Origin of the sequence: Pseudomonas sp. SAS7 (assembly GCF_052112345.1) — a bacterium.
GTDB classification, from domain to species: domain Bacteria; phylum Pseudomonadota; class Gammaproteobacteria; order Pseudomonadales; family Pseudomonadaceae; genus Aquipseudomonas; species Aquipseudomonas putida_Q.
On record NZ_JBEGGO010000001.1, the window covers coordinates 692,060 to 749,730 of the forward strand.

Here is a 57,671-nt window from a genome sequence, read left to right on the forward strand (position 1 = left end):
GTGCAGCTCGTTCACGGAGTTCCGGTTCTTGAGGCTTGCGGCAGTACGCCCCGCATCAGTCCCCTTCGTGGGCAGCATATCGTCCATGACCCGGACGGCCTCCTCTTCGGAGTAACCGCCATTGAGCATCAGCGAGTGCTTCAAGGCTTCCCGGTCGGTGCCCATCATCATGGAACCCATCGCGTCCTGCGTGCGGTTCGCATGGGCCTCTTCGACAGTCCGAACGTACCACTTCGCCCAGCGATTGGCGGCCTCATCCGAGATGCCCTCACGGGCTCCCTGATACGCCCTAGCCCACCAGCCAGTGACAGCTTCGTGGCCCCAGGTGTTGACCATGGAGTTCCACTTGTTCACGTCATGCTTTCGCGGGAGGTAGTTCGGGTTCTTTTCCAGGGTGCCGACCACGGAGGTAGCGCCCGTGTCGGAGTCACGGATTTCCGTTTCAGTCAGGCCCAGCTTGATCCGCCCTTCATCCTTGAGCGGGTTGTTGATGTAGTCCGCCACATGGTCCAGGGTCTTTCGGATGGTCTCACCAGCACGCACTACCTCATCAGGGAAGTCAGCATCCCGGCCCCGGATGAAGTCCGACACCAGGCTACCGAAGTGGTCAAATGCCTCAGCCTTCTGGTGCCACTTGAAGCCGTTGGCCTGGAACCACTTCTGGAACTGCGGGAGCGAGGCTTTCTTCATCTGCGTGGCCCAGCCTTCTGCCCACTTCGTGGTGTCGTCCCAGGCATTGGGCCCGACCACGGAATGGTCCTTGTAGCCAATGGACGTGCCGAAGAGCTTGGCGGCCAGCGCACGGACTGCAGTTGGAGAGTCAGCTTTGCCAAGCTTGTTTTCCAGGCCGAGGCCCCAGCCGAACACTTCGGGGATGTGCGCAGCCTTCGCGGCCTGAGCATCCACGCTGCCTTCCAATGCGGGACTGCGCACCGTCCTGGACACGCCTCCTGGGCGGGTAAGTGGGTTCGCCAGCTCCACCAGGCGGGACAGGGCGTTGTGTTCGTTTTTGCCGATTCCTAGCAACTTTCGAAGGCCACCGACAAAGCGGTCCCACAAGGAAGCATCGGGCTTGCCTGGAAGGGCCTTCTCCTTGAGCCACTGCTGGAACCGGGCATTAGTCAGTCCGTAGGCGATCATTTCCTTGGGGTTGTCCAGGTTAATCCCCAGGCGACCCTCCAGAGCGCTCTTCCAGTGTTCCCCGAACTCACTCTGCGCAGCCTTGAGCATCGAGCCGTGCAGCGTGCTGAGGTCCGTAGTGGCCTTGCTGATCTGCGGGTCCGTGGACATCAGGCGGTCGCTGGTGGCGTGCATCTTGTACACGGTGGCTGCGTGGACCAGCTCATGCACGAAGGTTTCTTCATTCAGGCCGGACAGGTCCGACAGACGCCCGGTGGGGCTCATGTAGGAATGGCCCCGGAGGAACATTTGAATGCCATCCCCGGTGGACTGGTGCGGGGTGAGAACCGCGCCCTTAGCAGTTTTAATTACCGCGTCCATCGCCGCATTGCCAAACTTCTGGCCCTTTTCGATGACCTTGAAGTTCATCTTGCGGAGGTCCACAGCCTTGAGAACACGGTTCAGCACTTTGACCGTCTCGGGGTTCTTTGAGTACGCCCGGACGTAATCGGCCAACTGGCTCACGCGGTTGACGCCACTGGGGAGGATCAGGTTGTCATCCCGGCCGCCACTGGCTTCGTAGCGGGGGGTGTCCCACTCTTCGCTCCAAGGCTGCTTGCGCCCAGGTGTACCCACTGATGGTTCCTGCGGCTCATCACGTGGCTCACCCGCTGCCGGTGGTTCCTCTGGTGCCCGTGGCTCCTCGGGCGGCAAGTCCACGGTCTTGGGTTCCTCCCCCGGCGAGTGGATGCGGGCGGAGCCTCCGTCCTCAGTCCGCCAGATAATGGCGTTGCCAGGGGTATTCTTCGTGTCCACGTCGTGGCCGAACCTGCGGAGAAACTCAGGCTGGCTCAGCGCGCCTTCACCGGGGCGCATGAGGCCCGAATCGGTAAGCTCCTTGATTTGCGCCTTGCCGGACTCCTGGCGGCCCCACTGGGCCAGGCGGGCGTTTTCCTCAGCCAGCGGCCCCTCTACGTGAGCGAGGCTACCGCCAATGGCCCCGAGGCCAAGGCCCATCGCAGCGGAGATGTACAAGTCGTCATCCGTGCGGAGCGGGTTGTATCGGTTCATCAGCACGTCATAGCCCACGTTGGTCCCAGCCCCGACCACGCCCATGCGGACTGCGTTGGCAATCCGTGAGCCAGCCGTGAGTAAGCCTTCGCCGCCCATACCGGGGACAAATCCGATGAGCGTGGGCAAATCCACCAGACCGCCGACTAAACGGCTCCCGAAGCCTGCGACTCCCATTTCAGACAGCTTCTGCTCATCCTGCATGGACTGCTGCATACGGGAGCGCCGGAAGTCGGCATCGGAGTCACTTGTGGCCTGGAGGATGTAGTCCCAGTTCTTCTCGGGAATGCCCTCCAGGTACTTGCCAGCCTTGTCGTTGTCCCAGGAGAAATTCCAGTCCGTCGATTGGGTGCCCCTGTCCCGCCACCAGTTCACCACGGAGTTGTCCGAGGCGAAGCCCAGGGCCAGAGCTTGGGGGATATTCTCTACGTTGTTGATGAGCCCCCCGTTCTCTGCCCGCTGCTGGGCCTGCATCTGCACCAGGTCCGAGGCGGAAGCGCTCTGATCCGGGTTGACCGAATCGCCGGAGGTGAAAGCGGAGGACAGGGGGTCAGGCTTTCCCGAGGGGGTCTGCCCTGCTGCGGGGGCGGTGCCGTTGAACTTGCTCAGGTAGTCCCGTGTTTCCGGCCAGGGACTCCCTGCGGCCAGCGCTTTGGCAGCCCGAGGGCCGCCGTTGTAGTCGGCCAGGGCCATATTCATGTTGCCGTTGTACTTAGCCAGGCTGTCCCGCATGTAGCGCCCAGCGGCATCAGCGGCCTGGGTGTAGTCGTGGGGGTCAGTGACGCCGTATGCCTTTTGAGTGGCGGGCATCAGTTGGAACGGACCTTCGGCGCCCTTGCCGCTTTCGGCATCGAGGTTGAACGATGATTCCTCACCGCTCATTTTGAACAGCGTCCCTTGAGGGAGGCCATATTGTTGCTCGGTCGAATCAGTGATTTTCCGGGCATCTTCCAGAGAAATTTGAGTCATTACTTACCTTTGTTATTGGAGGTACTGCGGGTCAATAGGATTCAGCGCACGCTGCACTTCGGCGGCATGTTCTGCATTAGCTGCGGCTGTCTTGGCCTTGAGGTCTGCGGCGTAGGTGTTGCCGATCCACTTCTCCACCTGTTGGCGGGAGTAGTTGAGGACTTGGTGATTCACGTCTGTGAGGGGCACTCCCCCGGTCCACATGGTGTAACCGCCTCGGTCATTGGGCTCCATGCGGATGTTCCCCTTGCCGATGTCTTGGTCATACGCGACCTTCCCTGGCACCTCGTCAATGAAGCGCTCTACCCACTTCCCCCGGTCTTCTCCCTTGGGGACTTGAGGTAGGTCTTTATTCAGGTACAGGGTGTTGTTGATGTTCGTGGAGACATTCGGGTCTTGCAGATACTGCACGGTGGCCTTCACTGCGCTGGCCGCATCGGGCACCTGGCCGGACTTGAGGAGGAGTTCCGACCTTCGCCGGATGTCCGCCTGGACTGCCGTGAGGTTCGTCTGGTCATTGCCCCAAAGCCCCTCAGCCCAGTGGACGGAGCGAGATAGGAAGCCGGGGTTCACCACGTCATTCACAGCGCTCGCTACGTTGGCCTTCATGGCCCCCATATCGGCCTCGGTGACACCGGAGTTGCCGCCCTGATAGACCAGGGATGCCGCTGAGTTGGCATCGGGGAATCCGCCCTTCTCCATCAGGAACTGGATGTCGGAGAGCTTCTGGTATGCCCCACCGGCAAGCTGCTGGGCGTAAGCGGGGTTCACCGCGTTGATGTGGTTGAAGGTGTCGATTGCGCCCTGGCCCTGCTGGTTTAGCTGGCCCTGCTGCTTCCCGTCCGGGGTCCAGCCGAGGGACGCCAGGTTGGTGAGACCCGACTGGAGAATGCTCTTCCACTGCGGGTTATCCACCTTGTTCGTGGAGTAGAACTGCACCTGCTTGTCGAACGGCATCTGCTCCTGCTGGACACGGTTTGCCATGTACTGCTGGGCGTACTGCTCGGTCTCGAAAGCCTTCATCTTGCCTTCGGGGCTCATCACCTGCTGGGGCTGGAGGTACGCCAGGTTGCCTTGGTCGATGGCTACCCGCGTGGATTGCTGGGCGTTCGCCATGGACTGCTGGGCGGTGGACAGGAGCTGGAAGCGGTTGATGTTGTTCTGCCGCTGATTCAACTGAGACTGGCTATGGTTGATGACAGCGTTCCAGGTGCTGGCTGTGACCCATCGTTCGTTCTTCTGCGCCCAGTCATTGAAGCCCTTCTGGTCCAGTTCACCGGCATCCGCTTGGGTCAGGAACGGGCGAATCTCATCATCCACACGCTTGCGCTGGTTCTGGTCATCCATGCTCTGCGCGTGGAGGCTCACTTCGGCAGCGGTGGTGCCGCCCAGCGTGGACGCCACAGTGGCACCGGATGACAACTTCTGAGCCAGGAGCGCATCCACCAGGGACTTGTTCCCGGTCTGCGCGATCTGGACCAGCGTGTTGTTCAAGGTGGTCTTGCGGGCATCGTCCCGGAGTAGCGAGGTGGACGACAGAAGGTTGAATCGACTGGCGATGGCCTGGGCGGCTTGGTCAGTGGTGCCGTTGAACTGGCTCCCAGTGACATCCCCGACCACGTTCATGAGGTTGTCGCTGGACTGCTGGATGCCCTCGGTGATGGCCTTGGCGTTCATCGTCCGTGCGTTCGTGTCGAACACGTTCATGCGGAAGGCGTTATAGCCCTTGTCGAAGCCCGCCACGGCAAACTGGTTCTGCCCCTCAAGTGCCTCATTGCGGCTCTTCGTGAGGTACTCGTCCACCTGCTGCGGGTCGGTGAACTGGAGTTCGCCAGTCTGAATTTTCGACATGGTGTCCCGCTCCATGCCTTGCATCAGGTTCTCACCGTAGATGTGCTGGAGCGTGCCCTGGAAGGCTGGGGACTGGGAGGCCAGGATAGAGCCGTCTTTGATCTTCTGGCCCAGCTCGCCCACGGTCATGGAGTCGGCTGTGTCCTGGGCCTTCTGCCGCTCCTGCTGGTCCTCAGCGGAGCCAAACTGCTGGAGCGCCTGGGGGATCGCTGAGGAGCCCAGTGCCTGGGCCAACTGGTTCGCCTTCAATCCAGCCGTGTCATCCAGGTGTGCCCGGACTGGCTGGAAGGCGATTGGGTTTACTTGTTCCATGCCCTGGACGCCAGGGTCATAGTTCACTTGTCCGCGCATGGGGCCTCCTTATGAGCCATTAGGGGTGACGGTGGTTGAGCCGGAGTTGGCCCGGAGTTGGGTGCTGTAGGCCCCGAGAGCGCTGGAGCCGAGGCGGCTGGCCGCTTCCAGGTAGTTCGGGGAGTCCACAGAGCGGAGGGAGTTGAGCGCGCTTTGGGTGTCGTAGTAGTTGTTCTGTAGCTGGGTGTTGTTGTTCGCTACGGTCGTGCTGTAGTTCTGCTCTACGGATTGGTTGTAGTTGTCGCGCTGAGCCGAGAGGTCGGCCAGGAGCGCATCCACAGAGTTGCCCTCTACGCCCGCTTCACTCGCCTGGGCGCGCGCGGTGGACATAGCCGCTCGGGCCTTGAGGTTGTTCTGGTATTCCTGCTGAGATGCAGACTGGCGGGCTTGCTCGTTCGCATACCCGGTCTGCGCTTGGTTGTCCTGATACGCCTTCAAGTCGTTCTCAGACTGCTGCTCTTCATAGGCTGCGGTCGATTTCGCTTGCTGGTTCTGCTGGACCACGGACGCGGTGGTGCCAGCCGCTGCGATGGCCGTTGCGGCCCACGCTGCTGCTACGATGGTACACATGGGAATTGGACCTTCTGGAATTCCTGGAAGGCTTCGCCATCGGGGCCAAAGGGTTCCGGGTCGCAGAACTCAAAGCCCAGCCAGCGGAGCCACAGGAGATGAACAGGGTTGCCCGTCCACGCCCGGTTCATGAGGACCGGACGGAGTTCGTGCATTTGGTTGATGTAGTCCCGGCAGTGAGCCAGGAATGTCTTGCGGGCTTGCGGAAGCTCAGGGGAAGCGAGCATCCAGGGAGCGCCGACCATATCTGTCAGCGGAGCCACACCGAAGATGGCGACCACACGTCCATGAACCAGGAAGGTCCAAGTGCGCAGGGAATCCATCTGCCCAAGGAGCAATGCTTCCAGGGGTTGCAGGCGGGAGGACTTCCAGATTTCGTCCCGGTCCTCCTCCCGCATGTTGGCGGCCAGCTCATGGCAGTGTGTCGGTGTCGTCTCAAGTACCCACGCGACCTCAGACAGCCTGGCTGCGTTTGACAAAGAAGCCCTCCCAGTCCGCGCTCAGGAAGGCCGAAGGCATCGGGGAGTCGTTCTGAATAACGATGGTGGCGTCCGTGTTCTGCGTCATGATGGGGAACGTGAACTTGCCGGTGCTTAGCTCTGCCTGTCCTAATGTGGCGCTTGGGGTGCCCAGTACTTTGCCCGAGTAGGTATAGGTGTAAGTGTCCCGGTAACGTGGCGTCACCTTCACCTGGAAGTACCCGGTGCTGGCAAAGTTCACGGACGCCTTGCGAAGCTGAAGGCGGCCTTCGGTGTCGCTCTTGGTGCCCCCGCCTGCGCTTTGGGTCTTCACGGTGATGGTGCTTAGCTGGAAGCTGAACACGTACCGCCGACCGACGATAAGGTCCGAGGAGGTGTAATTCCCCTTCACCTTCGCTGTTGTCCCATCCCACACAATTTCAGCGACCACGCCAGGCTTGAGGGTCTGCCCGGTGGCGGTCACGGCCATGTACGTGCCGTCATCCATAGCCCACGAATGCGGGATGGTGGTGTAGCCATCCGCGTAACGCAGGGTGTCTTTCGTGACGTACTGCTTTCGGTCCAGGTGAACCAGATACGGCTCATTGGTGCCCAGGCTGTCCGTGGCTACAGTGAGCTTTTCGAAGTACAAGCCATCGGCGCGGTTGATCGCCAGGAACACTTCGGAGTCCAGGAACTCCGCGCTCAGGATGGTATCGGTGTCCGGGAAGGTCCACTTGCTCCAGGAGCTTTGCACCTTCGTGTCACCGTCCCAATAGAACTTGTACACGTAGATCGAATGGCGGTCCCCGGTGGTGAGGACGCACAACATATCCTCAGAACTGGATGAGGCGATCTTGAACACGCCCGAAGGGATGTACTGGGGAACATGCGAAGCCACGTCCGTGGAGTCGTTGGAGACATCGTTGGTGTCCGTGAAGTATTCCCGGATGGCCGTCCAGTTCTCCCGGTCAGAGGCGAAGTACACGTTCTTGCCCACGGATTGGGGAGTGGTCAAGGCGTTGCACACAAACTCCGTGGACGGCTTGATGGAGATGGTTTTGGGCGTGAGGGTGTCCCCGTTGTCGATCAGGAATTGGACCTCATCGGAGAACAGCAGGAGTTGCTTGTTGAACGACACCGCGTGCTTGAGGATCGCGACTTTGGTGTACGTGCTGGACACGTCGATAGGATCGCTGTCCAGAAGCTCCGTCACAGTGGTGCGGTAGAAGTTCCAGTATTTCCCCGACTCCGAGAAAATCACGGCCTCATCGGCAAGGAATCCCAGGCGGTTCCGGTAGAAGACAACATCGTTGATTGTCCGGCCCACAAAGGACGGGTCTTCGTTGGTGTCCGCATCGCCTGCCACTCTGTCCGTCCAGGTGGCTGCCTGGAAGGTGAAGGTGCCGTCCGCGTTACGGACCAGCGTGTGCGGCATGGTTGAGCCGTCCAGGCCCAGTGCCACACCAGGGCCTACACACTCACGCCATACGCCAGTGCTGTCAGTACCGACATCGTAGTAGACGTAGTAGTCGTCCGAAGAATCGCCAGGGTCGCCGGTAATTTCGAACAGGCAGCCACCGGCCTGGGTGCAGTTGGAAGGCAGCGTGGAGAACGACTGGACTACCTTCTTGTACGCCTTCATGGCGTTGTTGTTGAAACCATCGTAACAGTCGATGGTGAAGTCCGCGGTGCTGGTGATGTACAGACAGGAGCCCGCCCGCACGCATGTGAAGCCCGCGCTTTGGATGCCCGCCACCAGCTCCGTGGCGATGTAGTCCGTGGAGGCCAGGGAGGTTTTCGTGGCATCGGACCCATCTGGAGTCGCGTATGTAGCCACGGTCACGCCGTTGAGGATGACCCCGTAGGTGCGCCCGTAGTTACCCTGGATGACACTGATGAGTGCCTCGGGCCCACGGGTGGCACTCACGGCTGTACGGTTCGCCACGGTGATGGCCTTGTTCACGATGAACGTGTAGTCCGCCACGGTGATCGCGGTGAAGTCGCTTGCCGGGTCACTTGCGGCCAGGTAGCCGGTTCCATCCGGGAAAGACACCGTGCGCTCAGTGCCGTCTATGGCAAATACACGGAGTCCGCCGTTGGTGATCGCCACTTGATAGCGCTCGCTGGCATCGCGGTTGATGGTGTGGACGAATGCCGACTCCAATGGGGAGGCTGTCACTCGGGCCAGGTGGGTGGTTGGAGGGCGCTTCATCAGCCCCTCAGAGACGGTCGAGATGCCGTTCTCCTGGGCATCCAGTTGGGAGGCCAGGCGGAGGGTGAATGGTTGCTGTGAGACGCCGTTAACGAAGTTCGGGATGGAGGATGAGATTAAGGACATAGGCTATCGGTCAAGTACCCGCATGACGGAGTAGTTGCCAGTCAGCACGTTGTAGCCTCCGGTCTCCGAGTCGTACTTGCGAATGGCGATCAGGGCCCGCGTTTCGTCCTTCTCGGTGAAGCCGTTGAGGACATCGGAGCCCACATTCCGCTGCTGGAACACTCGGGCGGCCCGGACGGTGATGTAGTGCCGCACCGATTGTGGAAGCTCTGAGAAGTCCAGGAGAACGACCATATCCACGGTGATCGAGGAGCCGAACTCATACCTGTGGTTCTGGCGGTCGTAAATGCGCGTGCCCCGGAGGGTGATATCCAGGGTGGCGCTCTTGCCGCTAGGCGTGACCTCCAGGCAGTTGCCGGGGACGGTGATGTACTTCGTGAGGAGAGCCGGAGTCAGCTTGTAGTTGCGCTCAGTGTTGAACTGCCATCCAGGCGATTGCACGTCGATGGTGACTTCGCGGAGGACTGAGCGGGCGATGGCGGCATCCGCTACGGGAAGGCCATCATCCAGGGAGTTGACTGGCGACTCGCCAATGGTATTGAGCATGATGTTTACGGCATCTAGCTCGGTCGTTTGGGCGAGTGTCTTCATTTTCTAGGCACGAAAAAAAAGCCCCACACAAGGAAGTCCTTGAGTGAGGCTAGGTTGGTGGTTAGGCGGTTTTCAGCTCTACAGCGGCTGCTGGGCGGAGGATGCCGTGGCCCATGGCGTACTTGGCGACCATGAGCGTGCCTTGACGGCGGATGTCGTAGTCCGACTCCATCGCCAGGTCCATCAGCTTGACGGTGCCCACAGCGGCCTTGTGCATGACCAGGGCTGCGGTGCTGGTGGCATCTACAGCGTACTTGTCGCTGGTGCCTGCGGTCAGCGCGGTGCCGCCATTCGCAACGGTGGCGATGTTGGAACCGAACGGAGCGTGGACAGCTTTCACCAGGTTGATGCCCGCCACTTGTGGCAGTTCGCCCTTGGCATAGCTGCCTTGGCCGCCCCACAGGGAGTTCATCAGTTTGGTGTTCTGAGCCAGCATGTAGTACGCCGCTGGGGTCAGGTAGGCGTAACGCTCATCAGCCGGGATGAATTTCTCATCCAGCTTCTGCGCGGCTGCAAACAGTGCAGCTACCAGGGCTTCGCCAGTGGTATCGGTCAGCAGCGCGGAGTCAGTTACCGAACCGCCACCAGCTTCGGTCGAGACCGGGGCCGATGCGCGGGCAGCCAGGACGCCCAGTTGCAGGATGTGCTTGTCGTAGGTGTACGACAGAGCGCGGCCCATCTCAGTCGAGTACGGACCACGGACATCGTAGTGGTTCATGGCTTCGTCGATGGAAGCGATGAAGGCGTGCGAGATGAGCAAATCATCGATGGTAATAACTTGCTCGTTCGCAGGAACGCTCAGGCCAGCAATCTCAGCGCCCGGAGTGTGGTACTGGGCCGAGATTTTGCCCAGGATTGGGAACTGGGCAGACTTGCCGCTGGTAATGGTGCGGACCAGGTGCTTGTCAGCGGTGACGCACGACTCCTGGAAGGCAGTCAGGACTTCGCCCGAGAACACTTTCAAGAAGAGCGCTTTGGCATCGCCGCTCAGGTTTGCTTGGCCCAGGCGGGAAACATTTGCATCAGACATTGCGGGGGTGAATCCTTGAGAAAAAGTCGATGGAGCGAGCCGGGAGGAATCCCGAGGCCCGCGTTGCCACCGCGCAGGGGCGCAGTGCGGCTGGACTTTTCTGTTGCTTCTCAAGGTGCTGAGGCGGCCCGTATTAACGGCTACGGGCCAGGCCGGGTGGATCAGTTGTCAGCGACAACGGCACCGGATGCAGCGGAGGCGCTGGTGGCGCTCGCCAGGGTCGAAACAGCGGCAGATGCCACCGCCTGGATTGCATCAGCCTTGGTCACAGTGCCGTCAGCGGCGACTTCGGAGACCAGGTTTGCCAGGACTTTTGCCAGGAACGACTCAGCGTCTACGGCTACGGTTTTCAGAAAGCTCATGGGGTGTTTCCTTTTATTGGGGTGGGTTGGGTAGGTGGACCAGGCCGGACGGCTGGGTCACGTTTGCGGCCAATGCGTAAGCACGCACGGCCCCATAAATTACGGAGCGTTTCCACAGGGGAACTCCAAGGTCGGTCATGGCCTGGAGCAAGATCCGGTCGCATTCTTTTCGGGTGATGCGAATAGGCACGCCATCCAGTTGGACGGTGAGGGTCTCGCACAGGTAGTCATGGACGATTGCCGCCTGGCCGTATGTGCCCCATGGGGGAATCAGTGACCAGAACGGACGGGGTACAGAAGCTCCATCAGTGATGAAGCCAGCGGGGACATCCACGTACCGGCCAGTCCCTTCGGGACCGGCCCAGTAGCGGAAAGGCGAAGATGCCCAGTAGTCCACGCCATCCACTTCCTCCATCCACTTGATGGAGAAGTGTTCGTCGGTGAAGCCGCTCATTGTTGTTTTTCTTATTGCGGCCAGGCGTCAGAAGACGTTGGAACGGAGGAGCTTGGCCTGGACTCGGGCACGGTATGCCGGGTCACTGCGGTAGCGCTTATCGCTCATCGCCTCAGTCACCTGGGAGGTGGATTCGAAGACATCGGCTGCGGCTGCTTTGCCACCGCCAATGAGGTTTGGCTCGCTGCCAATGGCAGAGCGGTACTGCGCGTTGAGGCCGTTCACGGCCAGCTTCGCTTGCTCCAGGCTGCCATTTACTGCGGTGTTGAAGGCTTCGATTTGAGCCGGTGCCAGATTGGCCTTGGCCCATGTGACCAAGCTTGCGTACTCATCGGCACCGCCAGCTTCGCCCTTGATTGCGGAGATGTGCTGGTCTGCCAGAGCCTGCTGGCCCGCCACATATTGGTCGACCACGCCACGCGGATAGCCCGCTTTTGCCAGGCGGTCGTAGCTTTCGGGACTCAATGCGCCCGTGCGGTCGAACTCCTGGGAGAACTCATCCAGGTCCAAGCCTTTCGACTCCAGGGCCTTGCTCGCCTCATCCGGGGTGGCCGTAGAGGGTTCGGGCTCTGCGGTCGCTGCTGGAGTCTCGGGGGCAGGTGCCTTGAGGTCGGCGTAGGCTTTCGCCAGTTGGTCCCAGGAATCGAAGCCTTCGGGCAAGCCCTCGGGGCGCTCTACGGTTTCAGCAGGGGTCGTGATGTTGTCGCCTACCGGGCCAGCATTGGCCTTGTCGATGGCGGCAATCATTGCCTCATCATGCCCTTCGGGGGCAGACGGGTTCGGGGATACGATTTCGATGCTTTCCATTAAAGGTCTTCGAGAACGCGGCCATTAGCGAACACGCGGTATCGCTTGGCCTGGGGGTTGATGTTGAATTGAACTTGCTCTGCGCCCTCACCGAAGTATTCGACAAGGGGCTCTGTTACTGCGCCCTCTTCGGGCTCTTTAGTTTTGCGCTTGGCTGCCATCGGGTTGGCCTTTCTCCATCATGCGACCAGCGGCCTGCATTGCCGGGGCTACGCCCGACTGCATTGCCTGCTGCATCTGTTGCTGTTGTTGTTCCTGCTGGACTTCTTGATCGGTCTTCACCAGGCCGTCTGTGTCGATCCCGAGGGCGGTGGCCCTGCGGGTCATGTAGTTGCCCCAGTTGATCCGGGAGGCGGCATCAGGAATCTGCATGATGGTGGAGATGAACTGGTCCAGTTTGGTCAGGTCATTGCCACGTCCAAGGGCCTCCATACCCGTCACAATGGTGGGGCTAACGGTGCCCTTGGGCAGTTCGGGGAGCTTCTTGCGGCGCTGCATCGAGAACATGATGCGGTTGACTAGCGGAAGCTGGAATTCTTGGCTGAGGATGGAATAGACACCGCCCAAGGCGGCTTCCAATTCCCCGGCCATGTACCGGATTTCTTCGGCTGTCACGCGCTCACCATTCCGCTGAATCGCGGAGTTCAGCATGAAGGCGAACTCAAGGCGCTCAGTGATGGTGTTGATGGTCTCCAGTGCCACACGGAAGTCACCGGACTTTTGAAGCTGGAGGGCCTGGACATCAGATGCCACGCCATCCACAAATTCGCCGTTCGGCGCTTCGGCCAGCTCGCTGGAGCTAGTGACCCCGTTGGGGTTCACCAGGAACAGGACTTTCGCGGAGGCTGCGGAGCCTTCCACGATGGCCTGGGAGAGACCTTCCAGGGACTTGATGTCGCCCAGGTACTCTTCCACGTAGGAGCGGCCATAGTTCTCACCGTCGATCTTGACGAATCGAATCGGGAGCCAGGCGCACTTGTCTTTCGGGTACGTGCCTCGGGAGCCGGGAACAATCTGGCCCTTGACCTCCTGATACACGTTCCAGGTCTCACCCTTGAGGGTGATGTGGGTGTAGATCGAGACGTTCTTGTTATGGTCTCGGGGGGTGTCGCCGGAGTCATCGCCAGGCTCGACTAATGACCGGGCCTCTTCTGGCAGTACCGCCAGGGAGACCTCCTCCTTGACCACGATGTCCAGGACGTTGCCCATTGGGTCACGCCGGACCACGTAGCGGTCAAGGGGGTAGAACTTCATGCCGCCCTGCTGGGGCAGGTACACAAGGCCGTTGCCGCCAACAATCAAATGCTTGAGCAACTCAAAACCAGTCACACGGATGGCGGTGGTTTCAATCTCGGTTTGCACCGCGCGCTCAATCTTCGCTAGACCCGCTTGAACATCAGCGTGCATCTGCGGATTGCTGGTCAGCTTCTCTTCGGTGAACTCGTCGATTTCCAGGCGGAAGAAGGGGGAGTTCGGCGGGAGCAAGGCCATGAGCAATTTTGCTCCGAGGTTGTTAACGCCTCGGGCGGCCACCGCTTGCCATGGGGTGTAGAACTTCGTGCCACTTGCGTGACCGGCAGGCGGGATCAGGGTGGGGATGCTGTATTTGGAACAGTCCCGCGCCCTCTGTAGGAAGGTCTCGCGGTCTGGTTCGAGCTTGGCATAAAGACTTGCGGCAAGGCCCCGTTCGGGTTCTTGCTCGGTCTTCGCCATGGGGTCTCGTTATAGAGGGATGTTCAGCCCCGAAGAGCTACTCCCGGTGGATGCTTGGGTCAGGTCGATGCGGAGGGACTTGCGCCCATTCGCTGCGGACTGAGCCTGTTGGGTGTCGGTGCTTTCTGCGGTGTTGCTTGTCGCAGGCGCGGACTGCACCGTGGGTGCGGCTGGGGCAGGCGTTGGGGCCGCTACAGTCGTCTTAGGTGTGCTTGAGTGCGAACACATTAATGTGATTCCAGAACAGTAGTGTTTTGGATGTCGAAGCGGCTTCGCAGGAGTCGGATGACTTCTTGCTGTCCTTGACGGATGTTCACTTCGGTGATGGTGATGTGAGGGTCTACAGGCAGGACGTTGGGGAATCTTTTCTCCAGCTCCACCAGCAGCTCACGGGGAACGTTGGGGAATCTTTCCGTTTTCACGGCTCAGTAATCCTACTGTGGGCCCACGAATGGGCCCGCGTTTTTCGAAGCTAATCAGTCTTAACTCTCAGCTCAAACATGAGCGCTTCGCCTTTCGGAGTCAGGCGCCATACTGATGAATGGTTCGGATTATCGGGGACCTGGACCGAAACAAGCCCCAAGGCCCGCATCTGGATCGCGACAGTTTGAAAGTCTTGATCGTTTAGCGTGTTGCGTAACTTATTAATCCCTCTGCTTTCAATCACCCCCAAGTGAAGGTGAGTACGGATGGTGTCTTCATTCGTAGGCTTCATCAAATAGGGCGAGATCAAGAAGAAAACCTCACGCCACGTCAGATTAGCCGACCATTTCTGCCTAGCATTGTTTGACCAGTATGTGCCGCGAATCGTCTGAACTGCATCGAGATCGGCTGGTGAAATTTTAGTCAAATCAATTTGTGCAGATGAAGGAACTGCCTTCTTTAATGCATCGTTCTCCTTACGGAGATCGTTAATTTCGCGCAAAAGATCTTCACTAGCGGCATTGGATCCTCGAATCCATCCTACTCGCGGGAATCGGGACATTGTCATCGCCATGCTGACAGCAACCTGCCCGGCCAGCTCGCTGCCAGTGTTCCAAAACTTCACTAGCCGCCCCGTTGAGGCACGGGCTCTAAACGCCTCTAGGCGCTCACGCATTTCAGGATCAAGTTCAGACTTAGACACTGGCAATGAACTTGCGCTTCCATGGAGCAAGGCAATGACAGGAATCCCTTGACTTATAGCGTAATCAAATTCTTTTTCTGTATAGCTGACGCCCTCTTCGGTAACAGAACCGTAGCGACCACCAATAATCAGAAGGTAGTAATCGCTGTCATCTATTACTTTTTTTATGAACTCAAATTGTTCTTCATCCGTAGCGGGAAACAACTCCATCCCAGCAGGGATGCAATCCATCTGCATCAAGACCTGACTAACCTGTCCACGCTCTTCCTTCAAGTCGGTATAGGTTGAGCTAATAAAAACTTGATAACGCTTCTGCATGCCATCTCCCTTGAGGCAAGGTAAGGTGGCAATACGATAGCGCCCTGCTGCCTGCAAGTCGAGAAGGGTTAGCTCAGGCCTTAGAAAGCGCCTAAGGCATTGAGCGCATCGTAGTTTTCGATGCAGTGATCTAGGTAGTGTCGCGCCTTCAACAAATCTTCCTTTTCGTTTTTCGCAGTACACCGGAGAACATACTTGACAACGTTTCCTCGAAAAAACCCTAAATCCCACGCTTTGACGATGTCAAACGGCTGGATTTCGCGAAGGTAGTGCGTGCCCCCCACCTGAGTGAGCTGGGTGGAGGATTCTTTTTGGCTTGGGGACATGAATAGCGGTTTCCATAGGTTGTAAAAAGGGCCACAGCCCTTGCACACATTGGGTTCAGTCGAAGCAAGGTTTGCACAGGACGCGCAGTTCATCACGGGGTCCACAGCTTCACCTTCCGGTTCTTGAAGTCGTAATCCGAGGCACGAAGGATGCGGGCCACACGGGCCTGAATCAGTGCTTCCTCTTCGCAGAGACCGGCCTTGTCGAAGGCAGCCACTACAGTGTCCCAGGTGGGTGACTTGTCCAGGAGCCGCTTGGCAGCCACGGGCCCAATACCTGGGCAGCCGGAGTAGCCGTCCGTGGTGTCGCCCATGAGGGTCTGGTAGAGGTGCCAGTAGTCGGCCTCTTCCTCGGTCACTTCGAAGAACGTATCTGTGTTGAAGTTGTAGTGGTGGCCGGGGACCGTCTTAAAGTCCTTGTCGATGGACGCGACCACGATTTCCTCACCGAACTTTCGGGCTCGGGTCAGGAGAATGCCGCACACGTCATCGCCTTCCAGGGTGGGCTTGGAGATGGACGGGAAGGTTTCTTGAGCCCAGGCCGTGAGGTGGGAGCGGAGCAACGGCTGGACGGTCTTGCTACGGTTGTGCTTGTAGGTCGGGAGAACGGTCTTGCGCCAGTTCACCTTGTCCGAGAAAACAAGAAGGGCCTCATCGGCCCCTGTCTTGTCTATCAAGTTTTGCACCATCCCGGTGAAGGTGGCTTCGCCATCCTCTTCAAATGCGTGGAGGGTCCAGAGGGCTCGTTCACCCTCCTCATCGCCTCCCCAGCGGATGGCTTTCTGGTTTACTACTGCTGCTTGGACGGATAGGACATCGGCGTCGATGATAACTCTGCGCACTCGCGAATCTCTGTCAGGTCTTCTTGGAAGATGAAGCCGTATTGGCCGAAGAGCTTCACTAAGTCAGCGCCCAGTTCCGCATCAAGCGGACGTGCCGGATACTCCAATGCGTGCTTGGTGCCGTTCACGTCGATGGTGATGGTCCAGGGTTTCAACATGGGAGTGCCTCTCTGACTTAGTGAAGTGATGGGGTCACAGGTAATCGTTTTCCCGTAGCAGGTCAAGGCCGGTGCCGGTGACACGCCACTTGCGACCATACTGGCCGTGACCTTCCAGGGTGCTGAGCAAGCCCAGCGATGCCAGCGATGCTACTGCCTGGGCTTCGAAGCGAGCGAAGTCCGATTGGATTTTGAAAGGGCTCTTGAAGGCTTCGTACAGGACTTCCAGGAGAACAGGGTCTTTAGTCATTGCGTTTACTCGTTAGTGGGTTTCGGCCCAGTTCAGGCCCATTTTTGATTCACCGGCCAGGGGGCACCGGAAGTTGAAGGCTTCACCTGCTTTCGCCACGCACGCCTCAGCCGCTTCCCGAACGATGGCCGCGATGGCTTCGTTACGGCAGGCGATCTGCACTTCGTCGTGGACCCAGGCGCAGAAGGCGTAGTCGCCATCCCAGCCGTGTTTCAGCCCGCGTGCCTGGAGTTCGTCGTCCAGAAACACAAGCCACTGCTTACAGGCCAGCGCACCGGCCCCTTGCAGGAGGTAGTTGAGTGCCGCGTGGGCGGATTTGACGTGAACGTGGCGACCATCCAGGCCGACCAGGTGGCCGCGCTTGGCGGCTTCTTTCACAGCCTTGACCAGCTTTTTCAGGGCCGGGGTTTTGCGGAGGAAGGTTGCTTTCAGTTTCTTGCCAGCGGCCTTGAGCGCCTCTTCGTCCGGGTTGTCTTGCCCGTTGAAGAACACGTCCAGGAGGTGCTGGTAGTCGAGACCCAGCGCCTTGGCCTTGGCAACCATGCCGAACACAATGGTCCCGACCTTTTCATCACCGGCCCCATAGAGGAAGGCGTAGATAAAGGTCTTCGCACCATCGCGGTACAGCTTGTGCAGCGTGTTGTGGTCGTCACGCTTCTCACTGGTGATGCCCATGGCCTGGACGTTGGCCCAGTGGATGTCCCCGTTGAGGAGGATGTCCACGTACTTGCCGCCATCGTAGCGAGCCATGAAGTGAGCCAGGCAGCGCAGCTCCAGGCCCGAGGCATCGGCACCGACCAGAAGCCAGCCGAGGGGCACCGTGAAGAGTTCGCGGCAGTCTTTACCGTAGGGGGAGCCAGATGCCGGCACCTGAGCCACGTTCGGGTAAGCGTGAGTAGCTCGCCCGGTGGCGGCACCGTTAGGGTTCACGGAGCCGTGGATGCGGCCCTGCTTCTCCACCAGCATCCACGCCTGCTTCCCTTCGGCGAGTTGCGAGATGCGCTTGGCAACCAGGAGGTATTCCGTCAGGAGCTTGCACGGTGGGTAGCTCAGCTTGGACATTACTTCGTCGTCCACCTGGGGCTTGCCGCCCTTGGTGAACTTCTCGGGAACCCAGCCGTACAGGGCCGTCAGCCGGTCAGCGATGTGGTCCCGTGAGGACGGGTTGAACTCCACAATCTTGACTTTGGTGTACCGGACGCCCTCGGTGTACTTCTCAAACCAGCCCACTTGGTTGAACGCGGGCTGGCCCTTCAGCTTCACACGGCGCTCAGTGTTGCCCCGTGGGTCTTCGATAAAGACTCGCCGGGTTTTCTTGGTGAGCACTTCGCCTGCCGGTGCGTGCCAGAACTTGAAGAACTCTTTCAGCTCGCGCTCCAGGTCGCCCCTGCGCTGCGCCAATTTGGCGTACAGGAGCGCTGCCTTCTCGCGGTTGAAGTGGAATCCGTTGCGCTCCTGGGCGGCCATGAGCCAGGCCACCCGATGTTCCAGAGCCAGGGCCCGTGCCGAGTAGTTCTTGCCGAGGATTCGCTTCCACAGTGCGGAAGTGACCACAACGTCCTGGACGCAGTAGTCGAGCATCTCTTGCGAGAACTCCAGCCACTCCATGCCGTCCACGTAGGCATCGCCCATGCGCGCCTTGAACTCGGTTGCGTACTCGCCTTTCATCAGGCGCAGGCGGTAGCCCCAGGCTTCCAAGGAGTGGGAGCCGAAGAGCTTGCCGGGGAGGACTGCTTTCTTGAGGAGGCCGGTGTCGGTGTCCTTGATGTTCGACCAGATGAGTCGGGTGCAAACAAGGGTGTCGATGACCAGCGCGGGGTTCACGATGAAGCCGGGGTACAGCTTCTGGATGACGGGAATGTCGTACTTGATGACGTTGTGGCCGCCGATGAAGCGGCCTTGAGAATGTTGCTCCTGGAGCCATTTGACTCCCATGGCGATGAGGCCAGGCGGGAATTTCTTAACGTCCCCAGTTGCCGTGTCTTCGATGACAAGGCAATGGATGACGGAGACTGCCTCCAGGAACCCATTCGTTTCGAGGTCGAACAGAAGGGGTTCTTGCATTGGTCCCCCAATCAGCAGGGGGTCGGCGTATGCCACAGCTCTCGGAAGAGCGTGCCGGTATCGGCCAGGGCATCACAAAAGCCGAGGTACAGGCCCTTGAGGGCTTCGACCAGGATCATGATTGGAACCAGGGGCAGCGCGATCATGACTCGGGTGAGCGGGTAGCGGTTGAGCCAGAACGGGCGCAGGTCGGATTCAGTGGACACGGATTTGCTCCAGGGTGGTTTCGTCGTGGATGTACTCGGGGTACTTCTCTTGCAGGCGAGATACGCGCTTGAATGAGCGTCGTTCTTCCAGGTCGCTTTCGCAGCGGAGAATTCGGAATGCCTTGTCCCGCACGCCCTCTTCGAAGGCCGCGGAAACGTGCAGGGAGTAGCCGTCATACGTGGCGCGGGACAGGTTCAGGTCGAACGAATCGGCCAGCTCTTGCGGGGTCATGAAGTCGGCCAGGATCAACTGGACGGGCAAGCCCTGTACGTCCTGGAGCAAGTCCCAGGCACCGTGCATATCCTTGCGACCATAAAGGGCGAGGAACGCGGGCTGCTTCACCTTCACGGTGAGTTCGGAGTCCAGCTCGTTGTGGTCAATGCTGCGCATGAACACGTCGATGTCTTTGATCGGTCGGCCCAGAAGGGCGTCCCGGATGGCACCGCCACCGATGACCGGGTGCGAGCCAGGAAACTCCCAGCGCACCAATTCCAGCGCGTCATCGAAGAGCGGCTGGAGGTGGCCCGGAAGCTTCCATTCAGGCAAGGACGAACACGACGATGAAGAGCAAGAAGAGGTAGTAGTTGGCATCACTCATCAGCCCTCCCCTTAAAAGAACGCAATGAGGCCGTGGATGGCCCCAATCGGTGGGAAGGCGATGCCGACAATGCCCAGGAGCAAGGCGTCACCACACTGGTGGAAGGTCCAGACAACGTTGTAAACCCAGCCGAAGCACAGGCAGAAAACGACAAACAGGTAGGTCAGAATCAGAGGCATGGTTTTCTCTCAGGCACAAAAAAAGGCCCGCTTGGGGCCCGTGTGGTGGTGCATCTGCTACAGCCGGAAGTCGTCCAGCAAAGCGTTGAGGTAGTTGCTCAGTTCGTAGCGATTGGTGAACACGTTGCAGTCACCTTCGTTTGCCAGGCCCAGGATGTTGTCTCGGGACCGGACGATGACTCCGTTGTCCACACGCTCAATGCGCAAGGACAGTTCTTTCAGGCGCGGAGGCCGTTGGGCTGGAGTCGTCATGGCTTACCTGCGGGAGCGGAAGCTAGAGAAGCTGCTGGTGCGATAGCTGTAGCTGGCTCGCGGTGCCGAGTAGCTGGCTCGCGGTGCAACGTAGGCTGGGCGTGGAGCCACATAGGCCGGACGCGGAGCCACGGTGGTCGCTCGGGTGTTGGTCGTGGTGTTGTTCACGATGGTGGTGTTATGGACAGCCGGGGCCGATGCCGAAGCACTGCCCAAAATGTGACCCATCATCATGCCGGTGAGCATGGCGTTGGAGTTGTCCTGGACCACGACAGGGGCTGCGACCACTGGCGCCGCTTGCACGATCGGGGCAGCCTGGACAACTGGAGCGGCAACCCCAGGGGCCGGAGCTTCGACTACTGGGGCCTGTACAACGGCTGGGCTGTAGCAGGAGTGGCGCTCACAGGCGGCCAGGGAAAGGACGGCCAGAGCCGCGAAGATCAACTTGCGCATGGTTCAGTCCAGGAGTTTGGAGATACGGGAATGGATCATCGAAGCCCGGTCAGCCAGGGCGTACTGCATATCGGCGTGGTCGTGCAGATTGCAGGCGGTTTGCCGGGCCTGGCGTGCAGCTTCGCTATGGGAGGCTTCGGCCTGGCTCAGCTTGTCCAGGGTGCGCTCCAGGTCGGATACAGCGGACGCGGTGGTTTGCGGGAACACTTTTGCCAGCAGTCGTTTCAACATGGGGTATCTCCAGTCAGAATTCGGATTCATCTTTAAAGGGTGAGGACGGTTCGAGCGCTTCGGTGAGCGAGAGCAATCCGGTGTCGCGGTCGTATGCCAGGTACAGCACTTCCCCGGTCGCTTGGCCGGTGTAGCGGTCCTTGAGGATGCGGAAGGTGGTGGTTTGGCGAATCACGGGGTCTTCGGCCTGTTGGTCACGCTCAAGGCCGAACATGAAGTAGCTCCAGAAGCCGATGGCTCGGGAGCCTTTGAAGTGGCGAATCGTTACCCGCCCGCCTTCCTCATGGGGTTTGCCCTCGGGGGTGGTCAGGTGAGAAATGAACGTGATGATGATTCCCAGCTCGTTCGCCAGGCCCGCCATCTCTTTCATGATCTGCTCAAGTGAGCCCTTCTCATCTGCGGTGTCAGCCATCGCAGTGAGGTGGTCGATGTAGATAAGCTTGATGCCCTCGGAAACAGCCATGTAGCGCACCTTGCGCTTCACAATGTCCCACTCGGTTTCACCAAATGCGTCGTACATGACCAGGTTTTCGCCCAGCGCATCTACGGCTGCATCCAGCTCCTCATCGGTCCAGCCAGCGGTTTCCTTGGGAACGTGGAAGCGTTTCCCGGCGATCTTCCCGGCCACGCGCTTGGCGGTCTCGGTCGGTTTCTGCTCCAGGAAAATGGTGCCTACACGCTCGCCCAGGACTTGGGTGTCGTATGCGATTTGCTGCGTGAGGAAGTCGGTCTTGCCCACACCAGTACCAGCGCCCAGCCCGTAGACTTCGCCGTAGCGGCGTCCATAGGTGAGTTGGGTGAGTGGATCAAGGAACCACGGCAAGCCCATGACCAGGGCCTTGCGAATCTCTTCGCGGAGGTCTCGGACGTTCACTACGCCATCAGGCCGGTACAGCTTGGCGTTCCAGATGGCGGTGACGATTTCCTGCTCACGGCCCGCTACCAGAAGTTCGTTGGCGTCCTTCATGGATAGTGTGGCGATCTTGCACTTGCCTGGGCTGAATAGCTCTGCGCATTCCTGCGCTGCTTCGCGGCCCGGTTCGTCCATATCGAACATGAGGATGACTTCTTCGAAGCTCTCCAGATATTCGATGTTTCGCTGGATGGCTTTGCGTGCTGCCGGAGCCCCGTTCGGGAGCGACACCACGGGCCACTTGTTGTTTTGCACCTGGGAGACAGACATAGCGTCCAGCTCGCCTTCGGTGACAACAATCTTCTTGCCCCCACTCGCCCAAAGGTTCTGGCCGAAGAGGGTCAACTTTGCACCATCGCCCAGGATGGCGAAGCCTTTATCCTGATCGCGCAATTTTTGGGCGACCATCACACCGCTGTTGTCGAAGTACGGGGCAACTTGAACTAGCCTGCCACGCACCTCACTGACGAAGTATCCGAACTTGCGGCAAGTCTCCAGGGTTAGTTTGCGCTTCATCAGCGGCTTGAATTCGCCGGAGATTAAACCTTCCATTCGTTTTGTTCGCCCTCCAGTAGTTGGGGTTTCGCCATCGCCGTGAACGTAGTGCTCACAGGCAAAGCAATATTGGTGGTTGTCGGTGTAGATAGAGTTGGCATCACTTGAACCACAGTTTTCACAGGGCAGGTGGCGCACGAACTCACTCTCTGTTTCATGCTTTCGATTTTTCATGGGCAATAAAGAGGGCCAGCCCGAAGGCCAGCCCTTTATCAGAGTTGAGTGATAGACGTGGCGGCTGCCATATCCAACTGAGGGCCCACGACTCTTATAAGTTGGCCGCTACCCACGGTTTAACGTCGAAGCTCGGGCAAGCCTTGGCTACTTTCGGGAAGTCCCGGTGGCCCTGGATTGTCGCGTTGGGGTATTTCTCTTTCAGCTCGCCCAGCAGGTGCTTGAGACTTGCAAACTGCTCGGGCGTGAAGTTGTTTTCGGGGACGTTGATGTCCGCCTCGGTGACTCCACCGGCCATGCAGATGCCTACGGAGTTGATGTTGTGGCCCTCTACGTGAGCGCCGATTTGATCCAGCTCGCGGCCCTTCTCCACCACGCCATTGCGGCGGATGACAAAGTGATAGCCGATGCACCGCCAACCTTTGGCGCGATGCCAGCGGTTGATGTCAGCGGCCCCGATGTCCTGTGATGGTCGCGTGGCGCTACAGTGAACTACCAGGTAGTCCGTCTCAGCGCGGGGTTTCGTTCCAGCGTTGTAGGTCATTATTATTTTTCTTTGCTGAGGCCCTTGATGATCGACAGGGAGGCTTCATTGATCGGCTCGTTAAGCCAGGCATGGGGAACCAACTTGTCGGCATACTGGAAGCCGTTCTTGCTGCACCAATCCGCGTAGGTGGTGGTACTGCGTTTATTTATTTTTGTTTTTGAGTTGGAGAAGACAAAGCGCACATCAAGTTCAGGGTGCTGCGCTTTGACCAAGAGTTGCTTTTGGCGATCCTCGGTCAAAAAGCGGCCCTTAGTTTCGACAATGATGCCGTTCGCTAGTGCGAAGTCCGGGGTGTACTTGTGAACTTTCGCAGGTCGGGTATATGGAACTACCAGACTTTCGAAGGTGAAGCCCATGCCGACAGCCGTTAGTTGGTCTGCGGCACGTTCTTCAAGCCCGGAGCGGAACCCATACTTGAGCCCCACCTTTTCGGCATCCAGAGGCGTCTTAGAAGTCGTCTTCGTAAGTGTTGCTTTCGCCACCTTCTTCCTCTTCTTCGAACTCGTCTTTTTCTTCTTGTTCTTGTTCGGCTACGGATTCAGCATCGAAACCGCCTTCCTCTTCACTGAAGCCGTATTCGCCAGCGGACTTGTTGCCGCCACTGCGTAGCTCGATGACCTGGACAGCGTTCAGGCGCAGTTTGATACCGGCCAGGGCGGTGCCTGGGATGAAGTAAGGGGCCACTTCAAAGCTCACCTTGCCTTCGGTGCCGCCCCAGATGTCCGGGACTTTCAGCATTGGCTTGCCCTTGGCATCGAACAGGGCTGGTTTGCGGGTCCAGACGGAGCCGTCTTTCTTCGACTTGCCCGAGGCGGCCATTTTGATGTTGAAGAACAGGCGGCCAGTCGGCTCCTCGGTCTCCTTGTCGTACTCCTCGGTGAAGAGTGGCTGCACGGTCACGTCTTTCAGCTTCTTGCGGGCTTCGATCTTGAGCTTCTTGAACTCTTCACGGCCATTCTCGATGGCGGCTTCGTGCAGTGGTTCCAGCTTCGCCAGGAGAGGCGCGGCCTCTTCTTGGGTCAGGATCAGGGTGACTTTGTACTCACCGTCCGGCTTCGGGTACTCATCGGTGCCGAAGTCGGGTTTAGTCAGTGCCGGGTAGCGGAAAATGCCACGCGGCGAGGTCATGGTTACGTTCTTTGGGCGTTTCTGATAGGACATTTTGGGGACTCGTTTTGTGTGTGCGTGTTAGCGGCTGTGGCGCGCTTCCAGGGACGGAAGGTCAAAGCCTTGTTCAATCAACTCAGCGGCGAGGGCCATAGAGATGGAGCGACCCATGCCCCAAAGCGCGATAGCGCGGCCCAGGGCGGAGTCGTAGTTCTCGGGTTCGTTGCGTTGGTTGTCTGCGGTGCCGAAGCGATTCATTGCGGTTCTCTCAATACGGCCACGGGGTTGTGGCCTGGGTTGTCCGTTGGGGTTGCCTACGGGGCCCAGGCGCACGTTTCCCGTCCCTCTGCACCGGCACGGTGGAGGCTCTATGGCAAAGGTCAGGGGGAGTTGCGGGTGGTCCGTAGAGGTGTTGCGAAGGTGTTGCTGGTTCATCCGAGGCGTTGTGGCACTGGCACGGTGGAGGCTCTATGGCTGCTGCTGCGGATGAATGGGGAATTGGGGGTGGTCTCAGGATCGGCTCATAAATGAGCGGATGGCGCACTGGCACGGTGGAGGCTCGGGCGGAGACTGGGGTGTTGCGGCTTGGTTATCCGAATGTGGTCCCTCGGGCCCAGCTCAGAAATGAGCGGGGGGGTCGCACTGGCACGGTGGAGGCTCTGGCGGAGGGATGCGGCTCGGTTATCCGAATGTGGCCCCACGGGAATCACCGGGGGCCATTCAGAACCGTTCACTCATGAAAACGTTGCTTTTATGGTTTATTTCCATTAATGAGAACGATCAGGCAAAGCAAAAGCGCGACTCTGCTACGGCTGCCAGGCTCAGGCTGCCGCGTTTCGGGAGTTCTGCGAGCTTGGCCCGCGCCTTATCGCTGAGTTGCGCGGCCAGCTCATCCCGGAAGCGCTCCAGTACGGCGGTCTCTTCGTACATTTCAATGAACGCCTTGCGGACAGTCATGAAGAAAAGCTCGGTCTCCCCTGCGGTGGTGCCGAAGCTGTCATGGATCATCGCGAAGCTCTTCAAGCCGGACTCCACGCCACGCACTACGGTGAGCATGAGGTGGGCCGCATCGCAGCTATGGACGAAGTTGGGGCTGATCCCCTGCGACTGCTTACGCTTGTCCAGGGCGTCTTGCTCTTCGTTCATCAGGAGGCGCACACGGGCCCCGTTGATGGCCGTTTTGACGCGGCGAGCTACCACGGAGTTGTACGCCTGCATCACCGGGAAGCCCACGGCAGTGGTCCAGCACACCGGCAGCTCCTCTTTCGCGGCCAGGGTTGCAGCGTCCTGGAGCCACTTCATAGCCTCACCAGCTTTCACCAGAACCTGATTCACTGCTTCCCAAATGGCCTTCGCCATCCAGCCAGCGGCCCGGAAGCCATCCCCGGTGAACGGGAAGTGGCGGGCGTCCACGTTGCCTTCGGCATCGGTGGCCTTCTTGCGTGCCGGGTCCAGGATGTCCTCCATAACCTGGTCCTTGAAGCCGTACTCCTTGGAGCCGTAGGCCAGGGTCATCACGGAGCGCTTCGTCACCTTGCGGTTGATGCCAAAGCGGGTCCATTGCTGGGCCAGGTTCTTCGTGCCCTCCTGGACGTATGCCTTGCCGTCAGCGTCATGTTTCAGGACGTCTTCGGTGCCGTGCTTAGCATCGTAGATGGCCCGCTCGATGACCTTTTTGGCTACAAGGCCGTACACGTCTGCGGGGAGGTCGCTGGGGACCAGGTTCACGGCTGCGCCACCGACCTCATCCCGGAGCATCGCGGAGAAGTGCTGGATGCCGGAGCATGAGCCGTCCATAGCAATCGGGAGCTTCGACACAAAGCGGTCGCCGTGCTCGCAGTAGCCCTTCCACTCCAGGCAGAACGCCAGGAACTGCCATGGTTTGTCGATAGCCTGCGCGCCTACGTGGTCAGCCCAACCGCGTGCCTGGAACGGGTCAGAAGCAATCGCCAGGATTTCCGCTTGGTGATCGTGGACCCACTTCACGCGGTCCTCCAGGCTGGCCTTGTCGTACCCGGCCACGTTCGCCCCGTGGATTGCCAGCCACTTGGCCCCATGCTCGCCCAGCGGCTTGCCGTAGGCGAATCGGAGCAAGCCCTTCGTGTGGTCCGCGCCTTGGGGGTTCAGGTGCGGCACCGCGTAGATGCGGCCACGGAAGTCCAGTTGGTACGGGAAGTAAATCTTGCGGAACGGGGAGTAGCGGTTCGCGATATCCAGGGACATGGAGACGTTGATGCGGGCGCCCTGAATCTCCAGGTTGTCCGAATGGGCCTTGAATGCGGCTTTACGCCAGGCAGCGCGGGCCACCTCGTTGGTGTCGATGTCGAACGGTTTGACTGGCTGGGGGATGCCTTCACGGGGCGGGAGGCCGCACCAGGTGGCACCCTGCTCCCACAGCGTGGTCATGATGTTCAGGATTGGCGTGTTGATCTGCCACGCGGTGGCCTGGATGGCGTTGAGCGCGGTGTAGACCATCGGCATATCGACGTTGCCCAGCTCTTCCAGGTATGCCCGGTTGCGGGTCTTCACCATGCGCAGCGGCTTGAGGCTGGACGACAGGTAGCCCCCATCGGTCGGTGAGGTCCAGTTGCGTGGCGGGACAACCATCGGCTCATACACGGGGCGCAGCATGGCCGTGACGTTGTTCTTGCGGGCGATCCACTCCAGGGTGGACTCCAGCGGCTTCACGTACTTCAGCGCCTTCTCCGTGCCTTCGCCGTTGGTGGCAATGTGGATCAGCCCCACGGAGTTCATCAGCAGCTCCAGGAGCTTGGTCCCTACGTGGATGCGGTCGTTGTTGCTCCAGTTGCTCCAGGTGTCCAGCGCAGAGGCCACACGGGTGGCGTAGATGTGCTTGTGGCGCTGGCTGGACCGCTTGTTGGCCCGCTCTACCAGTTGGTCGTACTTCTTGCGCTCCTTGTCGCGGATGCCGGACAGGCGCATTTCGTCTTCCACGGACTGAGCGATGGAGACGGACACATGCTGGAGCGTGCGGGGCTGCGAGATGCCAGCCAAGGTGTGCTTGAGGGTCAGGTAGGCCAGGACATCCGCATCGTAGCCACGGAGGAGCTTGTATGCGCTGCCCCAGCGGGACGACACACCGGCCTCAGACTCATCCATCCACGCCTTGATGGCCTCAGCGAGCGCCTTCATGCGGCCGGAGACGATGATGGAGCCGTACTCGGTGCCATCCTCAGCGCCCATCCTGCGGGCGGCCTCTACGTTGCGCTGGAAACGGCTCACCCCGCGCTGGGTCATCTCCTCTTCCAGACGAACTTGGGTGGCGATGAGGTCTTCACCATCCAGGCGGCCAACTAGAGGAGTCATAGAGGTAGTCATAAAGGGAATCTCTTAGTAATCATCATTAAGTAATCATTTCTAAGGATGTCTTTAAGGATGTCTCTAAGGGTCATCTCAGAGGGCATCGCTAAGGAATCCAATTGTGGGTCCGCGACTCTGGATGTGGTCTCCCACAGCGCCCTGGCGCGGCCCTGGGTGGCCCTCCCTAAGCGGGAAAGTCTCGTGAATGAGTCAGTCTCATCCGAGAGAACCATCAGGCGTAGCTACTCCCTCCAGGCAAAAACTGGCAGCCATAGTGTGGTCCCATGACTTGACGCGGGCAGCACTCTCCCGCACTGGATTTTCCCCGGTCAAAAGGGGCCAGTGTCAGCCGGTAAAGTCCGACGAACGGTCAGTTAGGGATTCAGTGGATGAGGGGCTCAGAAGAGGTCAAAAAGGGCCTTTGTGTCCCAAAAGTGTCCCTTTTGCTCTCTTTGCTGAGAATGAGATTATAAGTGAAAAGGTATCGTTCGTGCAAGTGATAGGCGAAAAAAATCCCCGAACCCTTGAGCCGTGTGGCTTTCAGGAATTCGGGGAGATTTTTTCTAATTCGTGGTGCGGACGAAGAGACTCGAACTCTTACAGCTTGCGCCGCTGGAACCTAAATCCAGTGTGTCTACCAATTTCACCACGTCCGCGTAACGCTTAAAACAAAGGCGCCAGAAGCTATCGAGGCGCCTTTGAAGAATATGGGGTGGACGATGGGAATCGAACCCACGACAACTGGAATCACAATCCAGCGCTCTACCAACTGAGCTACGCCCACCATATTGCATTACAGCCTTACTTGCTTGCCCATGCTGCCTAATGGCGCACCCGGCAGGACTCGAACCTGCGACCATCCGCTTAGAAGGCGGATGCTCTATCCAGCTGAGCTACGGGCGCTTAAGCTTGAAGCCTAACCGAACGAGTCATTAACAGGTAACTGCTAAACCACTCATTCTGCCCGACTTAGCCAACCAGTGCTAGGCTGTGCCCGACAAGTGCGGCGAATCTTATAGGCGACCCCGAAAGTCGTCAACACCTTTTTCAAAAAAATTTAAATTATTTAAGGGGTTAGGGGATTTGCCCGACCACCCGCCTTTGCCCTTGGCGCGTGTCGTGCGAGAATACGCGCTCTTTATTGTTTCCTTCTCGATGGTTAATCACGCGTCTATGACTGCACACCTAATCGATGGCAAGGCGATCGCCGCCAACCTGCGCAAGCAGATCGCTCAACGTGTCGTGGAGCGTCGCCAGCAAGGCCTGCGTACGCCCGGCCTGGCAGTGATCCTGGTCGGCACCGACCCCGCCTCGCAAGTCTATGTCTCGCACAAGCGCAAGGACTGCGAAGAGGTCGGTTTCATTTCGCAGGCATTTGACCTGCCCAGCGAAACCTCGCAGCAGGCTCTGACCGAGCTGATCGATCGCCTCAATGACGACCCGGCTGTAGACGGCATCCTGCTGCAACTGCCGCTGCCGGAGCACCTGGACGCCTCGCTGTTGCTCGAGCGCATTCGCCCGGACAAGGACGTGGACGGCTTCCACCCGTATAACGTAGGCCGCCTGGCCCAGCGTATTCCGCTGCTGCGCCCCTGCACACCGAAAGGCATCATGACCTTGCTGGAAAGCACTGGTCAGGACCTGTATGGCATGGATGCGGTGATCGTCGGCGCTTCCAACATCGTGGGTCGCCCGATGGCCATGGAGCTGCTGCTGGCCGGCTGCACCGTGACCGTCTGCCACCGCTTCACCAAGGACCTGGCCGGTCATGTCGGGCGTGCCGACCTGGTGGTCGTGGCTGCCGGCAAGCCGGGGCTGGTCAAGGGCGAGTGGGTCAAGGAAGGCGCCATCGTCATCGACGTGGGCATCAACCGCCAGGAAGACGGCAAGCTGGTGGGCGACGTGGTCTACGAGACCGCCCTACCGCGCGCGGGCTGGATCACCCCTGTGCCGGGTGGCGTCGGGCCGATGACCCGGGCGTGCCTGCTGGAAAACACGCTGTATGCCGCTGAAGAGCTGCACAAGTAATAGTGCGCGATGCGAAAACGGCACCTCTGGGAGGTGCCGTTTTTTTGCCTGAATTTTGTCGATGGCTGACCCGATCTCTTCAAGGGAGCACCCGCCCCACCTGATCCGGTTAATTCGGTCGGATGTAGGAGCGGCCTTGTGTCGCGAAAGGGCCGCACAGCGGCCCCGGCAATATAAGCTGCGAAGCTGAAACTCTGGGGCCGCTTCGCAGCCCTTTCGCGACACAAGGCCGCTCCTACACACACTGCGCAGCTCCTGTGGGTAGTTTACTTCCTCGCCGCCTCCCACGACTTCAGCAGTTCGTTGTAGCTGACTGTCTCGCCCTTGGGTTTTTCGTTGGCCAGTTTGGGTTTCGGTGCGCCCGGCTGGTCGAACCAGTACTGGGCGTCTTTCTCCGGGTTCATCTTGGGTGCACAGGTCGCCTGGGCATTGGAGCGCTGCAAGCGTTCCATCATGCGGTCCTGGTCGCGGGCCAGGCCGTCCAGGGCTTCCTGCGGGGTCTTCTCGCCACTGGCCACTTCGGCGATATGGCTCCACCACAGCTGCGCCAGCCGCGGGTAATCCGGCACGTTGGTGCCGGTCGGCGTCCACTGCACCCGCGCCGGGCTGCGGTAGAACTCCACCAGCCCGCCCAGCTTGGGCGCCAGGTCGGTCATGGCCTGGGAGTTGATGTCCGACTCACGAATCGGCGTCAGGCCGACGATGGTCTTTTTCAGCGACACGGTCTTGGAGGTGACGAACTGGGCATACAACCAGGCCGCCAGGCGTTGCTTCTCGGGGGTGGACTTGAAGAACGTCCATGAGCCGGTGTCCTGGTAGCCCAGTTTCATCCCCTCCTCCCAGTACGGCCCCTTCGGCGAGGGCGCCATGCGCCACTTCGGCGTGCCGTCGGCATTTACCACCGGCAAGCCAGGCTTGGTCATGTCGGCGGTAAACGCGGTGTACCAGAATATCTGCTGGGCAATGTTGCCTTGCGCCGGTACCGGGCCGGCTTCGGAGAAGGTCATGCCCTGGGCTTCCTTGGGCGCGTAGGCACGCATCCAGTCCACGTACTTTTGCGTGGCATAGACGGCCGCCGGCCCGTTGGTGTCGCCGCCGCGGGTCACGCTGGAACCCACAGGATGGCAGTCTTCGACGCGAATGCCCCATTCATCCACCGGCAAGCCGTTCGGCAGGCCCTTGTCACCGCCACCGGCCATGGAGAACCAGGCATCGGTGAAGCGCCAGCCCAGCGAGGGGTCTTTCTTGCCGTAGTCCATGTGCCCGTATACGCGCTTGCCGTCGATTTCTTTGACGTCTTCGGTGAAGAACTTGGCAATGTCCTCATAGGCCGACCAGTTCACCGGCACGCCCAGCTCATAACCGTACTTTTCCTTGAATTTAGCCTTGAGCTCCGGCCGTTCGAACCAGTCGGCGCGGAACCAGTACAGGTTGGCGAACTGCTGGTCGGGCAGCTGGTAGACCTTGCCATCCGGCGCAGTGGTGAAGGAAATACCGATGAAATCCTTCAGGTCGAGGGTCGGTGAGGTGTAGGCCTTGCCCTCGTTGGCCATCAGGTCGGTAATCGATTCCACCTTGCCATAGCGAAAGTGCGTACCGATCAAATCGGAGTCGTTGACCCAGCCGTCGTAGATGTTCTTGTCCGACTGCATCTGCGTCTGCAGTTTTTCCACCACATCGCCTTCCTGCAGCAGGTCGTGGGTCAACTGGATGCCGGTGATCTCGCTGAAGGCCTTGGCCAGCACCTTGGACTCATATTCATGGGTAGTGATGGTTTCCGACACCACATTGATCTTCATGCCACGGAACGGCTCGGCGGCCTTGATGAACCACTGCAATTCTGCCAGTTGCTGTTCAGGGGTAAGGGTCGACGGCTTGAACTCGCTGCCGATCCATTTTTTTGCTGCATCTTCGTACTGGTCGGCCCAGGCAGCGCCGTGCGCGCTGGCCAGTACCAGCAATGCGGCAAGGGTCAAATGTCGCCTGCTGTGCTTGTTATCGAACATTGTGATCTCCCGTTTCAGTTATCCCACAGGGCCGCTCGCTCAGCCCCAGCGCAGCACCACCACCAGCCACGCCAGCGATAGCAGCGAGGCCACCCACAAAGGCCAGTCGCTGACGCCGACCACCAGCAGGTGCAGGTAGGCGCTGGCCAGCAGGCCGATGAACAAGCGGTCACCACGGCTGGTGACCAGCGGCAAGAAGCCCCGTCGCTCTACGCAGGGGCGGCGCAGTTCAAGCAGGGTCATGCCCACCAGCAGCACGCCAACGGCGACGAAGAACAGCGCCGTTGGCATGGTCCAGGCCATCCACTCCATGCATTGCCCTCCTCACACCCGGCCCAGGGCAAAGCCCTTGGCCACATGGTTACGCACGAACCAGATCACCAGCATGCCCGGCAAGATGGTCAGTACCCCCGCCGCCGCCAGCACACCCCAGTCGATGCCTGATGCCGACACGGTGCGGGTCATTACCGCAGCAATCGGCTTGGCGTTCACCGAGGTCAGGGTGCGCGCCAGCAGCAGTTCGACCCAGGAGAACATGAAGCAGAAAAACGCCGTGACGCCGATGCCGGAGCCAATCAACGGAATGAATATCTTCACGAAGAAGCGCGGGAAGCTGTAGCCGTCGATGTAGGCCGTTTCGTCGATTTCCTTAGGCACCCCGGACATGAACCCCTCCAGGATCCACACCGCCAGCGGCACGTTGAACAGGCAGTGGGCCAGGGCCACGGCGATATGGGTATCGAACAGGCCAATCGACGAGTACAGCTGGAAGAACGGCAGCAGGAACACCGCCGGTGGCGCCATGCGGTTGGTCAGCAGCCAGAAGAACAGGTGGCGGTCGCCGAGGAAGCGGTAGCGCGAGAAGGCATACGCCGCCGGCAACGCCACCAGCAGCGAAATCAGCGTGTTCAGGCACACGTAATACAGCGAGTTGATGTAGCCGCTGTACCAGCTGGCATCGGTGAAGATCACCCGGTAGTTGTCGAGGGTGAACGCCTGCGGCCACAGGGTAAGGCCACCCAGGATCTCGGTATTGCTCTTGAACGACATGTTCAGCAGCCAGTAGATCGGCACCAGCAGGAAGAAGAAGTACAGCAGCAGGGCCAGCGATTTGCGCGTGCTCATGGCCTAGTCCTTGTCGGCATGGGTCATGGCTGTGTAGAACAGCCACGACACCAGCAGGATGATCAGGAAGTACACCAGCGAGAACGCCGCCGCCGGGCCCAAGTCGAACTGCCCCACGGCCATGCGCGTGAGGGTCTGGCTGAGAAACGTGGTGGCGTTGCCCGGCCCGCCACCGGTCAGCACGAATGGCTCGGTGTAGATCATGAAACTGTCCATGAAGCGCAGCATCACCGCGATCAGCAGCACGTTCTTCAGCTTGGGCAGCTGGATATGGCGGAACACCGCCCAGCCCGAGGCACGGTCGATGCGTGCAGCCTGGTAGTACACGTCGGGGATGGCGCGCAGCCCCGAATAGCACAGTAATGCCACCAGTGAGGTCCAGTGCCACACATCCATCACCAGCACGGTGAGCCAGGCGTCGAACGGGTCGCCGGCGTAGTTGTAGCTGACCCCGAGCTTGGCCAGGGTGGCGCCGAGCAGGCCGATGTCGGCACGGCCGAAAATCTGCCAGATGGTGCCGACCACGTTCCACGGGATCAGCAACGGGATCGCCATGATGATCAGGCACACCGAGGCCATCCGACCCTTGGTCGGCATGGTCAGGGCAATGCCGATACCCAGCGGGATCTCGATCAGCAGCACGCAGGCGGAGTAGATGAACTGGCGCAGCAGCGCATCGTGCAGCGCCGGGTCACGCAGTACCTGGCGGTACCAGTCGGCACCGACGAAGTAGCGGTTGGACTGATCGAAGATATCCTGCACCGAGTAGTTGACCACCGTCATCATCGGTACCACTGCGCTGAACGCCACCAGCAGAAACACCGGTAGCACCAGCCACCAGGCCTTGTTGTTCTGCACCTTGTTGCTCATGGCCCGGCCTCCAGCAGCACATCGTCGACGTACAACATCAGCCACTGCGCCGGCAGGCTGACCCAGGCCTGCTCCACCGGCAACGGGCGGTCCTCGCCCAGCCGCGCCTTCAGCGCTACACCGCCCAGTTCGAGGGTGACGATGCGGTAGGTGCCCAGGTCTTCGACATCCAGCACCCGTGCCGGGTGGGCACTCTCGAACGGGCTATCCCACAGCTGCACGAACTCCGGGCGAATGCCCACCTGCAGTCGCCCACCCGCCGTTGCCGCCAGGCGCTCGCGCAGGCCATCGGGCAGCGCCAGGTGGACATCGCCGAACACCACCCCGTCCGCCTTGGCGCGCACGTCGATCAGGTTCATCCCCGGGCTGCCGATGAAGTAGCCAACGAAGGTATGCCGCGGCCGCTCGAACAGCTCGCGCGGGGTGCCGAACTGGACAATGCGCCCGCCGTGCATCACCGCGATCTTGTCGGCGAAGGTGGAAGCCTCCAACTGGTCGTGGGTGACGTAGATCATGGTGATGTTGAACTGCTCGTGGATCTGTTTCAGCTTGCGCCGCAGCTTCCACTTCAGGTGCGGATCGATCACCGTCAGCGGCTCGTCGAACAGGATCGCCGACACGTCATCGCGCACCAGGCCGCGCCCCATGGAGACCTTCTGTTTTTCGTCGGCACTGAGGTTGCGCGCCTTCTTGCGCAGCACGCCAGCCAGGTCGAGCACCTCGGCAATTTCTTCCACCCGGGCACGCACCCGGGCTTCATCCAGCCCCTGGTTGCGCAAGGGAAAGGCCAGGTTGTCGAACACCGTCATGGTGTCGTACACCACTGGGAACTGGAACACCTGGGCGATATTGCGCGCCTGTGGTGACAGCTGGTTGACCGGTTTGCCGTCGAACAGCACTTCGCCATGGGACGGCGTCAGCAGCCCGGAAATGATATTGAGCAAGGTCGACTTGCCGCAGCCCGATGGCCCGAGCAAGGCATAGGCACCGCCCTGCTCCCACACGTGATCCAGTGCGTGCAGGGCATAGTCGGCCTCGCTGGCGGGCTGGCGGCTGTAACTGTGCGCCAGTTGGCGCAGGCGGATTTCGGCCATCATCCTCTCCTTGCCTGGCGCAGCCCCGGGGCCTGCACCAACGCCCCGGCGCTGTCGAAGACGAACAGCTTGTGCGTGGGGATGAACACGCGAATCGGCGTGTCCACCTGGTATTCGTGCACCCCGGGCAGGTGCAGGACCATGCGCCAGTATTCGTTGCGCACATGCAGGAAGGTTTCTGAACCGCTGATTTCTGCCAGTTCCACCAGCACCGCCAGCTCCAGGTCATCGTCATGGGCCGGCACCAGGGTGATATGGCTGGGGCGCACGCCAAAGCGGTAGTCGCCCTCGGCCAGCGGCTGCAAGTCGGCATTGCGGGCAAAGTGCACGGCCTGGGCCAGGCTCACCTCGTTGCCACTGATACGGCCCGCCACCAGGTTTATCGGCGGCTCGGAAAACAGCTCGGCCGCCAGCACACTGCCCGGGCGCTGATACACCTCGGCGGTGGGCCCGCTCTGCACGATCCGGCCTTCGTGCACGAGGGTGGTGGTGCCGCCCAGCGCCAGCGCCTCGTTGGCCTCGGTGGTGGCGTACACGGCAATGCAATGACGCGCCGCAAACAGTTCGCGCAGTTCTTGGCGCAGGCCTTCGCGCAACTTGTAGTCGAGGTTCACCAACGGCTCATCGAAGAGGATCAACGAGGCATCCTTGACCAATGCCCGGGCCATCGCCGTGCGTTGCTGCTGGCCGCCGGAAAGCTCCAGCGGCAGGCGCTGCAGGTAGGTTTCGATGCGCAGCATCTCGGCAGTTTCCTGCACCCGCCGGCGGATCTGGTCCTCGGCCATGCGCGCCTGGCGCAGCGGCGAGGCGATGTTTTCGAACACGCTCAAGGTCGGGTAATTGATGAATTGCTGATACACCATCGACACGTTGCGCTGGCGTACCGGCACACCGGTGACGTCCTGGCCATCCATCAGCACCCGGCCCTGGTCCGGGCGGTCGAGCCCCGCCATCAGGCGCATCAGGCTGGTCTTGCCGGCGAGGGTGCGGCCCAGCAGCACGTTGAACGAACCGGGCTCGAAACGCAGCGAGGCCTCGACGATCCAGGGCTGGTTATCGACGCTGCGGCTGACCTGCTCCAGCACAAGGGACATGGCGTGGCCTTCTTGTGATTGTTGTCTGCGGTGCACAGCCAGTTCCGTGCCAGTCGCCCCCCGGTGCTCTGGTCCGGGGCCTGGGTGGCAGCGCTGGCAAATCGCGGCTTCACACGTGAACACAATCACTGAACAACTGAACACTTGCCGGTTTGACAATGAACACCCGTGGACAACACTGAACAGCGGTCGGCCCATAACAACAACCCGAAGGACAGGCCCATGGCCGCATCCGCTTCGACCCATGCCCAGCTGATCCAGGCTTCCTGGGCACGCTGCCGCGATCACGGCCTGCAGCCGCAGCACGCGCCGGATTTCGACTGCCTGACCCGCACCGAGCTCAGCGCCCTGCTGGAACGGCGCCAGGCCCTGCTGCGCCTGACCCGCGAGGAAGTGCTGCCGCAATACACACACCTGCTGGGCAACGCCAGCTACCTGGTGATGCTGGCCGATGCCAGCGGCTGCATACTCGATAGCTGGGGTTCACGGCGTTTCATCGAGCCGAACCACCAGCAGGGATTCAGCGCCGGTGCCCATTGGCTTGAGCGTGGCGTCGGCACCAATGCCCTGGGCACCACGCTGATTTGCGCCCAGGCGATTCACGTGGGCCAGGACGAACACTTCCTGCGCCAGAACCGCTACATGTCCAGCGCAGCCGCCCCCCTGTTCGACGCCGCGCGGCAGCTGGTCGGGGTGCTCGACGTTGCCAGCGACGGCTACCTGCCGGCCAGCCAGACGCTTGGCCTGGTGCGCATGATGGGCCAGAGCCTGGAAAACCGCCTGATCCTCGCCGAGCATGCCGAACGGCATGCGCAACTGATCTTCAACAGCGCGTCCGACAACCTCGACAGCCCTTGGGCCGGCCTTCTGGTATTCGATGAGCGAGGGCAGGTGCTGGCCGCCAATCACCGGGCCGACAGCCTGCTCGGCAGCAATCCGCTGCGGCAGAACATCGAGCAGCTGTTCCAGTTGCCCCTGCAACAGCTGCTCAGTCATCCCCGAGAACAGGCATTTGCCCTGCAAGCCACCGGGCGCAATCGCTTTCATTGCCAGTGGCACCCCCCACGCAAAACCGCTCGCCGCCCCGAGGCCGACAGTGGCGAGCCGCGCCTGGAAAAAGCGTTGCAACAGGCCGGCCTGTTACTTGAAAAAGACATCCCGGTGTTGGTGCAAGGTGAAACCGGCGTCGGCAAGGAAGTGTTCGTCGACAGCCTGCACCGCGCCAGCAGCCGCGCCAACCAGCCGCTGGTCGCCGTCAACTGTGCGGCGATCCCGGCCGAACTGGTGGAGTCGGAGCTGTTCGGCTACGACAAAGGCGCCTTCACCGGCGCGCACCACAAGGGCAACCTGGGGCTGATCCGCAAGGCCGACCACGGCATCCTGTTCCTCGATGAAATCGGCGACATGCCACTGCCCACCCAGGCACGCCTGCTGCGTGTGCTGCAGTCGCGCAGCATCCAGCCGCTGGGCAGTGGCGAGCCGGTGGCAGTGGATATCCGCGTGGTGTCGGCCAGCAACCGCGACCTGGCCGAAGAAGTGCGCGCCGGGCGCTTTCGCCAGGACCTGTATTACCGCATCGCCGGCCTTGCGCTGGTATTGCCGCCGCTGCGCGAGCGCGCTGACCGGCACCAGTTGATCGAGCAGGTGCATGCGCGTTTTCGCGACCCAGGGCAACCCGCGCGGCTGTCCCCGGCCATTATCGACCTGCTGGATCAACACCCTTGGCCTGGCAACCTGCGTGAACTGGCAAGCGTGCTGCAAGTTGCGCTGGCCCTGGCGGGCAACGAGCCTATCGGCGTCGAGCACCTGCCTGCGGGCTTTCTGGCCGAGTCGCAGATGGCGGTGCTGGTGGCGGCCGAAGAGACGGACCTGCAGATGCTGGTCGAGCAAGCCAACGGCAACCTGTCGGCGGTCGCACGCCGGCTCGGGATCAGCCGCACCACCCTGTACAAGCGGTTGCGTGCGCGCTGATGGTCATGAACCCATCGACAAGCTGGGCTCACCCATAGCCTTCAGCCAGGTAGTGTCTATCTACCCGCCCACCTGTCCCCGCCATCGCTAGGCTCCTGGCTCCCTTCCAGCAGGACCTGCCGATGACACATGCACATCACTCCCATCTCGCCCTTGTCCGGCGTCAGATCCCACAATGGTTAAGCCAGGCTAGCCCAGCCCGGCGTGCTGAACTGGCCCTGCTGATCCGCGACAGCGAGCGCCAGACGCAACGCCTGAAACAGGCCATGGCACCTTTGCAACCCGTGGATACCTTCTGCCTGCCGCTGCTGACGCAAGCACTGGCACACTGGTTCCCGGACACCCCAGTGGCAACACTGCTGCACGCACACGTTGTGTTCACCGGCGCAACGCCACCCAGGCGCATGTCGGTGCTCGAAGCCGCCCTGCAGAATGCCGAAGCCCATACCCCCGTCAGCCTGCTCGCCGCGGACCTCAGCCCCCTGACGGTGGATGCCGCGACCTTTATCCAGGGCATTCGTAACCTGGACCTGGGCCAGCGCTACCGTTCCCACCTGGGCGACATCGTCGATAACGATACCTTTCGCGAGCTGCTCGAAACCCAGGACCGCAGCGCATTCTGCGCCGAACTGGCCATGGCACGCCTGCGGGGTCACATTGACAGCTGCGGCGCGGCGCTGGCCCAGGCCGCGCTCGACAACCAGGCGCAGATCACTACCGAAATGGGCCGCCGAAACGTGCTGTGCCAGTTCGTCAGCCTGTTCGGCACCCCGTTGAACGGCCCTTTGGTCATCCAGTTGCACGCCGCCGAAGCCGGCGACCCTTGCCTGCTGTATCTACCGGGTGATCCGCAGGGTGCACTGCACCAGCATGCCTCGCTGGGCAGCTTGAAAACCAACCTCACCAACCGCCTGGCCGATCACGATTTCCGCGCCTTCTTCATCCGCCACCTACCACTGGCCCAGCAGGCCAGGTTTATGCAATGCCTGCGAGAAACCCTGTATCCGCTCTATCCCTATGCCGACCTGCAAGCCACGACCCCGGTGCTGGAAAAGGGCGACCGAGTCAGCTGGCTCAAGCGTGCGTTTCCAGGGCCTCAAGACATCTGGCAGGCAACACGCGACAAGAACGCCAGGCTGCCGTTGACCTTGGAGCCATGGCCCGGCAACTGCTTCAGGGCACGAGCGCGAACCCTGGTAGAGCGCAAGTTCCTCGATGCCGCGAGCGTGGCCGTACCGGTCCACCAACTCGATGCACGCGCGCAACTGCAGCACCTTGAGAGCTGGCTGAGCGCTGGGCTGACGGTACTGAACCTGGCCAGTTTCTTTGTACCGGGCCTTGCCGAATTGATGCTGGTGGTAGGGGGCGCGCAGATCGTCGATGAATTCCTCGAAGGTGTTCACGCCGCCAACCAGCAGGACAGCGACGAGGCCATCGCCCACCTGTTCAGCGTCATCGAGAGCCTGGTGCAATTCGCGGCCCTGGGCACCGTAGAGGGATTGCACCCGCCCGCCGGGCCATTGCAGGGTTGGCACCTGATCGACAGTGAGGCCGGCCCGCGGTTATGGCACGGCGACCTGAAGCCCTTCCAGCACAAAGCACCTCCGATGTTGGGAGCCGGTTCTGATGGCCTGTACCAGGCACAGGGGCGCGCCTGGCTGAAGCTTCAGGAACAACACTATCCCCTGGAAAGCCGCAGCAATGGCAGCCGGCGCCTGGCTGCCAGCCCTGGACAACGAATCCAGCCGGCGTTGCAGGGTCGTCAACCCGGGCCGTGGATCTTCGCTCATGAACAACCGCTGCACTGGGATCACGCACAGCTTTTGCAGCGACTGGCCGATAGCGCCACCGGCGTGGATCACCTTGCACTGCAGCGTGCCCTGCAATGCAGCGGCTACGACGAAGCGATGCTGCGCCGGGTAATGGTCGACCGTGAGCCTGCCCCGGCGTTACTCCTGGACACCCTGGAAATGCTAGGCGGCAACGTGCCTGAGCCGCAGCTGCAAGCAACGGATGGCAACCCGCTTGCTCGGGATTTCCCTTCCCTCAGTGCCAGGGCACAAGGCGAAATACTCGACCAGGCAAGTCCCGCGGACCTGTTGCAGATGCAACGCACCCAGCGCCTGCCCATGCGCCTGGCCGAAACCGCGCGCCTGTACCTGAGGGAGGCCCGTATCAGCCGTGCCCTGGCACGTTTCCACCAGTCCCATGGCCCGGTCGCAGATCGCGATGCGCTAGTATTTGCTGCCCTCGAACAGTTACCCGGCTGGACCGGCGAGGCCCGTATCGAACTGCGCGACGGTTCGGTTTCCGGCCGCCTGCTGCATGCCTGCGGCAAGCAACCACTGCCTGCAAAATACGTCATTCGTACCGAGAACAGCTATGAACCACGCAATGAGCAAGGGGGAACACTGGCCAACCGGGTCGATATCTTCCAGGCGATCCTGAACGCCCTGCCCGACAGTGAAAGAACGTCCCTGGGTTTACAGATCCATGAACCCGACAGGCTCCTCGATGCCCTGTTCGACAAGCTTGCCAGCAACCGCCCCGCAACGGCGCGGTTGCTGGGCATGCAACCAGTGCGACCCTTCTACCGTTTGCCCCGACGGCTGCCTGGCGGCCAGATCGGCTACCCATTGAGCGGGCGCGGCCGAGGCTGGATGACCGAAGATGAACTGTTCAACCGGTTGTTCCCTTCGACCGAGCCACAAGCCCGCATCGTCCTGCGTCAACGCCTGCTTCAGCAAGCCGGCGATCAACCTTTCGGCATTTTGCTCGAGCGCCTCCGAAGCGAGTACCTGCAGCTTGAAAGCACTCTGCAGCAGTGGGTTGACAGCCCTCATGTCGTCGGCGGTGGAACGTTCACCGCACAATGCGCGGCCCGGGCAGAAGCAGCCAGGCGCCTGCGCATGGCATGGCGCAGGGAATCGACCAACCCCGCCAGCACCCTCGAGCACGTGATTCTCGACCTCGACGGCCGCAACCTCGGTGCACTGCCCACCCTGCCTGCGCCAATGCCTCATGTCCGCCAGTTGAGCGTCAACTTTCTGTCCGAGTCATCGCATGCCAGCCTGGATAGCTTCCTCGGCGGGTTCCAGGAGGTGCGGTCCCTGGATCTGGAGTGCAACATGCTTGAACACATCCCACCCTCGATCGGGCACATGGCCGAACTGCAAAGCCTCGATCTTTCGAGCAATGGCCTGGATCTGAGCGATAGCAGCACCCTCGACCTGCTGGAAGGGCGCAGCAACCTCCACAGTCTGAACCTGAGCAACACGCTGCCTGCACTCCCGGTCGCTGCACTGGAGCGGCTGGCGAACCTGCCGTCACTGGCGATGCTGGCGATCGACAGCAATGACCTGAACCTGACCACCGAGCACTTCCAGGCATTGGAGCGGTGCCCAGCCCTGACCGAGCTGAGCATGGCCGGAAACGACATCACCCTGACCGAGCAAAGCCGGGCCGCCCTCGCCCGACTGAACCGCCTGCACGCACTGCTCATCAGCGAAAACCCGCTGGACCTGGCGCCCGACGTCAGCGGCTGGCAGCGATTGCAGGCACTTGACTTGCAGCAGACCGGCATCGGCGAATGGCCGAACGGCCTTACCGAACTGCTGAACCAGCGCCCCCTGCAGCTGCTGAGCCTGGACCTCAGCGAGAACCAGCTCAGCGATGTGCCCGTGCTGCAAGGCAGTGCCTTCGCCGAAGCAGTGAATACAGACCAGCCACGGGCATTTTTCGACTTCGACAACAACCCGTTCAGCGAGCAAGCCCAACGACACCTGACCGAAGCCGGGTTGCCAGCGATCAGCGTCGGCGATACCGAAGCCCCGTGGTACGCCGACTGGCCTGACGAACTGCAGCAGCACCGGGCACTGACCGCCAATGAACCCTCCTGGCAGCCGCTGTACCTGCTGTTCGAACGGCTGACCCAAACCGCCGACTACCTCAGCCAGCCGGCCTACTTGCGGTCACGCATGCAGCATGTCCTGCGTACGCTCAGCACCACCCCGGGCGAAGCAGACAGCGGCGGGTGGGGGCTTGCGCAACTGCACGAGCAGGTCATGGAGGCAATCAACCATGCCACCGAGGGCTGTGTCGATCAGGCCAGCCTGCTGTTCCAGCAAATCGAAACCGATGTCATGCTGTGGGATGCGGTCAATACCGCAGCGCCCGATGCGCAGAGCGGGCAAGTAGCGCTGCATAGCGCCGCCGGGCTGCTGCGCCAGCAGCGCCTCGACGAGCGCGTGGGCACCCTTTACAACGCCCGTGTGGCCAGGCGCCGGGCTTTGACAGAAGCGCCTGACGCCGCAGCACGAGACGCCGCACCGCCCCTTGATGCCGACGACGACCTCAACGACGCAGCGCTGATCGAACCCGACTACCACATAGACGAGATCGAGATGGCCCTGCACGCGCGCATGCAGCTGCGCGAATCGCTTGGGTTGCCACCTCAACCACAACAGATCATGTTCGACTACTTGGCTCGCCTGAGCCCTGCGACCGTAAACCGCCTGGGGATTGTCGTCAGGTCGGAGGTCACCCCCTCTCTGTTCAGCCAGTGGGCATGCGAACAGCGGTTCTGGCAGAGTTGGCTACGCCGCCTTCATGCAGATGAGTTCGATGCGCTGGCCAGGCATTGGGACGCCGCGAGCGAGTACCACAGCGAACTGACCGAAGCCACGGACAACCTGGGGGACTACACCGGCCCCGGCGTACCGGCCGCCTACATCGATGCGCTGGAGCGGGAACTGGGCCACATCGAGGGCCTGCACTGGCGGCGCAATGACGCCGTGCAACGGGTCGACCTGGTGTCCGGGCGCTATGCCGATGAAAGCGCCATTTACCAGCGCGCCAGCGCCCTGCTGCTCAGTACCCGCAGGGCGGCGGAGCAGGCGTTGCTGCGCAGCCTGACGCAGGCCTTGGCCAACACGCTCGCCTGAACGGCTCAGGCATCCTTCCATTCACCGGGCTGCCGGTAGCCCGCCGCCCACTGCACCACCTGGGTGGCGGGCATCGGTGGCGCAATGCAGTACCCCTGCGCCAGCTCGCAGCCCAGCGTCATCAGCAGCCGCCCATGCTCCACACTCTCCAGCCCCTCGGCTACCACCTCGCGGCCGAAGGCTCGCGCCAGGCCGATCACGGCGCTGGTCAGGGCCAGGTCGTCCTGGTCGTGCAGGATGTCGCGCACAAACGATTTGTCGATCTTGATCGTCTGGGTCGGCAGGCGTTTCAGGTAACTCAACGACGAATATCCGGTGCCGAAATCGTCCAGCGAAAAGCGCACGCCCAGCGCACGACAGGCGTCCAGGCAGCGGCTGACGTGCTGCAGGTTGTCGATGGCGACTGACTCGACGATTTCCAGGTCCAGCCGCGACGGGTCCACCTGCGGGTACTCTGCCAATAGCTGCTGCAGGCGCTCGGTAAAGTCACCGCGCTGCAGATGCCGTGCGGCGATGTTCACGCTCAATGACCAGGGCTGCCCTTGGCGCCCCCAGGCCTGCAGCTGGCTCAGCGCCTGGCCGATCACCCATTCGCCGATTTCGACGATCAGGTCGGTCTGCTCAACCCAGGGCAGAAAATCGCCGGGCGGCACCAGGCCACGGCCTGGCCGCTGCCAGCGCAGCAAGCCCTCGAAGCCCAGCACCTGGCCAGTGCGCAGGTTCACCTTGGGCTGGTAATACAGGCACAGCTCGCGGTTGTTCAGGGCCCGTCGCACCCGCGCCACCGTCTGGTGGGTGGCCTTGAGCTCCTGCTCCTGCGATACGTCGAACAAGTGATAGCGGTTGCGCCCGCGCTGCTTGGCCACATACATGGCCTGGTCGGCGTGGCGTACCAGCGTATCGGCATCTTCGTCATCCTGCGGGTACAGGGTCACGCCGATACTGGCGCTGAGCGACAGCGTGTGTTCGCGTATCACACAAGGCGCCGCCAATGCCCGCAACACCCGCCTCAGGGCTGCATGCAGGTGGCGCTCGTCATCGACATGGCGCAGGATCAGCACGAACTCGTCACCCGACAACCGGGCCACGGCATCAGCACCGCGCAAGATACTTTTCAAGCGCTGCGCCACTTCCACCAGCAGCAGGTCGCCCACGGCATGCCCGTAACCGTCGTTGACCGCCTTGAAGCCATCCAGGTCGAGCATGCACACAGCCAGCGAAATGTCTTCGCGGCGCGAGTAGGCCAGGGCCTGGTTCAGCAGGTCGGACAGGTAGGCGCGGTTGGGCAGGCCAGTGAGCACATCATGACCCACACGCCACTGCAAGGTATGCAACAGCTGGCGCTTCTCGGTGACGTCAAAGCGGATCGACACATACTTGCGCACATGCCCCGTCAGCGGGTCGACCAGTGGCACCATGGTGCTGTCGACCCAATACAGCGAACCGTCCCTGGACCGGTTGCAGATTTCGCCCTTCCACACTTGCCCGGCGGTCAGGGCCCGCCACATGCCGACGAAGAACGCCGGCTCGTGCAGGCCGGAGTTGAGGATACGGTGGTTGGCGCCCAGCAGCTCTTCACGGCTGTAGCCCGAGATGCTGCAGAACTGCTGGTTGACGTAGGTGATGTTGCCACGCAGGTCGGTTTCGGAAAAAATCGCGGCCGCGTCCACGGCCGCGCGATAGTTATCATCCATGAGCATCCTGCCTTAGCGGTTGAAGCGCTCCACCAGGGCGCGCAATCCGACGCACACCTGTTCCAGTTCGGCGCCGCGCGAGGCGGCGGCGTTGGCGCTTTGGGCGCTGTGCCGGGCAATACCGGCTACGCCGTTGATCTGCCGCGAAACGTCCTCTGCCACCGCTGACTGCTGCTGCGAGGCGGTAGCCATCTGCTGGCTCATGTCGCTGATACGCTGCACCGCGTCACGAATGCCATGCAAGGCGTGCCGGGCCTCCTGTACCTGGGCGACGCCCTTCTCGGCGCCAGTAATGCCTTGGCTGGCAATGGCCACAGCTTGCTCGGCGCCACTGCGCAAGGTGTCGATGATGGCCTGGATGTGCAGGGTCGACTGGCGGGTCTTGTCAGCCAGTGCCCGCACCTCATCGGCGACCACGGCGAAACCACGGCCCTGTTCGCCCGCACGCGCGGCTTCGATGGCTGCATTGAGCGCCAGCAGGTTGGTCTGTTCGGCAATACCGCGGATCATCCCGGCAGCCTCGGCGATGGCACCGGTCTGACCGGCCAAGTGGCTGACCGCCTGGTTGATCTGGGTCACGGTGCCGGCCAAGGTGCGGATGGCCGCGCCACTGGCATCGGCCACTTGGCTGCCCTGTTCGGCAAGCTGATGCGCCGTGTGGGCTTCGGCCGCAGTCAACTGCACGTGGTTGGCCACTTCACCGATGGAAGCCGCCATCTGGTTCATCGCCGTGGCACTCAAGTCGGTTTCTGCGCGCTGCTCCAGCAACGCTGCCTCAGTGCCGCGTGACAACTGCCCGGCATCGTGGGCCGCCACGGCCATTTGCCCGGCCAGGTCGCTGAGCCGCGTCAACGCGGTTTGCAGCCGCGCCTCTTCGCTGATCAGCATCAGTTGCAGTTGCCCGGCGGCACCGGGCAGGTCGCTGTATGTCAAGGCTGCGACCGGGTCGGCGAAAGCACCTTCGGCACCCTGCACAACCTGCCGCAATTGCCGCCCAAGGGCGTTGCGCGCCCACAGGCCGTAGGCCAGGAACAGCCCCAAGGTCAGCCCCTGCCCCACCAAGCCAGGCCACAACTGGTTGGCGCCCAGCGCCAACAGCCCACCCATCAGTGGCAGGGCCAGGCACTGCGCCAACACGTTCAACCGGCGCGGCGCCGACATTGCAGCCTGACCATTGCGCAGCCGCGCATACAGGGCTTCGGCACGGGCCACCTGCTCCCGCGTGGGGCATACCCGCACCGACTCGTAGCCGACCACCCGCCCGCCTTCGAGGATAGGCGTGACGTAGGCGTTGACCCAGTAATAGTCGCCGTTGCGGCAGCGGTTCTTGACGATGCCCATCCAACTCTTGCCAGCCTTCAGGTAGCGCCACATCAACTCGTATACCGCCGGCGGCATGTCCGGGTGGCGCACCAGGTTGTGCGGGCTGCCGATCAATTCAGCATCGCTGTAGCCGCTGATGGCGGCGAATTCGGGGTTGCAATAGGTGATCAGGCTGGCGGTATCGGTAGCGGAAATGAGCCGCTGATCAGAGGGAAAACGTTGCTCGACCGGAGTTACCGGCAGGTTGAGACGCACAATCAGACTCCATTCATGGGGGTACCAGGCGCGCGCTGCCGAGCGCTTTGCGGGATAAATGCTCCTGCAAACACCTGCTTGGTGACTGCCTAGTCAGGCGCGGATTCTACGAGCCCCGCCACATAAAGCAAATAATCCTTACGGATCATGGAGTTATTCATGATCCAACGCCTGCTGCCTTGCTTGGCAAGCTGATTGCAGCGGTATTCCAGGCACTGGCCAGGTCCTGCACAAATTCGTACGAGCCCTCCACATCGCACGCACCGAATTAGAGCCTGGCAAGCCAAAATGCCCCACAACTGGTCAGACCGGTAAGGCCAAAAACCCTTGCAATGTAAGATTTTTCGCGCTTTTATGGCTTCGCGCTGAACAAACCGGTAAGACCACAATAATTAAGTCCTGCGCTCTTTCGCCCCGTGCGGCTACCGAAGCAAGGACACCGATCAGAGACTCCCCCCATGCTCAAATGGTGCTCGCGTTCGATATTCCTGCAAGTCGTGCTCGGCCTTGCCCTCGGCATCGCCTGCGGTCTCAGTTTTCCCGACCTTTCCCTGCAACTCAAACCCCTCGGCGACGGCTTTATCAAGCTGATCAAGATGCTCATCGGCCTGATCGTGTTCTGCGTGGTGGTCAGCGGTATCTCGGGCGCGGGCGACCTGAAAAAGGTCGGGCGCATCGGCCTGAAGTCGGTGATCTACTTTGAGGTGCTGACCACCCTGGCGCTGGTGATCGGCCTGGTGTTCGCCTTCAGCAGTGGCATCGGCAGCGGTGCCAACATCCACCTGGACCAGTTGTCCAGCGCCGATGCCAACGGCCTGGCCGAGCGCGGCCAACACATCCATGGCGCCACGGCGTTCTTCATGGACCTGATCCCCACCTCGGTGGTGGGTGCCTTCGCCGACAACAACATTCTTCAGGTATTGCTGTTCTCGGTGCTGTTCGGCAGCGCCCTGAACCTGGTAGGTGACTCGGCCGCCGGCATCTCAAGGCTGATCAACGAACTGAGCCACGTGATCTTCCGCATCATGGGCATGATCGTGCGCCTGGCCCCCATCGGCGTGTTCGGCGCCATCGCCTTCACCACCAGCAAGTACGGCCTGGAATCGCTGCAGCACCTGGGCGGGTTGGTGGCACTGTTCTACCTGACCTGCGCCGGCTTCGTGCTGATCGTGCTGGGTACGGTGATGCGCCTGTCGGGGCTGAAACTGTTGCCGCTGATCAAGTACCTGCGTGAAGAGCTGACCATCGTCCTTGGCACCGCGTCTTCCGACGCCGTGCTGCCACAAATCATGCGCAAGCTGGAGCACCTGGGCATTGGCAGCTCCACGGTCGGCCTGGTCATCCCCACCGGCTACTCGTTCAACCTCGACGGCTTCTCCATCTACCTGACCCTGGCCATCGTGTTCATCGCCAACGCCACCGGCACGCCGCTGGAAATGACCGACCTGCTGACCATCCTGCTGGTGTCGCTGGTGACTTCCAAGGGGGCTCACGGCATCCCAGGCTCGGCACTGGTGATCCTTGCCGCCACCCTGACAGCCGTGCCGGCGATTCCGGTGGTGGGCCTGGTGCTGGTGCTGGCGGTGGACTGGTTCATGGGCATCGGCCGGGCATTGACCAACCTGATTGGCAACTGCGTGGCCACCGTGGCCATCGCCCGTTGGGAAAAGGACATTGACCTGGAGCGCGCGCAGAACGTGCTCGACGGCAAGCTCGGCTTTACCCCGACGCCGCGCAAACAGCCCAACACGCACCATCAACAGGAATTTTGACCGAAAGTGGCCGGCGATGACGCCGGCCCTTGCAGGAGCGAACCGTGATCAGCTCATCGACCGTCGTCACCTCAGTGGTGGAAAAACTGCGCCAGGCCCTGGCCCGGGGCCAATGGCGCACCGGCGACATGCTGCCGGGCCAGCGTGAGCTGGCCGAACAGCTGGGCATCAGCCGCCCAAGCCTGCGCGAAGCGGTGACCGTACTGGAAACCCTGGGCCTGGTGCGCTCGCTGCCGGGCAAGGGCGTACTGGTGCTGGATGCCGACGCCGTTACCCTGGAACCAGGCATGGACACCAGCGCCGCGGCCAGCCTGGCCGATGTGCTGGAGCTGCGCTACACCCTCGAACCTTTCATCGTCGGGCTGGTGGCGCAGTCGGCCAACAGCCAGGACGTCGGCCAGTTGCGCCTCACCTTGATGGACATGCGTGAAGCGCTGGAGGCCGATGACAGCGAAGCCGGGGTAAAAGCCTACATCGCGTTCCATGAGGCGTTGTTCACCCTCACCACCAACCCGATCTTCCAGAGCGTGGTGCAGCAGACCGGCAATGCCTTGAAGCAAAGTGCCGACATGCTGCGCAATTCGCCGGAACACCTGGCCGCGCGGCTCAAGGAAAACGAAGCCGTGGTACGCGCCATTCGCGAACGCAACAGTGCCCAGGCCAGCGCCCAGATGCGCCAGCACATTCTGGCCGAAGGCCAGCGCATGGGCATCCCGTTGAACATCCCGGACGACCACCCGCGCCCATGACCCCAGGAGAGCGACCATGAACGCCGCCCCCCACCTGCCAGCCCTGCTGGCTGCTGGCGAAACCCGCCTGTCGGCCGAGCAGATCTACCCTCGGCTGTTCGACGCCATTCTCGAACAGCGCCTGCCACCGGGGGCCCTGTTGCCCGAGCAGGCGCTGGGCCATGCCTTTGGTGTCAGCCGCACCGTGATACGCCGTGTACTTGGGCGCCTGTCCGACCAGCAGGTGGTGGTGCAGCGCCCCAGCCACACCGCGCACCTGGCCGCACCCGACCCGGACCAGGCGCGCCAGGTGCTCAGTGCCCGGCGCCTGGCCGAAACCACGCTGATCACCCTGGCTGCCCAGCGCGCCCGGCCGGCGCAGGTGCGCCAGCTGCGGCAACTGGTGGACCGCGAACGCCAGCACCATGAAAGCGGCGAACGTTGCGCGGCGATCCGCCTGGGCGGCGAGTTTCACCTCAAGCTGGCGCAGGTGGCAGCCAATGCGCCACTGGCGCGGTTTCTCAATGGCCTGGTTCCCATGACCTCGCTGATCATCGCCCGCTACGAATCGCCGTGCTGCGACCACTGCGCCTGGCAGGAACATGCGGCGATCATCGATGCCGTGGAGCAAGGCGATGCCGAGGCGGCACTCGGGCTGATGCACAAGCACCTGGACCGCCTGGAAGAAAAGCTCGACCTGAAATAGCCGCCAATGCTGACGCGGTCCCTGTAGGAGCAGCCTTGTGCTGCGAAGAGGCCATTGCAGCCGGAGATAATCTTTAGCCTTGCCGGCCTCTTCGCAGCACAAGGCTGCTCCTACAGGGACCGCGATGGCCGGGCGATAGGCTGCACAGCAGCCCCAATAACCCGACCCTATACTGCAAGAACCACCCGAGCCTCTACCAGGGAGGCGGTTGCGTGAGCTCTCGAATCCCTCTGCTGCTGTGCCTTCTGCTGGCGCTCGCCGGTTGCGCAGGCAAGCGCCCGCCTGCCCCGCCACCCCCTGCGGTGCTCACGCCCGCCGCCTGGCAACGCATCGACCAGGAACTGATCGACGCCTCGGTCGGTGCAGCTGGCTCGGCCAATGACTATGCGCGGCGCTCCATGCGGGTGTGGCGGGAGCAGGTGCAACAGCGCACTGAAAGTGACTTCATCCCCTGGTTCACCGGCTACTGGACCCAGCAGTGGCTGACCCTCAAGGTGGCCTGGTACAAACTCGACAGTGGCAAAGGCCGGGAGCCTGTAGAAAAGCGCCTGGCCCTGTACCTGCAGGAGCAGTACCACGAGCGGGTGATCGAGCCGGTGGCCGAACAGATCAACCCCGAGGGCATCCGCGACCGCGCCTGCGAGCTGTACCTGCAACTGTTCGGCCAGCAGCTGCCAGCCATCATCAGCCGCTACAACGCGCCACCCGAGCAGCTCAGCCAGCGCCTCAACCGGATCCCCGCCATCGCCCTGGGGCCACCGGATGCCCGCAATGCCAGCCTGTATCAACTACTACGGGCCAAGCCCCTGGACCAGCAGCCGGCCTGGCAAGCCATGCGCCAGCACCTTCACCAACTGGCCAGCAAAGGCCCCGGCAGGACCGATGTCGGGCTGAATTCTGTGGCCACCCAGGCGAGCGACAAGCTCGGCGCTACCTTGGCCCCGCGCGGTATCGCCAGCGCCGTTGCATCGGCAGTCGGCAAAGTGGCAGGGGCGATGATTTCGATCGCTGCGGCCGGCTACGGCATGATGACCCATGACCGCGAACAGCCGCAGATGGTCGAGCAGTTGCGGGTGATCCTCAACGTGGCGCTGAACCAGGAATGGCAGGAGTTGATGGAGAACCGCCAGAGCGGGGCAATGGCGGGGGTGTACTACCTGTCGGGGCAAGTTGAGGACAGCTTGCTGGCCAGCATGCCGCGGCCAGTCGAGCAACCGGCGGAGCAGCAGGTGAAGCAGCAGCAAGAACCCTTGATCATCCGCCTGCCGCCTTAGGCGGTAGCCATGGCCGAGCTAGGCAACCCAAACACCCGGTCGAACGCCCAGTTGTAGGCAAAGGTATAGCACGGCACCAGAATGATGAACGCCATGTCCACCAGCAGCGCCTCCACCAGCGTCATGTCCAGCCACCAGGCAATCAGCGGGATCAGGTACACCACCAGGGTCAGCTGAAAACCGATGGCATGCGCCACTCGGCGCCCCACGCTGCGACCGCGCTTGGCCTGGCGGCTCTCCCAGTGTTCGAACAGGGTGTTGTAGACCAGGTTCCAGAGCATGGCGATGGTGGTGATCATGACCGCCAGTGGCCCGGTATGCGACGCCTGGGTGTCCGACAGGTAGGCCAGCCCGAGGGTCGACATGCACAGCCCGATCAGTTCATAGAAAGTCACGTAGACCAGTTTGCGTTTCAGTCCCTGCACCCGGGATTTCCTCCAATGACAAAAGCGATGGGCCGCAATCATGCTTCATCGTGCTTGACAGCAAAAGTCAGCAGCTGTCAGATCTACTGACAGGAGGCTGCCATGAACTTTTCCAGCGACAACATCCAGCTGTTTCTCGCCGTGCTCGACCGCGGCTCGTTTTCCGCCGCTGCACGCGCACTGCAGCGGGTGCCTTCGGCCGTGAGCATGGCCATCGGCAACCTTGAGGCCGAACTTGGCTACAGCCTGTTCGAACGTGGCTCGCGTGAAGTTCGCCCAACCGCACAAGCCCTGGCCCTGGAGCCACATGCCAGGCTGATTGCCGAACAACTGGGGCTGCTGCAGGTTCATGCCCTGGAGCTGTCCCAGGGTTTGGAGAGCAGCCTCAGCGTGGCCGTTGTGCCAGACATCGATCACCGCCCCTTGCTGGCGGCCATCGCCCGCCTGGGCGAGCGCCACCCGTTGCTGGATATCGCCCTGCTCAGCGCCCCGCATGAAGAAGCCCTGCACTTGCTGGACAGCGGGCGGGCCGACCTCTGTGTGGCCTTTGCCGGCCTGCAGGTCGATGGCCGCCGAGGCTTCCAGCACATCGGCATGGAGTCGTTGGTGGCCACCCTGTCGCCTAGCCACCCAGCCTTGCGCGCGGGGCGCATCCACTACCTCGAAGACCTGACCCGGGTGCGCCAGATTCTTGTACGCAGCCGCGACCTGCCACTGGCCGACCCGCGCCCGCTGATTGGTGCAACGCATTGGTCCACCGACAGCTTCGACCTGGCCTTGCAGATGGTCGAAGCCGGCCTGGGCTGGGGCGACCTGCCGCTGTCGCGGGTCGCGCCGCTACTGGCCAGCGGGCGCCTGGTACGCCTGGATTTTCGCAATACCCGCAACGAGTTGCAGCTGCCGGTACACATTTTTTGGCGCAAACAACAACCGCTGCAGCAGGCTGCACGGCTGTTGATCGAACAGCTGGCGAATCAGTGACTGCCGTCTGTCGAAACGCCACTAAGAAATTACTGTAAGTGCTTCAATCTTTTACCCCTTGGGCCGATATCCCGGTCGACAGGCCCCGCATCGCGTCATGAGCGTGCTGCGCCCTCCCCTCATTGGCTCAAGGTCTCGAAACATGAACCTGAAATTTCGCCACAAGATCCTGCTCAGCGCCTGCGGCGTCGTGGTCCTGGCATTTGCCCTGTTCACGCTCTACAACGACTACCTGCAACGCAACACTATCCGCCAGAACATCGAAGCCTCGGTGCAGCAGTCCGGTGCACTGACCGCCAGCAGCGTGCAAAACTGGATGAGCGGGCGCATCCTGGTGCTGGAAAACCTGGCCCAGGACATCGGCCAGCAAGGTGCCGGCGAGACCCTGGCCGGGCTGATCGAGCAGCCTTCCTACACGCGCAATTTCCTGTTTACCTACCTGGGCCAGGCCAACGGGGTGTTCACCCAGCGCCCCGACACCCAGATGCCTGCCGGTTACGACCCCCGCCAGCGCCCGTGGTATGGCGCCGCCGCCAACGCCGGGCAAACCGTGCTGACAGCCCCGTACCAGGGCGCCGTCGGTGGCCTGATGGTGACCATCGCCACCCCGGTGAAGAGCAAGAGCAATGGCGAACTGCTGGGTGTGGTCGGTGGTGACGTGACCCTCGACACCCTGGTCGAAATCATCAACTCGGTCGATTTCGGCGGCATCGGCCACGCCTTCCTGGCCGACGCCAACGGCCAGGTGATTGTCAGCCCAGACAAAGACCAGGTGATGAAGAACCTCAAGGACATCTACCCCGGCAGCAACCTGCGGGTTGCCGCCGGCATGCAGGATGTCACCCTGAACGGCCAGGACCGCATCATCTCCTTCGCCCCGGTCGCCGGGCTGCCGTCGGCGCAGTGGTACATCGGCCTGTCGATCGACAAAGACAAGGCTTACGCCGCGCTCAGCCAGTTCCGCACCTCGGCGATCATCGCCATGCTGATTGCCGTGGCGGCCATCGCCGGCCTGCTGGGCCTGCTGATCCCGGTGCTGATGAGCCCGCTGACCACCATGGGCCGCGCCATGCGCGACATCGCCGAGGGTGAAGGTGACCTTACCCGCCGCCTGACCGTGCAGAACAAGGACGAGTTCGGCGAGCTGGCCACCTCGTTCAACCGCTTTGTCGAGCGCATCCATGCCTCGATCAGCGAAGTGTCTTCGGCCACCCGCCTGGTGCATGACCTGTCAGAAAAAGTGGTCAACGCGTCCAACGCCTCGATCAGCGGTTCTGAAGAACAGAGCATGCGCACCAACAGCGTGGCCGCGGCCATCAACGAGCTGGGTGCCGCCACCCAGGAAATCGCCCGCAACGCCGCCGATGCCTCGCAGCATGCCAGCGGCGCCAGCGAGCAGGCCCACGGCGGCCGTGAAGTGGTCGAGGAAGCGATCAGCGCCATGACCGCCCTGTCGCAGCGCATCAGCGAATCCTGCGCGCAGATCGAAACGCTTAACGCCAGCACCGACGAAATCGGCAAGATCCTCGACGTGATCAAGGGCATCTCGCAGCAAACCAACCTGCTGGCCCTGAACGCCGCCATCGAGGCGGCCCGTGCCGGTGAAGCTGGCCGTGGCTTTGCCGTGGTGGCCGACGAAGTGCGCAACCTGGCGCACCGCACCCAGGAATCGGCGGAAGAGATCCACCGCATGATCACCAGCCTGCAAGTAGGCTCGCGCGAAGCGGTGCACACCATGAACACCAGCCAGGTTTCCAGCGAGCAGACCGTGCAGGTGGCCAACCAGGCCGGTGTGCGCCTGGCCAGCGTGACCCAGCGCATTGGCGAAATCGATGGCATGAACCAGTCGGTGGCTACCGCCACCGAAGAACAGACTGCCGTGGTCGAGAGCCTTAACCTGGACATTACCCAGATCAACGCCCTGAACCAGCAGGGTGTGGAAAACCTCAACGACACCCTGCGCCATTGCGACCAGTTGGCCCAGCAGGCCGGGCGCTTGAAGCAACTGGTGGGCAGCTTCAGGATTTAAACCGGAACGCACACCCCCTGTAGGAGCGGCCTTGTGTCGCGAAAGGGCCGCAGGGCGGCCCCGGCAATTTCTGCGGCGTAGCTGAAAATCTGGGGCCGCTGCGCGCCCCTTTCGCGACACAAGGCCGCTCCTACAGGGGATCGCGTCAACAGCAGATCATGCGTCAGCAATGACCGCCGCTTTCGCGGCCCTGCCCCGCCGCACCCAGGCCAGCAACACCGCCGCCATCAGCACGAACCCCAGGTAGCCAAAGAACGGGTACACCTCCCCCACCAGGCTGATGAACCCCACCAGGCTGCAACCAAACGCCACCACCCCGGTAACCACCGAGCCCCAGCGGAACTTCGCCGTGCCCGCCGGCAGCAGCCGCGAAAGAAACGAAAACATCGTACCCACCGCAGTGTTGACGATCATGCCGAAGATGATCAGGCACATCACCAGCCCCAGCAGCGGCGACACCTCGTTGGCAATCGACAGCATCGGCATGGGCAAATCGGCCACGCTGTCCAGGCGCGACAACAGCCCGGCACTCATCACCAGCATGAGGCCGCCTAACGCCGCGCCACCCAGCAGGCCACCCCACATTGCGGTTTTCTCGCCCTTGGCCGAACCGCCCAGAATGGCCAGGATCGGCGCGCCGGCCACGATGTTGTAAGACACATACAGGAACGCACCGAGCAGCCAGTGCCGGGTGCCGGCTTGTTGCTGGCTGGCCAGGTGATCCAGCGCGGCGAAGCTCTGCTCGCGGGTGAACACGGCGTACAACGCGATTGCCGACGCCACCAGGATCAACAGCGGGGTGATGGCGCCAATGGCCAGGATCACCTTGCGCACGTCCAGGCACACGATGCCCACCACCACCAGCGTTACCAGCACGCTGCCGGTCAGTGCAGGAATGCCGAACTGCTGCTCCAGCAGCGCACCACCGCCGGCCAGCATGACCACGGTGACGGCGAACATGAAAAAGGTGATCAGCCAGTCGACGAACAGGCCCAGGTGGCGGCCGCAGATGGCCTGGATCACATCCTTGTGCGAGGTGGCCTGCTGGCGGTTGCCCAACGCCGCCAGGGCCATGCCGAGGAAGGTGAACAGGGCGGCGCTGACCAGTGCGCCGACCAACCCCCACACGCCGAAGTCGACAAAGAACAACAACAGTTCCCGCCCTGAAGCGAACCCTGCCCCCACGATCACGCCGACAAATGCGCCGGCAATCTTCAGTTGCTCTTGCATGTGAACCTCTGGATTTATTGTTGTTGTATTAATGCCACCCCATATCTCTTGTAGGAGCAGCCTTGCGCTGCGAAGAGGCCGGTAAGGCGTTGCAAGCGCTTTGGCTTTACTGGCCTCTTCGCAGCGCAAGGCTGCTCCTACAGAAGCTTTGCGTTCGGTTACTCGTCGCCGATAAACGCCTGCACTTCAATCTCCACATCCACCCCCAGTGCCAAGGCCGAGGCCACGGTCGAACGCACCGGCAGCGCCGCGCCGAAGAACTCCTTGTAGACCTCGTTGAAACCGGCGAAATGGCTCATGTCCGACAGCCATACCGTGGCCTTTACCACTTGGTCGAAACGCGCGCCGCACGCTGCCAGGCTTTCGGCGATGCGCTCGCAGGCGGCGCGGGTCTGGGTCTGGATATCACCGCGCACCACTTCGCCGCTGGCACTCATCGGCACCTGGCCGGAGAGGAACAGGAAACCGCCCGCCTTCACCGCACGGGAAAACGGGAACGGCAGGCTGCTGGGGAAACGCTGGATGTCATTGCTCATGGGATGCTCCTTTCAGGGTTGCTGGAAACGGACCGGGGACAGGCGCTCGGGCGCCACGCCCTGGCTGACAAGACTAGGGCACAGGGGTTGGCCAAGCAGCAAGTCGGCGGCCAGGCGCGAGGCGCCGGCGGCCGACTGGATACCATAGCCACCTTGCGCCGCCAGCCAGAAAAACGCGGGTACGTGCGCATCGAAACCGATCACCAGGTCACCGTCGGCGACGAACGAGCGCAGCCCGGCCCAGGTGTGGCTGGGGCGGCGGATCGCCAAGGTGGTCATGGCTTCGATGTTGTAGATGCCCAAGGCGACGTCGAGCTCTTCGGGCGCGGCGTCCTGGGGTTCGACCGGGTCGGCATTGGCGGGCGACCCCAGCAACTGGCCGGCGTCGGGTTTGAAGTAGAAGCTTTCGTCGACGCCGATCACTGCCGGCCAGCGGGCGAAGTCCTGGTCTGCCGGGCCGGGAAAGGTGAACGCGCTGCGCCGGCAAGGTTGCAGGCCGATGCGCGCCACGCCGCACTGCTCGGCCACGCGGTCAGCCCAGGCGCCAGCAGCGTTCACCAACTGACGGGCCTGCACCCGGCTGCCGTCACCCAGCTCCACCTGCCACAGGCCGTCCAGGTACCAGGCCTGGATCAACTCGGCGTTGCAGCGCAGCTCTCCGCCGGCGGCGCGATAAGCGCGCAAGAAGCCTTGGTGCAAGGCGTGAACATCCAGGTCCATGGCACCCGGTTCAAGCACTGCGCCGGCCAGGATTTCGCCACGCAGGCTGGGCACCAGGGCCAGGGCGGCGTCACGGTCAAGCAGGCTGACTTCGGTGCCATTGGCCAGGTTCTGCATGTGGGTCTGCTCCAGCAGCTCGCGCTGCTCCACGCTGGCCACATACAGGCAGCCACGCGGTTCCAGCAGCGGATGCTCACAGAAGCCATGCGGCGGCGTTTCGTAAAAGGCCCGGCTGGCGCGCGTCAGTGCCTGGATCTGTGGGGTGCCGTAGGCCTCCATGAACATGGCCGCCGAACGCCCGGTGGAGTGGTAACCAGGCTGTGATTCGCGCTCCAGCACCAGCACCCGCTGCTCGCCAGCCAGGCGATAGGCCAACGACGCACCAGCAATGCCGGCACCGATGATCAGGGTGTCGTAGGTCGAGGTCATGCACGCTCCTGTCAGGCTTATTATCATTTATGAGAATTCTAATATATGAGAATTTAGAAATACGCAAGTGTCCAAGGTAAGATGCCCGACCAATGCCGTATGCCGAGAGCCCTGAATGCCCGCTGCCCTACCCCTGCTTGACCGCACTGTAGTCGGCCAGCGCCTGCGCCAGGTGCGCAAGGCGCGCCAGATGACCCTCAAGCAATTATCCGAAGCCAGTGGCGTGCCGGTGTCCACCCTGTCGAAGATGGAGCTGGCACAAGTCTCGGTCAGCTATGAGAAGCTGGCCGCCGCGGCCCGGGCGCTGAATGTCGACATTGCCCAGTTGTTCCGCGCCAGCGCTACAGTCAGCGCGCCGGTACCTGTGACGGTGGTGGTCGACTCGTTACCTGCGGCGGCGGGATACTCCACTGGCACCTACGACTACCACCCCATTGCCGGCGACTTCCCCGAGCGGCGCATGACCCCGGCCTATGCCCGCATCATCGCCCGCGAACGGGGCCAGTTCGACGACTTTATCCGCCACCCCGGGCAAGAGTTCGCCCTGGTGCTGAGCGGGCGCGTGCGCATCGAGTTCGAAACCGGTGAAGCCGTGAGCATCGGGCCGCAGGAAACCGCGTACTTCGACAGCCAGGTGGGGCACATCTACCTGTCGGAAAGTGAGGATGGCGGGGATGCGCATGTGATGGTGGTGATGACCGATCGCTGAATGCGACCGGTTATAACCTAATAACGAACAAGTCTATTTGGCTATAAAAAAATCTATATGCTGGCTGCATCCGATAACGGGCAAAGATGGGCAGTCGAGTAGCGTATGGATGTAGGTTCTTTCGGTTTCACCATTGCTGGCCTGGTCGTGGGTTTCATCGTCGGCATGACCGGCGTCGGTGGCGGCTCGCTGATGACCCCGATCCTGTTGTGGTTTGGCATCAACCCTGCGACGGCCGTCGGTACCGACCTGCTCTATGCGGCAATTACCAAAGCCAGTGGCGTCTGGGTACATGCGCGCCACAAGAACATCGACTGGAAGATCACCGGCCTGCTCAGCCTGGGCAGCGTGCCCGCCGCAGCGCTGACGCTGTGGTTCCTCAGCACCCTGCACACCGACACCTCGGCGCTCAACGCCATCA

At 61.6% G+C, this 57,671-nt stretch carries 50 protein-coding genes, 3 tRNA genes and 2 pseudogenes (2 of these 55 running past the window's edge); 11 read left to right on the plus strand and 44 right to left on the minus strand.

Annotated elements, in window-relative coordinates; all coding sequences use genetic code 11:
- From ABI582_RS03075 to ABI582_RS03225, 31 genes are all read right to left on the minus strand, one after another.
- Positions 1–3,159, minus strand: partial view of a transglycosylase SLT domain-containing protein gene (locus ABI582_RS03075; RefSeq protein WP_442118363.1) — the 5' portion only. 1,551 nt of this gene lie to the left of the window's left edge; only the first 3,159 of its 4,710 coding nucleotides appear in the window; its start codon is at positions 3,157–3,159; its stop codon lies beyond the left edge, outside the window.
- A gap of 12 nt (positions 3,160–3,171) precedes the next feature.
- A complete protein-coding gene (locus tag ABI582_RS03080) occupies positions 3,172–5,361 on the minus strand; it encodes a hypothetical protein (RefSeq protein WP_442118364.1) in 2,190 nt (729 codons plus the stop codon).
- Positions 5,362–5,370: 9 nt separating this feature from the next.
- Positions 5,371–5,931 carry a virion core protein, T7 gp14 family gene (locus tag ABI582_RS03085; RefSeq protein ID WP_442118365.1) on the minus strand — a complete coding sequence of 187 codons (561 nt, stop codon included), beginning with the start codon at positions 5,929–5,931 and terminating at the stop codon, positions 5,371–5,373.
- Positions 5,916–6,410: a hypothetical protein gene (locus tag ABI582_RS03090; RefSeq protein WP_155952726.1), complete on the minus strand. Its 495-nt coding sequence runs from the start codon at positions 6,408–6,410 to the stop codon at positions 5,916–5,918. The genes ABI582_RS03085 and ABI582_RS03090 overlap by 16 nt, the downstream gene beginning before the upstream one ends.
- Positions 6,385–8,730 (minus strand): hypothetical protein, encoded by a 2,346-nt coding sequence (locus ABI582_RS03095; RefSeq protein WP_442118366.1) that lies wholly within the window; start codon positions 8,728–8,730, stop codon positions 6,385–6,387. The genes ABI582_RS03090 and ABI582_RS03095 overlap by 26 nt, the downstream gene beginning before the upstream one ends.
- Positions 8,731–8,733: 3 nt before the next feature.
- A complete protein-coding gene (locus tag ABI582_RS03100; RefSeq protein ID WP_442118367.1) occupies positions 8,734–9,321 on the minus strand; it encodes a hypothetical protein in 588 nt (195 codons plus the stop codon).
- Positions 9,322–9,382: 61 nt separating this feature from the next.
- Entirely contained in the window at positions 9,383–10,351 is a 969-nt protein-coding gene (locus ABI582_RS03105) for a phage capsid protein (RefSeq protein WP_028692651.1), read from the minus strand.
- 161 nt (positions 10,352–10,512) lie between these two features.
- The gene (locus ABI582_RS03110) at positions 10,513–10,713 is read right to left on the minus strand and encodes a hypothetical protein (protein ID WP_028692652.1); all 201 of its coding nucleotides are present in this window, start codon (positions 10,711–10,713) and stop codon (positions 10,513–10,515) included.
- A gap of 13 nt (positions 10,714–10,726) precedes the next feature.
- Entirely contained in the window at positions 10,727–11,167 is a 441-nt protein-coding gene (locus ABI582_RS03115; RefSeq protein ID WP_442118368.1) for a DUF1353 domain-containing protein, read from the minus strand.
- A 27-nt stretch (positions 11,168–11,194) separates the two neighbouring features.
- A complete protein-coding gene (locus tag ABI582_RS03120) occupies positions 11,195–11,974 on the minus strand; it encodes a capsid assembly protein (RefSeq protein WP_010953253.1) in 780 nt (259 codons plus the stop codon).
- 138 nt (positions 11,975–12,112) lie between these two features.
- Positions 12,113–13,687: a portal protein gene (locus tag ABI582_RS03125; RefSeq protein ID WP_442118369.1), complete on the minus strand. Its 1,575-nt coding sequence runs from the start codon at positions 13,685–13,687 to the stop codon at positions 12,113–12,115.
- Positions 13,688–14,159: 472 nt separating this feature from the next.
- Positions 14,160–15,131 carry a DUF4062 domain-containing protein gene (locus ABI582_RS03130; protein WP_442118370.1) on the minus strand — a complete coding sequence of 324 codons (972 nt, stop codon included), beginning with the start codon at positions 15,129–15,131 and terminating at the stop codon, positions 14,160–14,162.
- 80 nt (positions 15,132–15,211) lie between these two features.
- Positions 15,212–15,457 (minus strand): DUF3310 domain-containing protein, encoded by a 246-nt coding sequence (locus ABI582_RS03135; protein ID WP_061203040.1) that lies wholly within the window; start codon positions 15,455–15,457, stop codon positions 15,212–15,214.
- Between the two features lie 92 nt (positions 15,458–15,549).
- Positions 15,550–16,299 carry a hypothetical protein gene (locus ABI582_RS03140; RefSeq protein ID WP_442118371.1) on the minus strand — a complete coding sequence of 250 codons (750 nt, stop codon included), beginning with the start codon at positions 16,297–16,299 and terminating at the stop codon, positions 15,550–15,552.
- Entirely contained in the window at positions 16,248–16,457 is a 210-nt protein-coding gene (locus tag ABI582_RS03145; protein WP_010953247.1) for a hypothetical protein, read from the minus strand. Before ABI582_RS03145 ends, ABI582_RS03140 begins: the two co-directional genes overlap by 52 nt.
- Before the next feature lie 34 nt (positions 16,458–16,491).
- Entirely contained in the window at positions 16,492–16,707 is a 216-nt protein-coding gene (locus ABI582_RS03150; RefSeq protein ID WP_009682626.1) for a hypothetical protein, read from the minus strand.
- Positions 16,708–16,719: 12 nt separating this feature from the next.
- Positions 16,720–18,771 (minus strand): DNA polymerase, encoded by a 2,052-nt coding sequence (locus ABI582_RS03155; protein ID WP_442118372.1) that lies wholly within the window; start codon positions 18,769–18,771, stop codon positions 16,720–16,722.
- A gap of 11 nt (positions 18,772–18,782) precedes the next feature.
- Positions 18,783–18,977, minus strand: a complete 195-nt coding sequence (locus ABI582_RS03160) for a hypothetical protein (protein WP_442118373.1) — start codon at positions 18,975–18,977, stop codon at positions 18,783–18,785.
- A complete protein-coding gene (locus tag ABI582_RS03165) occupies positions 18,967–19,524 on the minus strand; it encodes a hypothetical protein (protein ID WP_442118374.1) in 558 nt (185 codons plus the stop codon). Before ABI582_RS03165 ends, ABI582_RS03160 begins: the two co-directional genes overlap by 11 nt.
- Positions 19,525–19,587: 63 nt before the next feature.
- Positions 19,588–19,755 (minus strand): hypothetical protein, encoded by a 168-nt coding sequence (locus tag ABI582_RS03170; protein WP_155952727.1) that lies wholly within the window; start codon positions 19,753–19,755, stop codon positions 19,588–19,590.
- A 57-nt stretch (positions 19,756–19,812) separates the two neighbouring features.
- Complete coding sequence (locus ABI582_RS03175; RefSeq protein ID WP_148661758.1) at positions 19,813–20,007, minus strand: hypothetical protein; 195 nt, start codon at positions 20,005–20,007, stop codon at positions 19,813–19,815.
- Between the two features lie 456 nt (positions 20,008–20,463).
- Positions 20,464–20,691: a hypothetical protein gene (locus ABI582_RS03180; protein WP_028692660.1), complete on the minus strand. Its 228-nt coding sequence runs from the start codon at positions 20,689–20,691 to the stop codon at positions 20,464–20,466.
- Between the two features lie 13 nt (positions 20,692–20,704).
- The gene (locus ABI582_RS03185) at positions 20,705–22,297 is read right to left on the minus strand and encodes a toprim domain-containing protein (protein ID WP_442118375.1); all 1,593 of its coding nucleotides are present in this window, start codon (positions 22,295–22,297) and stop codon (positions 20,705–20,707) included.
- Positions 22,298–22,427: 130 nt separating this feature from the next.
- Complete coding sequence (locus ABI582_RS03190; RefSeq protein WP_442118376.1) at positions 22,428–22,877, minus strand: N-acetylmuramoyl-L-alanine amidase; 450 nt, start codon at positions 22,875–22,877, stop codon at positions 22,428–22,430.
- Positions 22,878–22,879: 2 nt separating this feature from the next.
- On the minus strand, positions 22,880–23,362 hold the full coding sequence (locus ABI582_RS03195; protein WP_442118377.1) for an endodeoxyribonuclease: 483 nt from the start codon (positions 23,360–23,362) through the stop codon (positions 22,880–22,882).
- Positions 23,328–24,041: a DUF2815 domain-containing protein gene (locus ABI582_RS03200; protein WP_442118378.1), complete on the minus strand. Its 714-nt coding sequence runs from the start codon at positions 24,039–24,041 to the stop codon at positions 23,328–23,330. The genes ABI582_RS03195 and ABI582_RS03200 overlap by 35 nt, the downstream gene beginning before the upstream one ends.
- A 27-nt stretch (positions 24,042–24,068) precedes the next feature.
- Positions 24,069–24,245 carry a hypothetical protein gene (locus tag ABI582_RS03205; RefSeq protein ID WP_009682639.1) on the minus strand — a complete coding sequence of 59 codons (177 nt, stop codon included), beginning with the start codon at positions 24,243–24,245 and terminating at the stop codon, positions 24,069–24,071.
- Positions 24,246–24,767: 522 nt separating this feature from the next.
- Positions 24,768–27,314: a DNA-directed RNA polymerase gene (locus ABI582_RS03210; RefSeq protein ID WP_442118379.1), complete on the minus strand. Its 2,547-nt coding sequence runs from the start codon at positions 27,312–27,314 to the stop codon at positions 24,768–24,770.
- A gap of 565 nt (positions 27,315–27,879) precedes the next feature.
- Positions 27,880–27,964 (minus strand) — tRNA-Leu (locus ABI582_RS03215).
- Positions 27,965–28,016: 52 nt separating this feature from the next.
- A tRNA-His gene (locus ABI582_RS03220) sits at positions 28,017–28,092 on the minus strand.
- Positions 28,093–28,134: 42 nt separating this feature from the next.
- Positions 28,135–28,211: transfer RNA gene (locus ABI582_RS03225), tRNA-Arg, on the minus strand.
- 270 nt (positions 28,212–28,481) lie between these two features.
- On the opposite strand from ABI582_RS03225, the gene folD reads away from it, so the two are divergent.
- Complete coding sequence (gene folD / locus ABI582_RS03230; protein ID WP_258911309.1) at positions 28,482–29,336, plus strand: bifunctional methylenetetrahydrofolate dehydrogenase/methenyltetrahydrofolate cyclohydrolase FolD; 855 nt, start codon at positions 28,482–28,484, stop codon at positions 29,334–29,336.
- Between the two features lie 266 nt (positions 29,337–29,602).
- Here the strand turns inward: folD and ABI582_RS03235 are convergent, their stop codons facing one another.
- Genes ABI582_RS03235 through ABI582_RS03260 form a run of 6 tightly spaced genes read right to left on the minus strand, consistent with a single transcriptional unit; the run spans position 29,603 to position 35,525 of the window.
- Entirely contained in the window at positions 29,603–31,342 is a 1,740-nt protein-coding gene (locus ABI582_RS03235; protein WP_442118380.1) for an ABC transporter substrate-binding protein, read from the minus strand.
- A gap of 39 nt (positions 31,343–31,381) precedes the next feature.
- Positions 31,382–31,654: a DUF2160 domain-containing protein gene (locus ABI582_RS03240; protein ID WP_258656206.1), complete on the minus strand. Its 273-nt coding sequence runs from the start codon at positions 31,652–31,654 to the stop codon at positions 31,382–31,384.
- 12 nt (positions 31,655–31,666) lie between these two features.
- Positions 31,667–32,467 (minus strand): carbohydrate ABC transporter permease, encoded by an 801-nt coding sequence (locus ABI582_RS03245; protein ID WP_013971876.1) that lies wholly within the window; start codon positions 32,465–32,467, stop codon positions 31,667–31,669.
- Positions 32,468–32,470: 3 nt separating this feature from the next.
- Positions 32,471–33,337 (minus strand): carbohydrate ABC transporter permease, encoded by an 867-nt coding sequence (locus tag ABI582_RS03250; RefSeq protein WP_016500567.1) that lies wholly within the window; start codon positions 33,335–33,337, stop codon positions 32,471–32,473.
- A complete protein-coding gene (locus ABI582_RS03255; protein ID WP_442118381.1) occupies positions 33,334–34,431 on the minus strand; it encodes an ABC transporter ATP-binding protein in 1,098 nt (365 codons plus the stop codon). Before ABI582_RS03255 ends, ABI582_RS03250 begins: the two co-directional genes overlap by 4 nt.
- A complete protein-coding gene (locus ABI582_RS03260) occupies positions 34,431–35,525 on the minus strand; it encodes an ABC transporter ATP-binding protein (RefSeq protein WP_442118382.1) in 1,095 nt (364 codons plus the stop codon). The genes ABI582_RS03255 and ABI582_RS03260 overlap by 1 nt, the downstream gene beginning before the upstream one ends.
- A gap of 222 nt (positions 35,526–35,747) precedes the next feature.
- Here ABI582_RS03260 and ABI582_RS03265 point away from each other — a divergent pair, with 222 nt between their 5' ends.
- Complete coding sequence (locus ABI582_RS03265; RefSeq protein WP_442118383.1) at positions 35,748–37,496, plus strand: sigma-54-dependent Fis family transcriptional regulator; 1,749 nt, start codon at positions 35,748–35,750, stop codon at positions 37,494–37,496.
- A 122-nt stretch (positions 37,497–37,618) separates the two neighbouring features.
- Positions 37,619–42,439 (plus strand): dermonecrotic toxin domain-containing protein, encoded by a 4,821-nt coding sequence (locus ABI582_RS03270; protein ID WP_442118384.1) that lies wholly within the window; start codon positions 37,619–37,621, stop codon positions 42,437–42,439.
- A 5-nt stretch (positions 42,440–42,444) separates the two neighbouring features.
- On the opposite strand, the gene ABI582_RS03275 is transcribed toward ABI582_RS03270, so the two are convergent.
- The 3 genes and pseudogenes from ABI582_RS03275 to ABI582_RS03285 all read right to left on the minus strand — a co-directional run.
- On the minus strand, positions 42,445–44,133 hold the full coding sequence (locus tag ABI582_RS03275) for a putative bifunctional diguanylate cyclase/phosphodiesterase (RefSeq protein WP_442118385.1): 1,689 nt from the start codon (positions 44,131–44,133) through the stop codon (positions 42,445–42,447).
- A 12-nt stretch (positions 44,134–44,145) separates the two neighbouring features.
- Positions 44,146–44,631, minus strand: a pseudogene (locus tag ABI582_RS03280) (methyl-accepting chemotaxis protein); the annotation flags it as partial.
- A gap of 750 nt (positions 44,632–45,381) precedes the next feature.
- Positions 45,382–45,711: pseudogene (locus tag ABI582_RS03285) on the minus strand (PAS domain-containing protein); the annotation flags it as partial.
- 458 nt (positions 45,712–46,169) lie between these two features.
- On the opposite strand from ABI582_RS03285, the gene ABI582_RS03290 reads away from it, so the two are divergent.
- From ABI582_RS03290 to ABI582_RS03305, 4 genes are all read left to right on the plus strand, one after another.
- A complete protein-coding gene (locus tag ABI582_RS03290) occupies positions 46,170–47,483 on the plus strand; it encodes a C4-dicarboxylate transporter DctA (protein ID WP_016485879.1) in 1,314 nt (437 codons plus the stop codon).
- A 44-nt stretch (positions 47,484–47,527) separates the two neighbouring features.
- Positions 47,528–48,232, plus strand: coding sequence for a FadR/GntR family transcriptional regulator (locus tag ABI582_RS03295; RefSeq protein ID WP_442118386.1), 705 nt, complete (start codon positions 47,528–47,530; stop codon positions 48,230–48,232).
- A 16-nt stretch (positions 48,233–48,248) separates the two neighbouring features.
- Positions 48,249–48,917, plus strand: coding sequence for a GntR family transcriptional regulator (locus ABI582_RS03300; protein ID WP_197899306.1), 669 nt, complete (start codon positions 48,249–48,251; stop codon positions 48,915–48,917).
- Between the two features lie 212 nt (positions 48,918–49,129).
- The gene (locus tag ABI582_RS03305; protein WP_442118387.1) at positions 49,130–50,191 is read left to right on the plus strand and encodes a hypothetical protein; all 1,062 of its coding nucleotides are present in this window, start codon (positions 49,130–49,132) and stop codon (positions 50,189–50,191) included.
- On the opposite strand, the gene ABI582_RS03310 is transcribed toward ABI582_RS03305, so the two are convergent.
- The gene (locus tag ABI582_RS03310) at positions 50,188–50,616 is read right to left on the minus strand and encodes a PACE efflux transporter (protein ID WP_016500576.1); all 429 of its coding nucleotides are present in this window, start codon (positions 50,614–50,616) and stop codon (positions 50,188–50,190) included. The two genes, ABI582_RS03305 and ABI582_RS03310, sit on opposite strands and share 4 nt — an antisense overlap.
- Before the next feature lie 102 nt (positions 50,617–50,718).
- Between ABI582_RS03310 and ABI582_RS03315 the strand changes: the two genes are divergently transcribed.
- Together ABI582_RS03315 and mcpA are read left to right on the plus strand one after the other, a co-directional pair.
- Positions 50,719–51,597: a LysR family transcriptional regulator gene (locus ABI582_RS03315; RefSeq protein WP_442118388.1), complete on the plus strand. Its 879-nt coding sequence runs from the start codon at positions 50,719–50,721 to the stop codon at positions 51,595–51,597.
- 142 nt (positions 51,598–51,739) lie between these two features.
- Positions 51,740–53,626, plus strand: coding sequence for a methyl-accepting chemotaxis protein McpA (mcpA, locus tag ABI582_RS03320; RefSeq protein ID WP_442118389.1), 1,887 nt, complete (start codon positions 51,740–51,742; stop codon positions 53,624–53,626).
- Between the two features lie 156 nt (positions 53,627–53,782).
- Here the strand turns inward: mcpA and ABI582_RS03325 are convergent, their stop codons facing one another.
- The 3 genes from ABI582_RS03325 to ABI582_RS03335 form a co-directional block, all read right to left on the minus strand.
- Entirely contained in the window at positions 53,783–54,856 is a 1,074-nt protein-coding gene (locus tag ABI582_RS03325; RefSeq protein ID WP_442118390.1) for a YkvI family membrane protein, read from the minus strand.
- A gap of 158 nt (positions 54,857–55,014) precedes the next feature.
- Positions 55,015–55,392, minus strand: a complete 378-nt coding sequence (locus ABI582_RS03330; protein ID WP_028613452.1) for a RidA family protein — start codon at positions 55,390–55,392, stop codon at positions 55,015–55,017.
- Positions 55,393–55,404: 12 nt separating this feature from the next.
- The gene (locus tag ABI582_RS03335) at positions 55,405–56,541 is read right to left on the minus strand and encodes an NAD(P)/FAD-dependent oxidoreductase (protein ID WP_442118391.1); all 1,137 of its coding nucleotides are present in this window, start codon (positions 56,539–56,541) and stop codon (positions 55,405–55,407) included.
- Between the two features lie 115 nt (positions 56,542–56,656).
- Here ABI582_RS03335 and ABI582_RS03340 point away from each other — a divergent pair, with 115 nt between their 5' ends.
- Together ABI582_RS03340 and ABI582_RS03345 are read left to right on the plus strand one after the other, a co-directional pair.
- Positions 56,657–57,250, plus strand: a complete 594-nt coding sequence (locus ABI582_RS03340; protein ID WP_063423862.1) for a helix-turn-helix domain-containing protein — start codon at positions 56,657–56,659, stop codon at positions 57,248–57,250.
- A 105-nt stretch (positions 57,251–57,355) separates the two neighbouring features.
- On the plus strand, positions 57,356–57,671 hold the beginning of the coding sequence (locus ABI582_RS03345) for a sulfite exporter TauE/SafE family protein (protein WP_338746751.1). Its footprint extends 470 nt past the window's final position; only the first 316 of its 786 coding nucleotides appear in the window; the start codon lies at positions 57,356–57,358; its stop codon lies off the right edge, out of view.

What these genes read in the sequence shown, in the direction of transcription:
- ABI582_RS03250 (WP_016500567.1), bottom strand. Translation starts at nt 33,337, where the DNA reads ATGAGCAACAAGGTGCAGAACAACAAGGCCTGGTGGCTGGTGCTACCG.
- ABI582_RS03335 (WP_442118391.1), bottom strand. Translation starts at nt 56,541, where the DNA reads ATGACCTCGACCTACGACACCCTGATCATCGGTGCCGGCATTGCTGGT.
- ABI582_RS03120 (WP_010953253.1), bottom strand. Translation starts at nt 11,974, where the DNA reads ATGGAAAGCATCGAAATCGTATCCCCGAACCCGTCTGCCCCCGAAGGG.
- ABI582_RS03085 (WP_442118365.1), bottom strand. Translation starts at nt 5,931, where the DNA reads ATGTGTACCATCGTAGCAGCAGCGTGGGCCGCAACGGCCATCGCAGCG.
- ABI582_RS03190 (WP_442118376.1), bottom strand. Translation starts at nt 22,877, where the DNA reads ATGACCTACAACGCTGGAACGAAACCCCGCGCTGAGACGGACTACCTG.
- mcpA (WP_442118389.1), top strand. Translation starts at nt 51,740, where the DNA reads ATGAACCTGAAATTTCGCCACAAGATCCTGCTCAGCGCCTGCGGCGTC.
- ABI582_RS03300 (WP_197899306.1), top strand. Translation starts at nt 48,249, where the DNA reads ATGAACGCCGCCCCCCACCTGCCAGCCCTGCTGGCTGCTGGCGAAACC.
- ABI582_RS03205 (WP_009682639.1), bottom strand. Translation starts at nt 24,245, where the DNA reads ATGAATCGCTTCGGCACCGCAGACAACCAACGCAACGAACCCGAGAAC.
- ABI582_RS03175 (WP_148661758.1), bottom strand. Translation starts at nt 20,007, where the DNA reads ATGACGACTCCAGCCCAACGGCCTCCGCGCCTGAAAGAACTGTCCTTG.
- ABI582_RS03245 (WP_013971876.1), bottom strand. Translation starts at nt 32,467, where the DNA reads ATGAGCACGCGCAAATCGCTGGCCCTGCTGCTGTACTTCTTCTTCCTG.
- ABI582_RS03145 (WP_010953247.1), bottom strand. Translation starts at nt 16,457, where the DNA reads ATGTTGAAACCCTGGACCATCACCATCGACGTGAACGGCACCAAGCAC.
- ABI582_RS03210 (WP_442118379.1), bottom strand. Translation starts at nt 27,314, where the DNA reads ATGACTCCTCTAGTTGGCCGCCTGGATGGTGAAGACCTCATCGCCACC.
- ABI582_RS03170 (WP_155952727.1), bottom strand. Translation starts at nt 19,755, where the DNA reads ATGCCTCTGATTCTGACCTACCTGTTTGTCGTTTTCTGCCTGTGCTTC.
- ABI582_RS03125 (WP_442118369.1), bottom strand. Translation starts at nt 13,687, where the DNA reads ATGGCGAAGACCGAGCAAGAACCCGAACGGGGCCTTGCCGCAAGTCTT.
- ABI582_RS03265 (WP_442118383.1), top strand. Translation starts at nt 35,748, where the DNA reads ATGGCCGCATCCGCTTCGACCCATGCCCAGCTGATCCAGGCTTCCTGG.
- ABI582_RS03105 (WP_028692651.1), bottom strand. Translation starts at nt 10,351, where the DNA reads ATGTCTGATGCAAATGTTTCCCGCCTGGGCCAAGCAAACCTGAGCGGC.
- ABI582_RS03325 (WP_442118390.1), bottom strand. Translation starts at nt 54,856, where the DNA reads ATGCAAGAGCAACTGAAGATTGCCGGCGCATTTGTCGGCGTGATCGTG.
- ABI582_RS03255 (WP_442118381.1), bottom strand. Translation starts at nt 34,431, where the DNA reads ATGGCCGAAATCCGCCTGCGCCAACTGGCGCACAGTTACAGCCGCCAG.
- ABI582_RS03290 (WP_016485879.1), top strand. Translation starts at nt 46,170, where the DNA reads ATGCTCAAATGGTGCTCGCGTTCGATATTCCTGCAAGTCGTGCTCGGC.
- folD (WP_258911309.1), top strand. Translation starts at nt 28,482, where the DNA reads ATGACTGCACACCTAATCGATGGCAAGGCGATCGCCGCCAACCTGCGC.
- ABI582_RS03110 (WP_028692652.1), bottom strand. Translation starts at nt 10,713, where the DNA reads ATGAGCTTTCTGAAAACCGTAGCCGTAGACGCTGAGTCGTTCCTGGCA.
- ABI582_RS03080 (WP_442118364.1), bottom strand. Translation starts at nt 5,361, where the DNA reads ATGCGCGGACAAGTGAACTATGACCCTGGCGTCCAGGGCATGGAACAA.
- ABI582_RS03135 (WP_061203040.1), bottom strand. Translation starts at nt 15,457, where the DNA reads ATGTCCCCAAGCCAAAAAGAATCCTCCACCCAGCTCACTCAGGTGGGG.
- ABI582_RS03340 (WP_063423862.1), top strand. Translation starts at nt 56,657, where the DNA reads ATGCCCGCTGCCCTACCCCTGCTTGACCGCACTGTAGTCGGCCAGCGC.
- ABI582_RS03115 (WP_442118368.1), bottom strand. Translation starts at nt 11,167, where the DNA reads ATGAGCGGCTTCACCGACGAACACTTCTCCATCAAGTGGATGGAGGAA.
- ABI582_RS03095 (WP_442118366.1), bottom strand. Translation starts at nt 8,730, where the DNA reads ATGTCCTTAATCTCATCCTCCATCCCGAACTTCGTTAACGGCGTCTCA.
- ABI582_RS03155 (WP_442118372.1), bottom strand. Translation starts at nt 18,771, where the DNA reads ATGCAAGAACCCCTTCTGTTCGACCTCGAAACGAATGGGTTCCTGGAG.
- ABI582_RS03270 (WP_442118384.1), top strand. Translation starts at nt 37,619, where the DNA reads ATGACACATGCACATCACTCCCATCTCGCCCTTGTCCGGCGTCAGATC.
- ABI582_RS03200 (WP_442118378.1), bottom strand. Translation starts at nt 24,041, where the DNA reads ATGTCCTATCAGAAACGCCCAAAGAACGTAACCATGACCTCGCCGCGT.
- ABI582_RS03180 (WP_028692660.1), bottom strand. Translation starts at nt 20,691, where the DNA reads ATGTTGAAACGACTGCTGGCAAAAGTGTTCCCGCAAACCACCGCGTCC.
- ABI582_RS03100 (WP_442118367.1), bottom strand. Translation starts at nt 9,321, where the DNA reads ATGAAGACACTCGCCCAAACGACCGAGCTAGATGCCGTAAACATCATG.
- ABI582_RS03260 (WP_442118382.1), bottom strand. Translation starts at nt 35,525, where the DNA reads ATGTCCCTTGTGCTGGAGCAGGTCAGCCGCAGCGTCGATAACCAGCCC.
- ABI582_RS03275 (WP_442118385.1), bottom strand. Translation starts at nt 44,133, where the DNA reads ATGGATGATAACTATCGCGCGGCCGTGGACGCGGCCGCGATTTTTTCC.
- ABI582_RS03235 (WP_442118380.1), bottom strand. Translation starts at nt 31,342, where the DNA reads ATGTTCGATAACAAGCACAGCAGGCGACATTTGACCCTTGCCGCATTG.
- ABI582_RS03150 (WP_009682626.1), bottom strand. Translation starts at nt 16,707, where the DNA reads ATGACTAAAGACCCTGTTCTCCTGGAAGTCCTGTACGAAGCCTTCAAG.
- ABI582_RS03330 (WP_028613452.1), bottom strand. Translation starts at nt 55,392, where the DNA reads ATGAGCAATGACATCCAGCGTTTCCCCAGCAGCCTGCCGTTCCCGTTT.
- ABI582_RS03315 (WP_442118388.1), top strand. Translation starts at nt 50,719, where the DNA reads ATGAACTTTTCCAGCGACAACATCCAGCTGTTTCTCGCCGTGCTCGAC.
- ABI582_RS03240 (WP_258656206.1), bottom strand. Translation starts at nt 31,654, where the DNA reads ATGGAGTGGATGGCCTGGACCATGCCAACGGCGCTGTTCTTCGTCGCC.
- ABI582_RS03130 (WP_442118370.1), bottom strand. Translation starts at nt 15,131, where the DNA reads ATGCAGAAGCGTTATCAAGTTTTTATTAGCTCAACCTATACCGACTTG.